The sequence below is a fragment of the Nostoc sp. 'Peltigera membranacea cyanobiont' 213 genome (genome assembly GCF_002245975.1).
GTDB lineage: Bacteria > Cyanobacteriota > Cyanobacteriia > Cyanobacteriales > Nostocaceae > Nostoc.
Genome location: NZ_NOLI01000009.1, coordinates 57,672 through 98,894, shown reverse-complemented (window position 1 = coordinate 98,894; position 41,223 = coordinate 57,672). Strand labels below are relative to the sequence as shown.

The 41,223-nt window shown below is 42.3% G+C and carries 41 protein-coding genes and 2 pseudogenes (1 of these 43 cut by a window edge); 12 read left to right on the top strand and 31 right to left on the bottom strand.

Annotated elements, in window-relative coordinates; all coding sequences use genetic code 11:
* Positions 1–661 precede the first annotated feature (661 nt).
* A complete protein-coding gene (locus CDG77_RS04755; RefSeq protein WP_181154307.1) occupies positions 662–1,456 on the top strand; it encodes an LmeA family phospholipid-binding protein in 795 nt (264 codons plus the stop codon).
* A gap of 208 nt (positions 1,457–1,664) precedes the next feature.
* On the opposite strand, the gene CDG77_RS04750 is transcribed toward CDG77_RS04755, so the two are convergent.
* From CDG77_RS04750 to CDG77_RS04710, 8 genes are all read right to left on the bottom strand, one after another.
* Positions 1,665–3,056, bottom strand: a complete 1,392-nt coding sequence (locus CDG77_RS04750) for a UDP-glucose dehydrogenase family protein (protein ID WP_094328259.1) — start codon at positions 3,054–3,056, stop codon at positions 1,665–1,667.
* Positions 3,057–3,206: 150 nt separating this feature from the next.
* The gene (locus tag CDG77_RS04745; RefSeq protein ID WP_094328258.1) at positions 3,207–4,157 is read right to left on the bottom strand and encodes a UDP-glucuronic acid decarboxylase family protein; all 951 of its coding nucleotides are present in this window, start codon (positions 4,155–4,157) and stop codon (positions 3,207–3,209) included.
* Positions 4,158–4,573: 416 nt separating this feature from the next.
* Positions 4,574–6,712 (bottom strand): cation:proton antiporter domain-containing protein, encoded by a 2,139-nt coding sequence (locus tag CDG77_RS04735; RefSeq protein WP_094328256.1) that lies wholly within the window; start codon positions 6,710–6,712, stop codon positions 4,574–4,576.
* 151 nt (positions 6,713–6,863) lie between these two features.
* Positions 6,864–7,520, bottom strand: a complete 657-nt coding sequence (locus CDG77_RS04730; protein ID WP_094328255.1) for an HAS-barrel domain-containing protein — start codon at positions 7,518–7,520, stop codon at positions 6,864–6,866.
* A gap of 410 nt (positions 7,521–7,930) precedes the next feature.
* Positions 7,931–8,128 (bottom strand): NAD(P)H dehydrogenase subunit NdhS, encoded by a 198-nt coding sequence (locus tag CDG77_RS04725; protein ID WP_012411449.1) that lies wholly within the window; start codon positions 8,126–8,128, stop codon positions 7,931–7,933.
* Between the two features lie 96 nt (positions 8,129–8,224).
* A complete protein-coding gene (gene rodA / locus CDG77_RS04720; RefSeq protein ID WP_094328254.1) occupies positions 8,225–9,538 on the bottom strand; it encodes a rod shape-determining protein RodA in 1,314 nt (437 codons plus the stop codon).
* A 166-nt stretch (positions 9,539–9,704) separates the two neighbouring features.
* Positions 9,705–10,775 carry an Mrp/NBP35 family ATP-binding protein gene (locus tag CDG77_RS04715; RefSeq protein ID WP_094328253.1) on the bottom strand — a complete coding sequence of 357 codons (1,071 nt, stop codon included), beginning with the start codon at positions 10,773–10,775 and terminating at the stop codon, positions 9,705–9,707.
* A gap of 415 nt (positions 10,776–11,190) precedes the next feature.
* A complete protein-coding gene (locus tag CDG77_RS04710) occupies positions 11,191–11,715 on the bottom strand; it encodes a polyketide cyclase / dehydrase and lipid transport (RefSeq protein ID WP_094328252.1) in 525 nt (174 codons plus the stop codon).
* A 308-nt stretch (positions 11,716–12,023) separates the two neighbouring features.
* Here CDG77_RS04710 and hemF point away from each other — a divergent pair, with 308 nt between their 5' ends.
* Both hemF and CDG77_RS04700 read left to right on the top strand, forming a co-directional pair.
* Positions 12,024–13,064, top strand: coding sequence for an oxygen-dependent coproporphyrinogen oxidase (hemF, locus tag CDG77_RS04705; RefSeq protein ID WP_094328251.1), 1,041 nt, complete (start codon positions 12,024–12,026; stop codon positions 13,062–13,064).
* Positions 13,065–13,289: 225 nt separating this feature from the next.
* Positions 13,290–13,658 (top strand): STAS domain-containing protein, encoded by a 369-nt coding sequence (locus tag CDG77_RS04700; protein ID WP_094328250.1) that lies wholly within the window; start codon positions 13,290–13,292, stop codon positions 13,656–13,658.
* A gap of 69 nt (positions 13,659–13,727) precedes the next feature.
* On the opposite strand, the gene CDG77_RS04695 is transcribed toward CDG77_RS04700, so the two are convergent.
* Positions 13,728–14,333 carry a chromophore lyase CpcT/CpeT gene (locus CDG77_RS04695; RefSeq protein WP_094328249.1) on the bottom strand — a complete coding sequence of 202 codons (606 nt, stop codon included), beginning with the start codon at positions 14,331–14,333 and terminating at the stop codon, positions 13,728–13,730.
* 204 nt (positions 14,334–14,537) lie between these two features.
* Here CDG77_RS04695 and psb29 point away from each other — a divergent pair, with 204 nt between their 5' ends.
* Positions 14,538–15,245 carry a photosystem II biogenesis protein Psp29 gene (gene psb29, locus CDG77_RS04690; protein WP_094328248.1) on the top strand — a complete coding sequence of 236 codons (708 nt, stop codon included), beginning with the start codon at positions 14,538–14,540 and terminating at the stop codon, positions 15,243–15,245.
* Between the two features lie 68 nt (positions 15,246–15,313).
* On the opposite strand, the gene CDG77_RS04685 is transcribed toward psb29, so the two are convergent.
* The 4 genes and pseudogenes from CDG77_RS04685 to CDG77_RS04670 all read right to left on the bottom strand — a co-directional run.
* A complete protein-coding gene (locus CDG77_RS04685) occupies positions 15,314–15,676 on the bottom strand; it encodes a phage holin family protein (RefSeq protein WP_094328247.1) in 363 nt (120 codons plus the stop codon).
* Between the two features lie 293 nt (positions 15,677–15,969).
* Positions 15,970–16,650 carry an ExbD/TolR family protein gene (locus CDG77_RS04680; RefSeq protein WP_094328246.1) on the bottom strand — a complete coding sequence of 227 codons (681 nt, stop codon included), beginning with the start codon at positions 16,648–16,650 and terminating at the stop codon, positions 15,970–15,972.
* 45 nt (positions 16,651–16,695) lie between these two features.
* Positions 16,696–17,424, bottom strand: coding sequence for a MotA/TolQ/ExbB proton channel family protein (locus CDG77_RS04675; RefSeq protein ID WP_094328245.1), 729 nt, complete (start codon positions 17,422–17,424; stop codon positions 16,696–16,698).
* Positions 17,425–17,587: 163 nt separating this feature from the next.
* Positions 17,588–17,797: pseudogene (locus CDG77_RS04670) on the bottom strand (MASE1 domain-containing protein); the annotation flags it as partial.
* A gap of 253 nt (positions 17,798–18,050) precedes the next feature.
* Here CDG77_RS04670 and CDG77_RS04665 point away from each other — a divergent pair.
* Together CDG77_RS04665 and CDG77_RS37355 are read left to right on the top strand one after the other, a co-directional pair.
* The gene (locus tag CDG77_RS04665) at positions 18,051–18,365 is read left to right on the top strand and encodes a YkvA family protein (RefSeq protein ID WP_094328244.1); all 315 of its coding nucleotides are present in this window, start codon (positions 18,051–18,053) and stop codon (positions 18,363–18,365) included.
* A 210-nt stretch (positions 18,366–18,575) separates the two neighbouring features.
* Positions 18,576–18,725: a type II toxin-antitoxin system HicB family antitoxin gene (locus CDG77_RS37355; RefSeq protein WP_223269708.1), complete on the top strand. Its 150-nt coding sequence runs from the start codon at positions 18,576–18,578 to the stop codon at positions 18,723–18,725.
* A 214-nt stretch (positions 18,726–18,939) separates the two neighbouring features.
* On the opposite strand, the gene CDG77_RS04650 is transcribed toward CDG77_RS37355, so the two are convergent.
* From CDG77_RS04650 to groES, 5 genes and pseudogenes are all read right to left on the bottom strand, one after another.
* Positions 18,940–19,560 (bottom strand): SMI1/KNR4 family protein, encoded by a 621-nt coding sequence (locus CDG77_RS04650; RefSeq protein WP_094328243.1) that lies wholly within the window; start codon positions 19,558–19,560, stop codon positions 18,940–18,942.
* 126 nt (positions 19,561–19,686) lie between these two features.
* Positions 19,687–20,113 (bottom strand): annotated as a pseudogene (locus tag CDG77_RS04645) (DUF4351 domain-containing protein); the annotation flags it as partial.
* 119 nt (positions 20,114–20,232) lie between these two features.
* The gene (locus tag CDG77_RS04640; protein ID WP_143856958.1) at positions 20,233–20,550 is read right to left on the bottom strand and encodes a hypothetical protein; all 318 of its coding nucleotides are present in this window, start codon (positions 20,548–20,550) and stop codon (positions 20,233–20,235) included.
* A gap of 174 nt (positions 20,551–20,724) precedes the next feature.
* Positions 20,725–22,359: a chaperonin GroEL gene (gene groL / locus CDG77_RS04635; protein WP_094328241.1), complete on the bottom strand. Its 1,635-nt coding sequence runs from the start codon at positions 22,357–22,359 to the stop codon at positions 20,725–20,727.
* Positions 22,360–22,447: 88 nt separating this feature from the next.
* Positions 22,448–22,759 carry a co-chaperone GroES gene (gene groES, locus CDG77_RS04630; protein ID WP_069071443.1) on the bottom strand — a complete coding sequence of 104 codons (312 nt, stop codon included), beginning with the start codon at positions 22,757–22,759 and terminating at the stop codon, positions 22,448–22,450.
* A 323-nt stretch (positions 22,760–23,082) separates the two neighbouring features.
* Here groES and CDG77_RS04625 point away from each other — a divergent pair, with 323 nt between their 5' ends.
* Positions 23,083–23,583, top strand: coding sequence for a (2Fe-2S) ferredoxin domain-containing protein (locus tag CDG77_RS04625; protein WP_094328240.1), 501 nt, complete (start codon positions 23,083–23,085; stop codon positions 23,581–23,583).
* A 302-nt stretch (positions 23,584–23,885) separates the two neighbouring features.
* Entirely contained in the window at positions 23,886–24,563 is a 678-nt protein-coding gene (locus CDG77_RS04620) for a response regulator transcription factor (RefSeq protein ID WP_012407592.1), read from the top strand.
* Between the two features lie 129 nt (positions 24,564–24,692).
* Here the strand turns inward: CDG77_RS04620 and CDG77_RS04615 are convergent, their stop codons facing one another.
* The 4 genes from CDG77_RS04615 to CDG77_RS04600 all read right to left on the bottom strand — a co-directional run bounded on the left by CDG77_RS04615 (position 24,693) and on the right by CDG77_RS04600 (position 30,160).
* Positions 24,693–24,950 carry an NIL domain-containing protein gene (locus CDG77_RS04615; protein WP_317615905.1) on the bottom strand — a complete coding sequence of 86 codons (258 nt, stop codon included), beginning with the start codon at positions 24,948–24,950 and terminating at the stop codon, positions 24,693–24,695.
* 254 nt (positions 24,951–25,204) lie between these two features.
* A complete protein-coding gene (locus CDG77_RS04610) occupies positions 25,205–26,599 on the bottom strand; it encodes an ATP-binding protein (protein ID WP_094328239.1) in 1,395 nt (464 codons plus the stop codon).
* Between the two features lie 246 nt (positions 26,600–26,845).
* A complete protein-coding gene (locus CDG77_RS04605; protein ID WP_094328238.1) occupies positions 26,846–27,820 on the bottom strand; it encodes a chemotaxis response regulator protein-glutamate methylesterase in 975 nt (324 codons plus the stop codon).
* An 81-nt stretch (positions 27,821–27,901) separates the two neighbouring features.
* Positions 27,902–30,160: a hybrid sensor histidine kinase/response regulator gene (locus CDG77_RS04600; RefSeq protein WP_094328237.1), complete on the bottom strand. Its 2,259-nt coding sequence runs from the start codon at positions 30,158–30,160 to the stop codon at positions 27,902–27,904.
* Between the two features lie 76 nt (positions 30,161–30,236).
* On the opposite strand from CDG77_RS04600, the gene CDG77_RS35195 reads away from it, so the two are divergent.
* Positions 30,237–30,470: a hypothetical protein gene (locus tag CDG77_RS35195; protein ID WP_143856957.1), complete on the top strand. Its 234-nt coding sequence runs from the start codon at positions 30,237–30,239 to the stop codon at positions 30,468–30,470.
* Between the two features lie 94 nt (positions 30,471–30,564).
* On the opposite strand, the gene CDG77_RS04595 is transcribed toward CDG77_RS35195, so the two are convergent.
* The 5 genes from CDG77_RS04595 to CDG77_RS04575 all read right to left on the bottom strand — a co-directional run bounded on the left by CDG77_RS04595 (position 30,565) and on the right by CDG77_RS04575 (position 35,501).
* Positions 30,565–31,281, bottom strand: a complete 717-nt coding sequence (locus tag CDG77_RS04595; protein WP_094328236.1) for a chemotaxis protein CheW — start codon at positions 31,279–31,281, stop codon at positions 30,565–30,567.
* Positions 31,282–31,290: 9 nt separating this feature from the next.
* Positions 31,291–33,060, bottom strand: a complete 1,770-nt coding sequence (locus tag CDG77_RS04590; RefSeq protein ID WP_094328264.1) for a methyl-accepting chemotaxis protein — start codon at positions 33,058–33,060, stop codon at positions 31,291–31,293.
* Positions 33,061–33,342: 282 nt separating this feature from the next.
* A complete protein-coding gene (locus CDG77_RS04585; protein WP_143856956.1) occupies positions 33,343–33,600 on the bottom strand; it encodes a hypothetical protein in 258 nt (85 codons plus the stop codon).
* 131 nt (positions 33,601–33,731) lie between these two features.
* Positions 33,732–35,003 carry a CheR family methyltransferase gene (locus CDG77_RS04580; RefSeq protein WP_094328234.1) on the bottom strand — a complete coding sequence of 424 codons (1,272 nt, stop codon included), beginning with the start codon at positions 35,001–35,003 and terminating at the stop codon, positions 33,732–33,734.
* Between the two features lie 21 nt (positions 35,004–35,024).
* The gene (locus CDG77_RS04575) at positions 35,025–35,501 is read right to left on the bottom strand and encodes a chemotaxis protein CheW (RefSeq protein WP_223269707.1); all 477 of its coding nucleotides are present in this window, start codon (positions 35,499–35,501) and stop codon (positions 35,025–35,027) included.
* Positions 35,502–35,654: 153 nt separating this feature from the next.
* Here CDG77_RS04575 and CDG77_RS04570 point away from each other — a divergent pair, with 153 nt between their 5' ends.
* Positions 35,655–36,428, top strand: a complete 774-nt coding sequence (locus CDG77_RS04570) for an Rpn family recombination-promoting nuclease/putative transposase (RefSeq protein WP_094328232.1) — start codon at positions 35,655–35,657, stop codon at positions 36,426–36,428.
* A 130-nt stretch (positions 36,429–36,558) separates the two neighbouring features.
* Here the strand turns inward: CDG77_RS04570 and asnS are convergent, their stop codons facing one another.
* A complete protein-coding gene (asnS, locus tag CDG77_RS04565; protein ID WP_094328231.1) occupies positions 36,559–37,950 on the bottom strand; it encodes an asparagine--tRNA ligase in 1,392 nt (463 codons plus the stop codon).
* Between the two features lie 102 nt (positions 37,951–38,052).
* The gene (locus tag CDG77_RS04560; protein WP_094328230.1) at positions 38,053–38,415 is read right to left on the bottom strand and encodes a hypothetical protein; all 363 of its coding nucleotides are present in this window, start codon (positions 38,413–38,415) and stop codon (positions 38,053–38,055) included.
* Between the two features lie 44 nt (positions 38,416–38,459).
* On the opposite strand from CDG77_RS04560, the gene CDG77_RS04555 reads away from it, so the two are divergent.
* A complete protein-coding gene (locus CDG77_RS04555; protein ID WP_094328229.1) occupies positions 38,460–38,738 on the top strand; it encodes a DUF6439 family protein in 279 nt (92 codons plus the stop codon).
* Positions 38,739–38,808: 70 nt separating this feature from the next.
* On the opposite strand, the gene CDG77_RS04550 is transcribed toward CDG77_RS04555, so the two are convergent.
* A complete protein-coding gene (locus CDG77_RS04550) occupies positions 38,809–39,258 on the bottom strand; it encodes an ATP-binding protein (protein WP_094328228.1) in 450 nt (149 codons plus the stop codon).
* 392 nt (positions 39,259–39,650) lie between these two features.
* A complete protein-coding gene (gene rlmD, locus CDG77_RS04545; protein ID WP_094328227.1) occupies positions 39,651–41,057 on the bottom strand; it encodes a 23S rRNA (uracil(1939)-C(5))-methyltransferase RlmD in 1,407 nt (468 codons plus the stop codon).
* A 148-nt stretch (positions 41,058–41,205) separates the two neighbouring features.
* Here rlmD and CDG77_RS04540 point away from each other — a divergent pair, with 148 nt between their 5' ends.
* Positions 41,206–41,223, top strand: the start of a protein-coding gene (locus CDG77_RS04540; RefSeq protein ID WP_094328226.1) for an allophycocyanin subunit alpha-B. 468 nt of this gene lie beyond the right edge of the window; only the first 18 of its 486 coding nucleotides appear in the window; it begins with the start codon at positions 41,206–41,208; its stop codon lies off the right edge, out of view.

Below are 41,223 nucleotides of genomic sequence, written 5' to 3'. Positions count from 1 at the left end.
CTATAAATGTAAGCCCAATTCTTACGCCTCTCGTATGGGTGTTAGCTTGAGGGTCTAGAGGGATACTTGAATGTCCCTCTGTCATCACGAGATGTCAGGAATCCCCATCCGCCTTGCGGTGGGGTGGTTCAATAATTACCATCCTGCTGGCAATTAACTTAGGTGCTGGATGTTATTTGACTCTAGCTAATCCTCTAAAAATCCTAGAGCAAACATCAACTAAACTTACTTTTATTATTCGACCAAAAGTATTTTTAGGTGTGGGAATATTTTTTAGTCAATTATTTGTTCTATTTTTATTTGCGACTGGGTTTCGTACAGAGATGTGTGTATACCGTAGCGCCAGCGAGGAGGGGGCTATGACGTACCTTCATGTGATTAGGAAACGCTATATATTATTAACGTCAACATCTGACTCAGTTTTCATCGCTTGAAATGTTATACTTTTCCTGCATTTACCGTTTACATTCCTAAACAGAAGGTGTTTGACCTGTATTTACCTCCTTTATTCTCTTTGTAGTTAGTAATATTTAATACATTACATCATCAACCATCAGCTATCCAACTTCTACCCATCAGCACAATTAATCACGGGATCGCTTGCTGTATTCTTCACAGTTTGTTACAAAAGTACAAAGAACTTCTAGAGACTAAAAACCACATGTTCGGCGGACTTACTGGTTTACAAGATCCTAAAGGCACAGATTGGGGAGAGCGGATGCTCAACACAGTCGCCAGCCAAACGATTCGCCACCTGTTTACGCAAAGCGAGTCAGTAGAAGTCTTTGTGCGCTGCTACCCCTCCAGCAAACTGTTGCAAGGCAGCATTGATAGCTTCAAAATGAGCGGTCGTGGCTTGGTGATTCGGAAAGATTTCGCGGTAGAGGAGATGTCTTTTGAAACCGATGCGGTGGCCATTGACTTCGGCTCGGTTTTAAGTGGCAAACTCAGTCTCAAGCAACCCACTCAAGCGATCGCTCAAGTAATTCTATCAGAAGCAGGCATCAACCAAGCCTTTAGCGCGGAACTGGTGAAAAAGCGCCTGCTTAACCTCTCTGTGCCATCGCTGACAGCATTATCTGGCGGTGAACCAGTTTCCTTTACGGAGGTTCAGGTGCAGCTATTACCAGAAAATCGGTTGCAGCTTGTAGCAAAAGCAGATTTAAATAATGGCGACCTTGTACCCCTGAGCATGATCCTAACTATAGGCATTGAAAGGCGACGGCGAGTTTCTTTCAAAGATCCAAAAATCGAACTTGAACAAGTACCAGAAGGACAACGGGAAATTTCCCAAACCTTGAGTGTCGCGCTGGTAGAAATTTTAGATAATATGGTTGATTTGGATCGTTTTGATCTTGATGGAGTGAAAATGCGACTCAACCGATTAGAAACTGAAGGTCAAAAACTTATTTTCAGTGGATATGCTGAAATCGAACGTATTCCAAATAGCGCTTGATATGAAAAAAAACGCAAAGGTTCAAAGTAAAGTTTTCCTGAACAGCTTTGCATGAAGCTTTATACAAATTAAATACCGCCTAGATGATTCTGGGCGGTAATTTAAATACTTAAGTTTTGAAGGGAGTTAGGAGTTATTGATTATGGGTTGTAATTAATTTTTACTTATCACTCCTAACTCCTGTAGAGACGCGATTAATCGCGTCTTTCTACCTTCCCACGCCTACATATTGGAATCCAGCGCGGATGAGTGTTTCGGGGTCGAGGAAGTTACGACCATCGATGATAACGGGGTGAGCCATCAATTTTGCCATCTTCACATAGTCAAGAGTGCTGAACTGCTGCCATTCAGTGACAAGTACTAAAGCATCGCAGCCATCAGCTAGTCTTTCGGCATCAGTTTCTACTAATACACCAGAAAGACCATGACGCATACCTGTTTGAGAAATAATGGGGTCGTAAGCTTTAACTTTCGCTCCCAGTCTATTTAGCTGCTCAATTAAAATCAGGGCTGGAGCATCGCGCAAGTCGTCGGTATCTGGCTTGAAGGTCAGTCCGAGTAGTCCGACTGTTTTGCCTTTGAGAATTTTCAAAACCTGTTGGAGTTTCTCTAGAGCAATCAAGCGTTGGCGTTCGTTGACACTGACGGCAGATTTTAGTAATTGGGCTTCATAACCATAGTCATCAGCAGTATGAATCAGAGCCGAGACATCTTTGGGAAAGCAAGAACCGCCCCAACCAATACCAGCTTGTAAAAATTTGTTACCAATGCGGGAGTCTAGACCGATGCCTTTGGCCACTTGGGTGACATCAGCACCGACGCGATCGCAAATATTAGCAACTTCGTTAATAAAACTAATCTTGGTGGCTAAAAAGGCATTCGCGGCATATTTAATCATCTCCGCCGAACTCAGGTCTGTTGCCAGAATTGGCACTGGGGGTAAAGATTGATCGACAGCGTACTTGCGTTCCACAATTGGGGCATAGAGTTGTTGCATCAAGGCTACTGCTCTTTGACTATTGCCCCCTAGTACAATGCGATCGGGGTTGAAGGTGTCGTGAACTGCTGAACCTTCGCGCAAAAATTCTGGATTGCTTACTACATCAAACTCGGCTACAAACTCAGGTAATTTCTCATCGCTCGGCACTCCACCTGCGGGTACAAGTGCTTTCTGCCGCTCTGCAACACCATCTAGAACAAGCATCCGCACCCAGTCACCTGAGCCAATGGGGACTGTAGACTTATTAACGATCACCTTATAACCACCGTTGAGATTTTCCCCAATCCCACGGGCTACAGCTTCCACGTAACGAGTATCACTTTCACCAGTGGGTAAAGGTGGTGTTCCCACAGCAATAAACAGAATTTCTCCGTGGGTAACTCCAGCAGCAAGATCGCTTGTAAAATGAATCTTCTCGGTTTGAATGGCAGACTGCATAATTTCTGAGAGTCCCGGCTCAAAAATTGGGGACTGTCCAGACTTCATTAACTTAACTTTTTCTTCGTTGTTGTCTACGCAAATTACATCATGCCCAATATGAGCCAAGCAAGCACCTGTAACTAAACCAACGTAACCAGTACCAATAACGCAAACACGCATTCTTTAACTCCCTAACTTTTTTGGGTGTAGTCTTCAAAAAGAAGTTATCAATATGACACTTAACAGACTGTTAGTAAACTCAGCCACTAAGCATACCAGCTACCGAGCGGGTGAGCTTGCATGAAAATTTAGAGCGATGTTAGGCGCTACTTAGTTGGTTGAATTATTGCCATCGCCTTGAATGCGATCGCGGAAATCTTCTATTGTCAGTTTTAACCCCTCTTGCAGAGGAATGGTAGGTTCCCAATTTAACCAAGTTTTTGCCTTGGTGATATCAGGCTGGCGACGGCGGGGATCGTCCGAAGGTAATGCCTCGAATTTAATCTTTGAATCCGGGTCGATCATATTTTGCACAGCTTGGGCCAATTGTAATATCGTGTATTCACCAGGATTACCCAAATTTACTGGGCCAATATAGTCGCTATTCATCAGCCGGATGAATCCTTCTACCAGATCGGAAACGTAGCAAAAACTACGAGTTTGCGAACCATCTCCGTACACAGTTAAAGGATTACCCCGCAAGGCTTGAACTATAAAGTTGCTCACCACCCGACCATCGTTTTCTAACATTCTTGGGCCGTAGGTGTTAAATATCCGAACAACTCGAATATCAACTTTATTTTGTCTGTAGTAATCAAATGCTAAAGTCTCAGCAATTCTTTTACCTTCGTCATAGCATGAACGGATCCCAATGGGATTGACGCTACCTCTATACTCTTCAACTTGGGGATGAACTTCAGGATCTCCGTATACTTCACTCGTTGAAGCCAAGAAAAATCTAGCTTTTACACGTTTAGCCAGCCCCAACATATTCAGGGTTCCCATGACGTTAGTTTTAACGGTTTTGACTGGGTTGTACTGGTAATGGACTGGTGAAGCTGGACAAGCCAAATGATAAATTTGATCGACCTCTAATCGAATTGGTTCGGTAATATCATGGCGGATCAGTTCAAAGTACGGATTACCTAACCATTTAAGGATGTTTCGTTTGTGACCAGTGTAAAAATTATCCAAGCATATTAATTCATGCCCCTCGGTCATTAATCGGTCGATGAGATGGGAACCAATAAACCCAGCACCGCCCGTCACCAAAATTCTCATAGTTTCCCAGTTAGTTACAAATATTTTCAGTAGCTATTGCACTTACCTTTAGATTACCCAGCTTGGGGACAAAAATACAGAACTGAAAAAAGAACAAGTTTAATCAAAAAGTATTGTTGAATTTACTTATTTTTCTCCATTTATAACTTTGTGATGTTTTTACCTGCTTCTTGAACAATTTAACTAGCAAAATAACAAACTTAGTCTCAACATTGTCAGTCTTCGACTCAAAGTTCATCAAATCTTCAATAATATAAAATGTTTTTATGGTTACTGGTGTTCTCATCTGGAAGCAGCAGAGAATCGACTGTAGGGATATCTGTATATTTCTACAGTCGATTCATTTGTTACAAAGCTTTTTGTGAATGCGGATTGCCAGCCCCAGTTCACTCAGATAGACTGGAATCTGCCCCACATCATACAGCAGATATAATGCTAGTAACCGTGTTAGAGATCGCTATATTTGTGCTTTGAGTGCGCTGCGGTTCTCCAAGTATGATGATGGAGCAGGTGAGTTGTCTGGCTAACTGGGTTGTAACATCGCTAATAGCTAACCCTCCAGGACTAGTACGATTACGGATAAAAGGTAAAACGACTAGATCGTATAATCGTGCAGCCTGCAAAATTGCTTGGGCAACATTTTCATGAGCGATAATTTGAATTTCTGGGGCATTCGCCAAAGCTAAATTAGATACCATTAGGGAGAGATGCGATCGCCTCCAGGCAATTTTACTGGAACTTGTGCGGCGATCGCACACATTTAGCACAGTAATGTGACTCTGATTTGCCTCTGCCAGCATTTGGGCAAATTGTACAGGCTGTAATGTCGGTGCTGTTAAATTTTCTACTGGTACTAAGATGCGCTGAATTTTTTTCGGTGATTCTACTAGACGTGTCACTGCGACTGGACAATGGGATGCCCAAAGCACACCATCAATCACATTCCCAAATAAACGCGCTCTTAATCCAGTCCGTTTTCCCCAACCCATAACAATTAAATTAGCCTTTTGTTCGCGGGCGGCCCGGCTAATTCCTTGAGCAAAGGCATCATCAATTCGCAGCATTGGTTCTGCGGCCACGCCTAATACTCGACTGTATGCCGTGGCTTTGGTCAATAACTGCTCGCTGCGTTGTAGAGACGCTTCTAACTGTGGTGCATCCATCTGAGCAGCAGCAGTAGCGATCGCAAGCGGTATAATTTTCCCCTGAGATTGACGCGCGAGTAAGGCCGCCATTTCAATCAAATGCTGTTCGGTATGAGGATTATAAACAGGTACGACTATAGTAAAAGCACTACCTATCTCTGGTGCATTCTGGTCAGGTAGAGATGGTGCTAAATCTTCGCCTGGTAAAGAATTCAAACCAACAGCGATTCGACTCGTCATCAAGGGCCCCAAGGTTGATGTGACAACCATTAAGACAATGACACTGTGTAATACTTCTAGTGGCAGCAATCCAGCCTGATATCCCACTAAGGTAGCTGCTAAAGTTGTACCAACCTGGGGAAGTGATAGCGACCACATAGTTAGCGTTTCTTGCCACTTGTAGCGGTAAATTAGTTTTGTCAACAAAGCTGCAATCAATTTACTGACAATCAAACCGACTATCATCAACAGCGTTAACTTGAGCGTGTCCAGGTTGTTAGCAAAGGTGGGTAAATCGATCAGTAAGCCAAGGTCAACAAAGAAAATGGGAATAAACAGCACACTGCCAATAAATACCACCTTTTCTTTGACTGGGCCTTCACCCACCGCTTCATTTACCGCCAAACCCGCTAAAAAAGCACCAACAATTTTTTCTATCCCAATTAATTGAGCGCCCACTGCTGCCAGAAACACAGAAAGTAACACAAATAAAAACTTGTTTCCTTCGTCATCTCCAGATCGCTTGAAAAACTCCTTACCTGCCCAATCAAAACCTGTCACAACAGCAACAGAGTAAATAATTAACCAACCCGACAAGGTAAGTAGTTTAGCAAAGCTGAATGCTCCAGCATGAGCAACACCTACACAAACGGCTAAGATTAGCACTGAGCCAACATCTGTAAAAATCTTAGCTCCAATAGTCACAGTAACAGCTTCGTTGTTTACCACTCCCAAACGGCTGATTATCGGATATGCCAAAAGGGTATAGGAAGCGAATAAAGAGCCAATTAAGATGGAAGTATTCCAGCTATAGTCTAAAATTAGGCCAACTAAGGTTCCCATCACTAGGGGGACACTAAAAGTCAAACTAGCAAATCCAAAGGCACGACTTTTTTGCCGACGAAACTTTTCTAGATCGACTTCTAGTCCTGCGACAAACAGCAAATAAATTAACCCAATGTCTGATAGCAGGTTAATCATCGGCGAGTCAGATTGAAATAAATTCCAGCCGGAAGGCCCAAGTACTAGCCCTGAGAAAACCAAACCCACTAATCCTGGTAATCTTAGCCGCTCAAACATGATGGGTATAACTAAAATAACCACCAGCAAAATAGCAAAAGGAACAATTGGTTCCTTGCCAAGAACTTGGGAAGTTGGTTCCAGAACAAGAACTTGTGAGATGAGTTCCATAGGTAGGAATTAAAGGAGCTATGGTAAAATTGCGATTACCTTGGGGGCGATCGCCTAATGATATAAATCAATGCAGAAGCCACCTGACGAAAAATCAATAAAAATAATTAATAACTTACACTAACTAGGCAATTGTCCAAGAATTAACTACCTACGGATGGATTTGACTTAAAATAAACCGCAAGCGATCGTAGTCATCTTTAAGTAGCACGCTTAGATTCCGTCCAGCTTTAATGAGCCATTCCCGGTCAGCTTTGCGTAACTGGTATACATTTCGAATAGCAGCTGCGGTTAAAGACTCGACTGGCGCACCGTTAATACAAAGTAGTGTCCGCAAAAAATCTAGTTCTTCAGTAAATTTAACGATCGCTTCTGGTTCGCACCGATAAACAGCTTGATGAATTTGCGGGGGACGGGGTGGTAGATATTGATATATTCTTTGGTTATAACCTCGATTCTGAGAAGACTCCTCAAATCCCACGATCGCAGCTCGAAATTCTGTTCTCAGCATGGCAAATATCTGTGGTTGTTCCTCCCGTAAGTCTTGCAATGATAACCCCAAAGCCCTAGCTCTGTGGACTGAATCTATGGGCGCTGTCGTAGCATAATATACTATTCCATAAACTTGATTGCCAGATTCTTCATCCACAGAACAAACCCAACTACCAAAGGGTGGCATGGAGGGAAAGCTCAAATCTTCTGGCTCTAAACACTGAGCTAAAAATTCTGTACTAGTAGTCTCAATCACCTCCGCAATATGGTTGGGATGGCGATCGCCAGTGGCAAACTGTGGTAATGGGAGGCGCATGGTAATTTAGTCATTAATCATTGGTGAGCCAGCGCGGTCTTCTCCCTTTGGGCTACGGTGTCCACACAAGTCTTTGAGAGTGGCCTCACAAGCTTTTGATCCCCGTAACCCCCGATAAATTGGGGGGCAAAAGTCTCTTAAAGTCCCCCAATTTATCGGGGAGCCACTGCGGTCTTGGGGTCTCCCCAAGTGAAGCAAGTGGCGTGGATTTAGGGGGATCTTCAACGATTTTGGGTTTCGTACAAAGATGTGTGTACACCGTAGCTCAAAGGGAAAGGCTAGCGCCAAGGAGTTTCCCCCATGAGTGACTGGCGTTAGCGCAGCGTTAGCAAGGCATGAGCGTCACCCGTAAGGGTCATTAGTCATTAGTTTTTGCCAAAGGACAAAGGACAAATGACCAATGACTAATCTTATTTGGCTTTTTTCCGTCCGGCTATGGTCTCTACGAGTTCCAATTCACTCAGGCGAAAGGTAACTAATTTATCCCAGTTACCACCTTCAAATAATACGGCTACTTTGCCATCAGTCAGTCGTTGCACGAGTCCTTCGTAGCGATAGTAGGTATCTGCGGGATTTTTGACGCGAACAGTTGCTCCAGGCAGAATCATGTTTTTAGCCTCGCTTGTTTCCTTTTAATAGCTTAATACTTCTTAATAGTCATTGGTCATTAGCAATTGGACTTTGGACAAATGACTAATGACGAATCAATAATACTTCTGCTTTTGGCGAAAATTTGCTACCGATTCTACGATTCCCAACGAAATGAAGTTAGTCAGCATAGCAGAACGCCCATAACTCATCCAGGGTAGGGGAATTCCGGCCACAGGCGCTAAACCTACAGTCATGCCAACGTTCACAATCACCTGAAACACGATCATGGATAAAACGCCAATAGCCAACAAAGAACCAAAGTTGTCTTTGGCGGTTTGGGCGACATGCAGTAGACGGAGGCAAATTAAGCCGAAGACAAACAGCACTAATAAACAACCAACAAAACCGAATTCTTCCCCCACTGCGGAGAAAATAAAGTCTGTATGCTGTTCAGGTACGAAATTTAGTTGTGTCATTGGCCCCTTGAACAAACCCCATCCCCAAATTTCACCAGCACCAATGGCAATACGAGATTGGATTAAGTGATATCCAGCACCAAGTGGATCGTGATCGGGATCCATGAATACAGTTAGCCGATCTTTTTGGTATGGTTTTAAAATATGGTTCCAAGCGAAGACTCCTAATTCGCCACCGAATATATTGAGAGTCCATGCACTGATAGCACCAAAACCAAATCTCCGCCAGGGCAGAGTTTGCCAGCCCAAAATAGCCATCCCAGCAGACCAAATTAGCCCTAATGGGCCAAAAGATAGTTCTTTGAATAAAACTATCGGCTCTGAGAAAGGCCAAGATATACTAAACAAAATGGCAGCAACCACAGGAGAAATCATCAGAATTAACCAGCCTGGGTTAGCATTTGCCCAGTAAAGCATTCCTAAGACGATCGCACCAAAGACCAGTGATGTTGCTAAATCTGGCTGCAAAAATACTAATCCCCAAGGGATGGCAGTGATTGCCAGAACGCGGAGAACACCTTCGAGGCTAGAAGCAGTCTGCCTGTGTAGCAAAGCCGCTAAGGTGATAATCATGCCGATTTTGGCAAATTCTGAGGGTTGTACGTTAAAGCCGGCGATATTAATCCACCTTTGTGCCCCTTTAGCACTAGTACCAGCAATCATCACAGCAATTAAGCTGAAATTCGTTAGTGAGTATGTTACCCAGTGCCACTGCATCAAGAGTTCGTAACGGATGCGAGATAAAAATAGGGCTATAAGCACGCCGATACCCGCTACCATCCAGTGCCACCACCAGTCCGTTACTGGCTGCTTCAGTTCTGTACTGAGAATCATGGTGCCACCAAAGATACTGATAGCAACTGGCAAACAAAATAGGAGCCAATCTACATGCTGCCAGGGCTTAACCCAAGACTTCCAGCGAATTTTGGGGAGCGATCGTTTTAACAACATTGTGTCAATTTAGACGTTAGCTTTAATTGTTGGGATTGGGGATTGGGAATTGGGAATTGGGAAAAAATCAACAATTATCCTTTCCCTACTTCCCCACTCCCTAATACCCAATCCTTAGTATTCCCAAGCTATAGCTCAGGAAGTAGATAGAAATTAAAATTTATAATTATGTCAGGGCCGCAACTGATACTTTACCAGCAATCGTAAGAGCGATCGCGGTTAATGCTTTTGCCGAAGCTGAATCTGGATCGCCAACAACTATGGGCACACCACTGTCACCACCAACTCGTGTGGAAATTTCTAGTGGTACGCACCCCAACAGTGGCACTCCTAATTCGGTGGCTGTTTTAGAGCCACCACCAGAACCAAAGATGTCATATTGCTTATCAGGTTGGTCGGGGGGGATAAAATAGCTCATATTTTCCACAATTCCCAATACCGGGACATTCATCTGCTGGAACATCCGCAATCCCTTGCGAGAATCTAACAGGGCTACATTTTGCGGCGTGGTGACAATTACCGCCCCTGCCATTGGCACTGCTTGAGTCAAAGTTAACTGAGCATCTCCGGTTCCCGGTGGCATATCTACAATTAAATAATCTAATTCTCCCCATTGCACTTGATAAAGAAACTGGCGAATTACACCATTGAGCATAGGCCCCCGCCAAATTACTGGTTGATCTCGGTCAATCAAAAAGCCCATTGAAACTAATTTGACACCGTGATTAAAAGCAGGTTCTAGGATGTCACCTGTTTCAGTGGAACGCACAGTAATTTGAGCATCAGCCAGACCCAGCATAGTGGGGTCATTGGGGCCGTAAATATCAGCATCTAACAAACCGACTTTCGCTCCAGTTTGAGCTAGAGCCACTGCAACATTTACCGCCACCGTACTTTTACCAACGCCACCTTTACCGCTGGAAACAGCAATAATATTTTTGACACCAGAAATACCAGTGCGGTCTGGCAAACTTTTTTGTTGCGGTGTTTCTGCGGTTACTTCTATACTGACATCTGTAACACCTGGTAGCTTTTTGACAGCTTTCTGACAGTCTTCAACGATAAATTCACGTAAAGGACAAGCAGGAGTGGTCAACACCAAAGTGAAACTAACCTTACCATCCTCAATTTTGACGTTACGAATCATATTCAGTTCCACCAGACTTTTGCGGAGTTCTGGATCTTCCACTGGTCGCAAAATTTCTAAGACAGAGCGAGAATCGAGGACATCGTACATAAAAATTCAAAATTCAAAATGAATAAATACACTTGTGGCGAACTTAGTTATCAACTGGATACTTTCTTAGGGCTTTCCAAGAAATAAATTATCCATCTTGTGGGACGGGCAAGATGCCCATCCCACAAGAAAATTTGGGATATTTTTTTATTTGGAAGTCCCTTAAGTAAGGTCAGCTTAGTGGTTTCACTGTCAATGCCGTAATAAAATTTAGTAAATGGCATTATTACCTATATAGAATCTTAACTTTCTTTGGGCATTGGGAATTGGGCATTGGACACTTACTTGTACTGAGCGAATGCGAAGAGCGTCTCTTAGAGAAGCCGTAAAGCCTGCGGCATAGCTTCGCTTAGGGCATAGTATCTCGTAGAGAAGTATTGGGGGTTATTCTCCTTGTCCCCCTTGTTCCCCTTGCCTAAAAATCAAAACAACTGTCATTAATGGATTTTTTCTTACTAGATACCGTAGGCAATGCCGTCTTTTCCACTGCCTCGATTAAAGACCGTGCTACGCGGTCTACATAAGGACGGGATAAAGACCAAATTAAGGGGGATAACCATCCGCGGAGTGTTACAGAATAAGACAAATAAGTACCACAAACCGTTGATTCTACTTGATAAGTTATCCGTTCCTCTATCCCAGGAATCGCTAGCACTCGGATACTCAGCATCTCTTTAGGATTGACGCGCTCCACAAAGATACGGATAGGAATCGGTGAAAAGCGCGTTACTGCGTGAAAAATCAATCCTGGTTTGGGTACTAATCCGTAGGGTACGTTAGTACTCTTAAGTAGTGGATGCCAAGAAACATCTGTTAAGTCAGCGACTTTTTGCCACAATTCATCTACAGAAGCAGAACTTATCTCTCGATACGTCCGCACCAGAGAAGCGCAAAACCGACGACGTTTGCGGTGGATGAATTTGGATAACCAATCTTGCATTTTCCTAATCCTCCCCCTCTCTAGACACTTTCTGGTAACTCTGGTATTGTGGGCAACTACGCTCAGTTCTTGGAATGCCAAATGAGCGAAATAGTAAAAATTAACAAAAAAAACTCAGTCAATATACAAGCCTATACGCATTTGAGGGAAAATAACTCTAGTGATGCCTATCAATCGTATAAATGCTTAACCAGTAAGAAAAAAGCGGGTTGGGCAAATAGAGCTTGATTGTTGGCGCGTGTTTCCCCCAAATTTTAAGATAAGAAATTTGTGGCTTTCTGGAAATTGTAATTTAGGTTTGGGAATCTATGTTGACCAACTCGCAAACACCAACTCTAGCAGCAGAATCATCCAAGTCCTTGCCAGCACCTGACGCTCAGACTAGAGTCAGTCAGTTTATGAAACAACTGCAAGACGAAATTACCGAATCATTGGCAAAACTAGATGGTGTGGCTAAGTTTCATGAAGATAGTTGGGAACGCCCTGAAGGGGGTGGAGGGCGATCGCGCGTGCTGCGAGAAGGTGCAATATTTGAACAAGCAGGTGTGAATTTTTCTGAAGTTTGGGGTTCCCATTTGCCAGCCTCAATTTTGGCTCAACGCCCTGAAGCCGCAGGACATGGCTTTTATGCCACGGGAACTTCAATGGTGTTACACCCACATAATCCTTACGTGCCCACAGTTCATTTAAATTATCGCTACTTTGAAGCGGGGCCAGTTTGGTGGTTTGGTGGTGGTCTTGACTTGACACCTTATTACCCTTTTGCTGAAGATGCGGCACATCTACACAAAACATTAAAACAGGCTTGTGACAAACACCACCCAGACTATTACTCGGTGTTTAAGCCCTGGTGCGATGAATATTTCTACCTTAAGCATCGTGATGAGACACGAGGCGTAGGTGGTCTATTTTTTGATTACCAAGATGGCCAAGGTGCTTTATATCGCGGGCCAAATCCCAATGGAGACGCGGCTATGCATAGCAATCAAGTGGGAACCCCAGAAACCCGTAATTGGGAAGATTTGTTTGCCTTTGTCCAAGACTGTGGCAGAGCATTTTTACCAGCCTACGTACCCATTGTAGAACGGCGACATGGGATAGAGTATGGCGATCGCCAACGGAATTTTCAACTCTACCGCCGGGGACGGTATGTAGAATTTAACTTGGTTTATGACAGAGGTACTATTTTTGGTCTGCAAACCAACGGACGTACCGAATCAATTCTCATGTCCCTACCGCCCTTAGTGCGCTGGGAATATGGCTATCAACCGGAACCCAATACCCCTGAAGCCGAGTTGTATGAAACCTTTCTCAAGCCTCAAGATTGGATCAACTGGACACCCAGTTAATAGTGCTGAGTTAGGAGTTAGGAGTTCTTCCCTATCTCCTTCACTCCCCACTCCCCCATTTTTAATTGCTACTCAGTACTGTTTTAGTGAGTTAAACTACTAAAGTTAAGCACTTAGCAGAAAAAGGTGACAATTTTAGCTATGGCTTGTTAATCTCAAGTGACAGCATTAGACAATTCTGTGTAACTAGCTAATCTTAAAAGGAATGCCACGGGGAGGGCTTTAGTGATTCAGATAGACCAAAAAACTTATACAACCCAAGACGGAAATACCGTTATTGTCCTGACACCAGCAGGTCGTCTAGACATTACCACCGCTTGGCAATTTCGCCTGAAATTACAAGAGTGTATTTCTAAACTCAGCCGCCATGTAGTCGTGAATCTGGCTCAGGTAAATTTTATTGATAGTTCTGGTCTAACGTCTTTGGTAGCGGGGATGCGCGATGCTGATAAAGTCAAGGGCAGTTTCCGCATTTGCAATGTACATCCAGAAGCCAAACTCGTGTTTGAAGTGACGATGATGGATACTGTCTTTGAAATCTTTGAAACAGAAGAGGAAGCTCTAGAAGGCGTACCTCGTAGCATCGCTAGCTAAAAAAGGGTTAGGAGTTAAGAGTGAGGAGTTAATTGAAACTCCATAACTCGTAACTCATGAAGCATAAGTTTATCTTATTTTATACTGATTTCGCTTGGTGTAGCGATAAGGGCCCATAATCGCTCCCCAAGTTGCTTTTCCAGTTGCTGGATCGATTCCTTTGTCATAGCTGTGGAATTCTGCCGCAGTAGCTTCAAAACCCAAGGAAACATAGGCGCTATTGCCAAGATAGGTAAAGCTGCAACGACTCTCTGGTTGTGGGGTAGCGTTAAACTTATAGCGATCGCCAGCTAGTGTTTCCTGAGCTACTGTTAGGATACAACCTGGTAGTAAATCTAATTGTTCGGATGTCAGTGTGTTTAACAGAGCAGGGTTATTGCCTGCACCTCTTAATGCATCTGGATCTTGAGGCATGTAATATTGTACTTCCAGAGATGTGTCAGAGTTGCTACCCTGACGCAACCGCATAATTCTCTGGCGGTAAGGTTTATCTAGGTTAATCGCGTTAGCTTGTTCGGCAAACAGGGTGATGCTATCTTCTGTGAACAAATTCACTGGTCTTTGCCACATTCGGAGATGGACATACCAAACTGGTTCGCCTATAGCTTGTTCCTGATTATCAAATTCACCTGCTAGGCACTCACCTAAAGCAATTAACTGTGGCGAGAAGTTCATAAATGCGATAAATAAATCATTATAGATAAAAATTTTTGGCTAGTTTTTTTAGAGGAAAGGGTCTTATCCCCTATGCCTACTAGCTTATAAAATACTTTTGATTTGTTTATATTGTAAATGAAACCGTCACCAGTCAAAAGCTAAACTTGGCAAAGTAGCCTTTAAGCGTGAAAATAAAGATACGTCGCCCTTAACATTTTCTTTGTGAATAACGTCCGTACTGTCTCTGATACAAAACGAACTTTTTACAATCTTCACACCCGTCCGATTAACACTATTTATCGTCGGGTCGTAGAAGAATTGATGGTAGAAATGCATCTACTGTCAGTAAATATCGATTTTAGCTACAATCCAATTTATGCCTTGGGCGTCGTCACGACTTTTGACCGCTTCATGCAAGGCTATCAACCAGAACGAGATCGAGAATCGATTTTTAATGCCCTATGTCGGGCTATAGAACAAGATCCGCAACACTATCGACAGGATGCGGAAAGATTGCAAGCTGTAGCTAAAGGTTTGCCAGTTAAAGATTTAATTGGGTGGCTAGGCCAAACTACTTACTTAGATCGAGATGCTGACCTGCAAACACAACTGCAAGCGATCGCCAATAATCCTAACTTTAAATACAGCCGTTTGTTCGCAATTGGTGTATTTTCGTTATTGGAACAGTCAGATCCCGAATTAGTCAAAGACGAAAAGCAACTCACCGAGGCGTTAAAAGCGATCGCGGCTGGCTTGCACGTATCTGAGGACAAACTCAACAAGGATTTGGAGTTATACCGTTCTAACCTAGACAAGATGGCGCAAGCCCTAGTGGTGATGGCAGATATGCTCTCAGCCGATCGCAAAAAACGCGAACAACGTAAACAACAATCAGCTACCCCCGTTGCTCCCCCAAGTTCAAACGAATAGTTAGGAGATGTTAGTTAGGAGTGATGAGTTCTTAATAACTCCTAACTCCTGACTCCTCACTATTAATTTTAAACACCCAATAATTTGTAGATTAAGCTGTTAATTATAGTCAGCGTAAATGCCCCAATAACAGCACTCCAAATCCCATAACGTAAGCGAAATCCCTCAACTAACCAAGCCGCAATACTAAAACAAACTACGGCAATCATAAATGTGAAAATGCTTGATAGTAAGTCCAATGTGAGTAAATTGGGGACTGCAAAAATGAGGTTTAAAATCGGTCTGACTATTGCCGTCACGATACCAAGCACTGCGGCAGAAAGGAAGGCTTTACCAGGAGTATCAATTTCAACTCCTAAAGGTAATTTACTAATTATCAACAGGCTGATAGCTGTTACTAGCCAAACAATTAAAAGCGTAACGATATTCATGCCACAATCCCTGAAATGTGAATGGCAATTGGTGATAAATTACTTCAGTTTATCGGTGTAAAAATCTTTAAAGCTCAACCAATTATTTGTAAATTAGCAGAAGTTTCATCGCTAACCGAATTTTGTTTTAGATATCTTTAGGATTGAGAAAAAGCTTCAGAGGGAATAAGGAAGAAGCAGGAGAGCAAGGAAACAGCGGGCAGAAGGGAAAAAAGTAATTTTTAATTTTTTCCCTTGTACCCAGCAACAACTGCTCCTCTGCCCTTTGTGCCCAATCCCCCATACTTCCTATTTCATCTTTTCAGAGGAGGTTGGGTTTGTTTGGGTGCTACAGGCACTTTGGATGCTGGTGGGTTGGAAATACCAGGATTGATAGGACTGATACCTTGTCCAGTTGGAGGCTGACTTAGACCAGGTAAGGGTACAGAATTGGGTGCTAAAGGAAATTTAGGGCTAAGATTGCCTTCAGGATTGATGCCTGGAACTGTTCCTGTACCAGGATTGATTGGGAAAGAGGGAATATTAGGCTGGTTGAGTGAGTTTGTGGGTAGTTGAGATGGGCCGGGAATAATTCCCAAAGAAACGCGATCGCCTCCTACTTGCCGTAACAAATCCAATGTCTCAATCACATCATTATAAGTTGCTGTCCGCGAAGCATTCAGCACCACAACAGCACTGGGGTTTGCTTGGAGATACTGTTTTAACCTCGCCCCCAAATCGTCGCGTTTTACAGGCTGTTTTTCTATGTAAGTATTGCCGACGGCATCGATAGTTACAATCAAACTTCCACCCTGTGATGTTATTCCAGATACTGTACTAGGGCTGGCTTTGGGCAAATCAACATTTATTGCTTGTTGCCGCGTAAATTGTAATGCTGCTAATAAAAAAAACGTCAGTATACAAAAAACAACATCAATTAAAGGAATGATTTGAATTTGGACTTCTTCAATTGGGGTATGTAGATTAACTTTCATTTTCTCAATTTAAACATCTGGTTTTCGGGTTGAATTCTTGCTGGACTAATTAGCTGCATTAGGTGGTTCAGGAGGTTCAGGCAACCTAGTCTTTCCTGGCTTACGGGGTGGAGTGAAATTTTCCCGCACAATTGCTGATGTACTATTACTAAAATCAGGGGGGGATTGGCGATAGAGTAATTCCATTTCATTCCCTGCCTTCCGAAAAACTTTGATTTGGTTAACTACAAAACTTTGAAATAGGCGGTAAAATACCAAACTAATAATGGCAACTATTAGCCCCGTTGCCGTAGCAATTAGAGATTCACCAATACCAGTAGTTACACCAGCTGTCGATTCAGTTCCCAAATCGCCAATCCGAATTGCTCGCAAAGCTCTGATTAAACCCAAAACCGTGCCCAACAATCCCAGCAGGGGCGCGAGGGCAATCACGGCTTCTAAAAGCTTTTCACCCCGCCGCATTCCAGCCAATTCATCTTCTGCTGTAGCCTCAAGTGCTAGTCGAAACGTTTCCACATCAGTTTTTGGAAAACGTAAGGGGGCATAGAGAAAACGTCCGACAGGTTGATGACTTGCTTGTTTGGCAATGTCCGCAGCTGCTTGCCAATTATCCTGAGCAGCATCCAGAATGCGATCGACTATTTGCTTTTCCTGAGTCAAAATTCGCAGCCAGAACCACAGACGCTCAAAAATCACACTAAAAGCCAGAACCGATAGGACAAGCAAAGGCCACATCGCTGGCCCGCCCTTATAAAATAAATCTAAAATATCCACTGTTTAAGTTTCCTCCCTCCATAACTAGAGCAAATGTGCTAAAGCATTTTAATTCTAGAGATTAATGCAAAATGAGGGACTTCCAAAATATAAATTTATCGAAAAGCTAAAAAGACACTGTAAGCATGGCGTATTTGACTCAGACTGGTTGACAAACCTAGTGCTGGGTAGGCAATTGTAGGTAGGTAATATTGCCATGAACAAAGTTCATCGGGTTGTTGATTTTATATGCCACACCTGCCACCAGTTGACCCAGACTAGACATTTTTTCACTTTGAACCATTTGTGCTTGAGTGTGCTGCAATTCACTCAAAGCGCTTTTGAGTTCGGCGGTGCGTTCTTCTACCCTGTCTTCTAACGCTGTAAAGGATTCCCCTATAAAATAAACAATCAACATCCATACAATTTATTTGTTGTTAGGGAATTACTACTACAGCACAGCAAAAATAAAATTTACAGTCCGAATCAATGAAACCCTTGCAATCCTATGCTTTTGTGGATAATTACAGATGAGGTATTTGGTGGAAAATTACGAGTAGCGTCATCCAGACTAACTAGGACGGTTATTCCCACCGGGAGTTTTTAGGATAATTTGTCAAAATTAAAGATAACTGGAGGTTAAAAATATGAAATTTTCAATCCAATCACTTTACACCTGGTATCGCAATGTGCTTCGTAACCCGAAGTACCGTTGGTGGGTAATTTTAGGAACGCTAGTCTATTTGGTCAGTCCAATTGATATTCTCCCAGATTTTATACCCGTTGCGGGACAGATTGATGATGTTTTCCTTTTGACTCTGCTAGTTAGTGAAGTGTCTGGACTGGTGATTGAAGGCTGGAAAGCTCGTAAGGGCGATCTAGGCACTGAAGCACCTAATACTACTGAGGCTTCTACTACCACTCCAAGCACTATCGATGTTGATGCCGTTTCAGTTAAGTAGCTTTAACCAAACCCCTGCTTTTTGAATTTGAGGTAGGGGATATTTTTTTATACTTAAAAAGGGGGACTTAGAAGTATTTATAACTTTTGATAGTGACAAGGAGACTTTTCAAACATCCTCTGAAGCTAGAAGATTGTGCGATCGCTGTAATTCAGAAAAGCGATATCATAACAATTAAACCGCTCCAAACAGTAATATCTACATACAAGAATGGAAAGATTGGTAAACATCCACATTGAGAAATTACATGAAGGCGTTTATTTAGCAACATCTGATGAGCTTCAAGGTTTAGTAGCTCAAGGACGGACTGTTGCTGAAACTTTAGAAATTGCCCGTGATGTAGCGCGTAAGTTATTATAAGCACAATCTCAGAATCAAAAACTAAATTATTTGCAGCCAATAGCTGAACAATTTAACTATCCTTTAATTGTAGGTCAGTAGTTAATTCATGGGACGGCTAGCTGGGTTTAGCTACAGACAAATTATCAAAATCTTAAAAACCTTTGGCTTTGTTTTTCATCGTCAAGCCGCAGGGAGTCATGAAATCTAGTTTAATTCTGAAAGTAACCCTATTTTATTTACTTGTATCACAGCGTTCTGCTATATCTAACATCATATTTGTGAGGCTATTAAAAATAGTTTTTGGTTCTCCATCTTCAATTGATTGTAGATATATTTCTGAAATAAATGCAAAATATTTATCTTTACAAGTAACAATTATATATGACTTAGGGTCATGATAAAAAATAGGAAACCAATCTGATTTCCAAATATCAGCATTAACAATTTCTACTTGTAATTCATTTTCTTCTTTATTTAGTTCTGGAATAATAAATCCATTTGTCATATCAACCATTTCAGCTAATTCTTCATTTAAATCTTTATCCCACTCATAATCAAGTTCAGGATCATCACACAACCCTATTAGCTGGTTGTATTCATCAATTGCATCTTCTAGGGAAAGAAAAGTGTATCCATGAAAAAACTGCGCTATTTTTTCTCCTTTACATATACGCATACCATTCCGCCATTGGTAAAGTTCATAAACTTCTCTTGGCAAGGTAAAGGGCAAGTTTTTAACTTTTTCTTCAATTTCTTCATAAGCTAATCCTGGTTGCAGAGAAAAAGCATAAGAGGGTTTGTTTTGCTGGAACCAATTTAGAATTCTGTCTAAAGCATCTGTTAACAGTGACATAGAACCAGAGATTTTTACTTTTATAAATAGTTGCCTCTAGATTAACTTCTCTTTATACTTAGGGTGCGATTAAAATAAAAACAACCGCTCCATAAAATAGCAGCTTTCACAATTTCATTAAGCTTATTAATGCTGCTCTAACCAAGCTATCAAATCAGCAACTTCCGAAAAATCTAACAACGCCTCTCCCAACTCCTCTAACTGTTCAGCAGATAAATTCCGAACCTGCTCAACTAATGATGCATCGATATCACCAAAACGCCGTCTAAGCTGACGACTAATCAATTTAAACGCTTCCTTTTGAACGATATCTTGATAAATCACAGACTCTTTCATAATATCCTCCCGTAAAAATTGCCGAACTAAATCCTTCTCAAACCGCAAACCCGCCAGAATTTCTACACAACCCGCGATATTGATATTTTGTCGCTCCTCCCTATCTGGAATTGTAGCGACTTGTTCAGCCACTTGTGCCAGTAAAGTTTGCGGCGAGTTAGTTCGCGTCTGCTAAAGATAACAGCGTCGGCTTAACTAAAAATAGTGTTGAATGTTGCTACCAGACACCAAGCACGCCAAGGAAATTATTTGAGTTTATAAAAATTACAAAAAGCGGCTAGTTTTTGAGAAAAGTAGCTGCTTTTACGAAATAAAAAATATTAATAAATAAGCTATTTAAACGTATAAAAATTGATTGCACAAAAATAAGGTATTAATATCCAATAATCTTGCCCAATATTGGATAGATATATCTAACAATCGTATTCTCCTTTCCACTTCGGGATGTATATAAGGACTTATTGACAATTGCTGTCTGAACTTACTTGTAATAGATGTTAATTCACAAGCATCAGCAGATATTAAAAAAACAAGCTGATCTTTTATATCTGGACTTAGGCTTTTATCATTATCAACTGCATCAATAAAATCTTCTAGTCTTTGCTCAATATTTTTCCTAGCATAACTTGCTTGTGTTTTTAAGATGTAATTCATGGTTAATGTCATTAAATATTCATATTATAACTGTTGTTCATTCATTAGCAGAATATTTGTACTACTATTTTTGCGCCCCTAGCCTCCGGCAACAGCTTCATCAAAGGCAGTTCAAACAAAAAAACAGCCGCCTCCACAAGGGAAGCAGCTCTTTTATTATGTAACTACAAAGTATTAGTAATCGAAGTCACCGCCACCAGCACCAGCGCCAGCAGGAGCGCCATCTTTAGGCTCAGGTTTGTCAACTATAATACATTCGGTTGTCAACACCATACCAGCGATGGAAGCAGCGTTTTGCAGAGCAGAACGAGTCACTTTAGCAGGGTCAACAATACCAGCAGCTAACAAGTCAACAAATTCGTTGGTTGCAGCGTTGTAGCCAACGTTGAATTCTTTCTCTTTGACGCGTTCAGCGATTACAGCACCATTCTGACCGGCATTTTCAGCAATCCGCTTCAGAGGTGCAGGTAAGGCGCGAACGACAATCAAAGCACCAATCAACTCTTCATCTTTCAGATTTTCCTTTGCCCAAACTTCCAATTCAGGAGCAAGGTGAGCCAGAGTTGTACCACCGCCAGGAACAATACCTTCTTCCACAGCAGCTTTAGTGGCGTTGATTGCGTCTTCTAGGCGCAATTTCTTGTCTTTCATTTCGGTTTCGGTTGCTGCACCTACTTTCACTACAGCAACACCACCAGAGAGTTTAGCAAGACGCTCTTGCAGTTTCTCTTTGTCGTAAGAAGATTCGGTTTCATCGATTTGACGACGAATCTGTTCTACACGAGCCTTAACAGCAGCTTCGTTACCTTCGGCAACAATTGTGGTGCTGTCCTTGGTGATGGTGATCCGGCGAGCTTTACCTAGGCTATCTAGCTTGGTGTTATCTAGCTTCAGACCAGCATCTTCGGTGATTAGTTGACCACCAGTTAAAACAGCGATGTCTTCTAGTAGTGCTTTGCGGCGATCGCCAAAGCCAGGAGCCTTAACAGCAGCCACGTTTAGTACACCGCGTAAACGGTTTACTACCAAGGTTGCTAAAGCTTCTTTTTCAATATCTTCAGCGATAATCACCAAAGGACGACCAGCACGAGCTACTTGCTCTAACACTGGTACAAGGTCTTGTACCAAAGCAATTTTCTTATCGGTCAGCAGGATGAAAGGTTCATCAAAAACTGCTTCCATCCGTTCAGGGTCGGTAGCAAAATATGGAGAGATGTAGCCTTTGTCAAAGCGCATCCCTTCAGTGATTTCCAATTCGGTGAACATAGATTTCCCTTCTTCTAGGGAAATTACGCCTTCTTTGCCCACCTTATCCATTGCTTGGGCAATCATTTGACCGACTTCTTCGTCATTACCAGCCGAGATCGCACCAACTTGGGCAATGGCTTTGGAATCTTCCACTGGACGGGCGTGTTCTTTGATTTTGTCTACCAAAAAGGCAGTAGCTTTATCAATACCACGCTTCAGGGAAATTGCGTTAGCACCAGCTGCAACGTTCCGCAAGCCTTCTTTAACGATCGCATGAGCTAAAACGGTAGCAGTTGTAGTACCGTCGCCCGCAGCATCGTTGGTTTTAGAAGCAGCTTGACGAATCAAAGCTACGCCAGTGTTTTCAATATGGTCTTCTAATTCGATTTCTTTAGCGATCGTTACACCGTCATTAACGATTTGCGGTGCGCCAAATTTCTTTTCTAGAACTACGTTACGACCTTTGGGGCCGAGGGTAACAGCTACGGCCTCAGCCAAGATGTCAATGCCTCGTTCCAACGCACGACGGGCGTTTTCGTTGTAGATAATGCGCTTTGCCATATTATTTGTCCTTTGTCATTTGTTTTTTGTCTTTTGTCTTTTGTCTTTTGTCATTGGCTAATGACTAATGACCATTGACTAATGACAATTAGATAACAACTGCTAAAATGTCTTTTTCAGAAAGCAGTACATATTCTTCGGTGCCGAGCTTGATATCAGTGCCAGCGTACTTGGAGTACAGCACTTTATCGCCGACTTTAATTTCCAATTCTTGACGGCTACCGTCGTCGTTACGCTTGCCAGGACCAAGGGCAACGACTTCCCCTACCTGGGGCTTTTCCTTGGCGGTATCGGGCAAATACAGACCACCTGCGGTCTTTTCCTCTGAGGCGTTCACTTTTACGAAAACGCGATCGCTCAAAGGTTTAACAGTAGAAACGCTTAAAGATAAGGCTGCCATAATTATTTTCTCCAGAGATTAGCACTCTCAACCCCTGAGTGCTAATCTACCGAAAATTAGCATCCGATGGCAAGAATTCCTTTAGTACGGGTTCCCGAACTAGGAGAGCGTTGATGTACTTAAGTATAAATGCCTAATTATTTTTACTCTGCGGGTTCTGTCCTGTAAGTTACGTATATTTTTATATGGTAAAAGGGAGTCGGGAGTTGGGAGTAGTGAAGAGTTTTCCCAATTATCAATGCCCAAGACCTCATTCCCTTCTCAGTCAACTTTATTTGCAAACCTTGCAAATTGTTATAGAACTGTAATCAGGGAGCCGCTCGATGAGTAACAATACAGTGATCCAGCCCAGCCACCAAATCCCCAAATCCACTAAATCTCTAGAATATAAGCCCCTGAGTAATTGTGTAGAAAGTTTAGGACTTGCAAAGATTCAGCGACACATTTTTATTTGCGCTGACCAGACAATTGCTAATTGCCGCTCAAAACGAGCTAGTCTGGAATCCAGGGAATACTTAAAAGGGCGACTTAAAGAGTTAAAACTTGATGAGCCGCAACAGAATTATCCCTTATGCGTCTATGGAACTAAAGCCAACTGCTTGCGTGTTTGTTGTTCTGGACTCATAATGGTGGTTTACCCTGATGGTGTCTGGTATCGCCAAGCAAAATTGGAAGTTATTGAGCGGATCGTTCAAGAACACTTAATAGGCAATAAGGTGGTAGAAGAATATGAATCTTTAAACCATCCTTTGCCAGAAACTTCCCTAGTTTCTTGTGAACCCCTCATCGAGGCTTGGCAACCGAAGGATATGGTAGAGCAGTAAGCTTTAAGAAAGTGCGGGTTGGTTTTGAGGTAGGGTCATCTTTAAGCCAATACTTACTTGTGAGTTAGAAGGATTATTATTTAATCAGTGTTTTTTCGCCCGCCACTTTCAATGCGATATATAATAGCGCATTATAGATACTACTGCTATACGTATCCTTGCTGGACTTTTGCTATCGAGCTACTAGTCTCTTGAAAGTGCTCGGCATTTTTGAGGTTTCGAGACAGCAAAGGCAAGTTAAGTAGGAAAAAGGACAATATCTCGAAATAACCCACCATAGAGGATAAATATTCAAGACTTTGATGGACCGAAGCGCGACAAGTGCCACTGCTATGAAAGAGCCCAGCATGAAAGATCACAAACGACTTCTATTGATTGATGATGACCCTAACCTCATCTTGCTGGTGAAGGATTACTTAGAATTCCGGGGATACGAAGTCATCACCGCCGAAAATGGACGTGAAGCTCTGGAAATTTTAGAGCAAGATGTTCCAGACATGATTATCTGCGACGTGATGATGCCGGAAATGGACGGATATACTTTTGTGGAACAAGTCCGGCAAAACGAACGCACCAGTTGGATTCCGGTTCTTTTCCTTTCAGCTAAGGGACAAAGTGCAGACCGAGTTAAGGGTCTGAATAAAGGTGCTGATGTTTATATGGTCAAGCCCTTTGAACCAGAAGAACTCGTAGCACAAGTTGAATCCTCACTGAAACAAACTATCCGTTGGAAAGAACACCAAGCGAAAGGAGGCGAAAACGGTTCCCGCATCCAGGTTCCCTTCGATGTGCAATTAACCCCAACCGAACTGAAAGTAGTCCAGTTTGTCGCTAGGGGTTTAGCTAACCGAGAAATTGCTGAAGAACTAAATGTTAGTCAGCGCACGGTTGAAAGCCATGTGTCCAATATGTTGGGCAAAACTAATCTCCACAACCGCACTGAACTAGCGCGGTGGGCGATTGAAAATCAAATGGCTTAAACAAAGTTAAGAGTTAAAAGTTAGGAGTTATGAACTATGAATTTTTTAACTTCTAACTCCTAACTCCTAACTAAGATTTACCACCCATCTTCTTCAGGGCTGGATTGGTGCAAAACTTCTAAATCTAGTTCATCCAAGTAAGTTAGGGCACTTTCTAATCTGGGAAATAGTTCCCCGCAGTTCCAGGTCGAAACAGCTGCATTCTGGCACATTTACGCTTATTTGAGCCGCAGCAATAATTACTGTGACACCATAGTGAGAAGTCAGTCGTGAAATGACTGGTTCTTCATGTAAGTCTTTAGGAATGCGAACTTGGATGCAAGTTTGGGTGCGTCTATTATCTAAAATATCTGTATTAGATTTGACTTCTTTATTTGGAATTGCCATTCTAGCTTTCTACTCGACTTCTGGGATGAAAGTTTTGCTTTGCACAAGTCTTTTAACACTAACGTCACTTATCCCATGCACGCAAGCTGTAGCAAATGATTTATAATTCATCATTAGATTCGATGATATAAATTATGGATTGCGATCGCGTATAAGAATTATAGATTTATTAACTTATGATTTTTGGTGGAAGTCATTAGTAGCAATGACTAATAAGTTCGCTTTCTCTACGGCAATTCAAGAAAACTGATGAGTTAAGTGTTGCTTTTATGATTAACGGGTAACGCTATTGGAATTTCAATTGCAAATTCCGTTCCATAACCAAGTTCAGACTTTAGCTGGATATTGCCATCATGTTTCTCAATAATTTGATGGCTAATTGCTAAACCTAATCCCGTTCCTTTGTTGATAGGTTTGGTTGTAAAAAAAGGATCGAATATCTTACTTTGGATCTCGGAATCTATTCCATTACCATTATCTCTGAATGTGATTATGACTGTTTCCAATTCAGTTACTTCAGTTTTAATCACAATTTGCTTTTGGTGATGATTATCTAACTCTAGTAAAGCATCAATGCCATTACTAAGGATATTCATGAATACTTGGTTTAGTTGGGCTGGATAACATTGAACTGGTGGAAGATTACCATATTTTTTAATAATTTCAATTTTTTGCTGTAGCCGATGATTTAAAAGTAATAAAGTACTTTCAATACCGTCATGAATATTAACAGCTTTTTTATCTGATTGATCGAGTCGAGAAAAGTTTCTGAGTGACAGCACAATGTCACGAATCCGATCGGTTCCTATCCTCATGGATGAAAGAATTTTTGGTAAATCCTCTATGATAAAATCCAAGTTAAAATCACCATACTCATCTTCCAATGTAGGTAAGGATTCAGGATATTTTTCTTGATATAGTTCAATTAAATTTAAAAGACAATTTACATGGTTATTAAGATGATTAAAATTGCCATGAATAAAATTAACAGGATTATTAATTTCGTGGGCTAAACCTGCAACCATCCTACCCAAGCTAGACATTTTCTCAGTTTGAACTAATTGAACTTGGGTAGTTTGTAATTCCCGTAAGGTATGTTCTAACTGTTGTGCTTGAAGTTGGGCAGTAGCAGTTGCGGTCGTGAGTGCTTTGAGGTTATTGTATGCCTTGGAATGATAACGAATACGGGCAATTAACTCAACTGCATCGGGTAACTTAATTAGGTAGTCATTTGCACCCTCAGCAAAGGCATCGGCTTTCAACTTTGCTTCTTCTTTACTGGATAGCATGACGATAGGAATATCACGAGTTACTGGATGAGAGCGAAACCAACGCAGTAGCATTAACCCATCGATATCTGGCATGATCATATCCAAGAAGATCGTCGTTGGTTCTATGGCGATCGCATCTTGAATAGCTTTTGCTGGATTACTTGTGTAGTGAAGGGAAATATCTGTTTCTGTCGCAATCATCCGACGAAAGGCTTCGCTGATAATTACCTGATCGTCAATTAGCAAAAGTCTGACTGCGGATATTTTGGAATCTGGAATAAATGGCACATTTTGTGGGGTTTGTGCTTCACTCCACTTTGGTGATGATATTCCTGTCTTTGGAGATATTTGTGAGAGTGCTGTTTCTTGCAGGTTCATTTAGCACCTCTAAGTGGTGTTTGTTTAAAAAATGACAAACTAATAGATGAAATTAATTAATTTATGATGTCACAATTGTATCATAGTATAGCAGTATAGATGGTAATTTGAAATACTTCGTAAAGGTATTTTAATAATTAGTCCAATTTGGATCGACTGATTATTCTAAGATATTCAAGGTGAATCCTAAGGAAATTAGATAGTATAATCAAGTAATTAGACATTAAGTATTTATCCGTAAATGTGCTAGGATAAAAACTTTATACAGGCTGGTGCGATCGCCTCAACTGGCAAAACCTCCACCGCAGCTTTTAATTCCACTGCTACTTTCGGCATACCATAAACAACGCAAGTTTTGCGGTCTTGAGCAATAGTATGCCAACCTGCTTCGCGCAATTGTTTTAAGCCTTGAGCGCCATCTCCACCCATCCCCGTCAGCAACGTCCCAACCCCCTTTCCAGTCCAATTTTTAGCCACACTGTTGAAGAAAACATCAACTGATGGACGATAGGAAAGTAGTGGTTCTTTGTCATAGCCAAGGGTGAGATCGGGACGCATCACTAAATGAAGATTTGTGCCGGCAATCAGAACTTTAGCGGGCTGTGGTGTAGAAGCTGCGATCGCAATTTGCACAGGCAGAGGAATTTGCTCATTTAACCAAGTGGCAAAACCTTGAACAAATTGGGCATCTATATGTTGAACAACAACCACAGCCCCCGGAAAGTCTTGGGGAAATTGGGAGAGAATAGTTCTCAATGCTTGGGGCCCACCAGTGGAAGATCCCATCACAATTAGGGGTGGGAGTGATTTTGAGTGATGGACAGGTGGCGATCGCCGATATGAAGATTTACCAATTAAGCGGGCAATCGTGGCAATTTTATTTAGTAGCCCATCATCACCGAAAATTGGCGTATTGATGGCATCCAAGGCTCCATAACCCATTGCTTCAAAAACCTTGGCTGCATAGCGATTAACGCTAGCTGTCACCATGACAATCGCGCAGGGAGATTGCCTCATGATATGCCGTGTAGCTTCTACTCCATCCATGCTAGGCATCAGCACATCCATCAAAATTAAGTCGGGAGTATCAGCCGCACATTTGCTTACAGCTTCCGCACCATCATAGGCAACCCACGCCAGCTTGTAATCTGGTATTTTTACCACAGCCCGGCGCAGTACTTCTACAGCCATGAACATATCGTTAGCGATCGCAATTCTCACAAATTATGGCATTTCTCCAAAATAACGCTACAAATACAACATTTAAATCTAGCTTTCTTAATTACGAATTACGAATTATTATCAAGCCTCTCCAATTAAATCAATTACCGCCTTTAACAGAGTGTCATCATGAAAGCTGCTCTTAGTTAAGTAGTAGTCTGCACCTGCTTCTAACCCTTGCAGTCGGTCTTCTTCCCGGTCTTTATAAGAAACGATAATCACAGGTATTTGCTTCAACTTGGCATGAGTTTTTATCTGGCTAGTGAGTTCAAAGCCGTTCATCCGGGGCATATCAATATCTGTCACTACCAAGTCATAATCGCCACTGCGGATTGCATTCCAACCATCAATGCCATTAACCGCCACTTCAGCTTTGTAACCGTTGTTTTCCAAAAGTTTGCGCTCCATTTCGCGCACAGTGATTGAATCATCCACTACTAACACTCGCTTGTAGGTTTTGGTAACTGCCTGATGAGCAGACTGATTTACCTGAGAAAGTTGTCCGCTGGAAAATACCTTCGCAATGGAACGGACTAAATCTTCAACATCGACAATCAAGACTGGCGAACCATCATCCATCAGGGCGGCGGCGCTAATGTTTGGGACTTTACCAAGGCGGGGATCTAGGGGGCGGACAACCAAATTGCACTCACCGAGAAACCGATCTACAACTAATCCATAACGATTGAAGCGATCGCTAATTACAATAACTGACAGCGATTCCATATTCACCGCAGGCGAGGCTAACTCTAAAACTTGACTTGCCATAATCAACTCCACAGGTTGATTATTCATCACGAAAAATGGACGATTTTCCGATACAGCAATCTTAGACTTGGATAATATCAACACCTGTTCAATGCGCGTTAGTCCAAAGGCATAGGGTTCGCCAGCAATTTCCACCAACAAGGTGCGAATCACAGATAGCGTCAATGGTAACTGCAAGTGAAAGGTCATGCCTCTTCCCAACACAGAAACTGCCCGCAGGGTTCCGCCAACTTCCCGCACTGCGCTATGGGCGATATCCAAACCCACACCTCTACCCGAAATTTCGGTGACAGTCTGAGTTGTGGAGAAACCAGGCAAAAATAAGAATTCCATCAACTCAACTTCGGTAAGTTGGGCTGCCATTTCCGGGTTTGTCAGTTGTTTGCCGATCACAACTTGGCGCAAAAACTCGATATCGATTCCCCGCCCATCATCTGCAACGGTGATAAACAGCATTCCGGCGCGATGGGTAACTTCAATCCGAATAATTCCTTCTTCTGGCTTTCCTGCTGCTAGACGTTCTTGGGGCAATTCAATGCCATGATCGATCGCATTCCGCAGGATATGAGTCAACGGAGCTTCCAAACGTTCTAGAATATCTCGATCTACCAAAGTAGACTTACCAACGATTTCCAGTTTCACCCGTTTACTCAATTGTCTAGCTAAGTCGCGCACCATTCGCGGAAATCCCTGTCCCCCATCCGCAAAGGAACACATTCGAGTCGCAATAACTTCTTGATATAGGCGCTGGGCAAGGTTAGCAGAACGCTGAGAAAATTGTTCTAGTTCGTTTTGGCGATCGCTCATCATCTGGTAACATTCGTTAGCTTTTTGATGAGTTGCACTCAAGGTTTCTTTAATTTGCCGATCCAGATGATAGTTGCCCAATAACTCCTGCAACTTCTCCAGCAAGTTGGACAATTCCCCCTGATTGCTTCTCAGTTTCAGCAAAGAGTTAGCAAATGGTTCTAATAAATTCGCCTCAACTAAAGACTCTCCTGCTAAACCCATTAAGCGATTCAGATTTTCAGTACTCATTCGCACCGCCCGATTTTGAGTGATGCCCAGTTCTTCTAATGGGGATGGGGAAATCAGGGTTGTCTGTTGGTTGTCTTCTAACTGCGCTGTTGTTACTAGGGGATGAATTTCTGTAGAGGTTGCCTCTAGAGTTAGGATATTAGCGATCGCACTCACCAATGATTGAATGCCAACATCTTCTAACATCTGCAAATTTGGGTTGGCTGTAACCGTTTCCGCTATCCGCAGGAGCATATCTACCCCTTGCAACAATACATCAATGCGATCGGCAGTTAAGGTAACTTTTCCCTCTTGAGCCGCCACAAAGCAGTCTTCCATAACGTGGGCAAGGTTGACAGCCGGATCGATTTGGACAATTCGCGCAGCGCCTTTGATGCAATGGGCTGCCCGCATTAAAGCTGCCAATTCTGGTTGGGGATCGGGCTTGGTTTCCAGTGCCAACAGGCGATCGTTCAATACCACAACTTGAGCTTTTACTTCCATGTTGAATAAATCAAGCAAGGAAAGATTGCTGACATCAAATTCTTCTAACATTACTGCACCTTCCTAGACACACCGATTCATTAATCCTGGAAGAACCTCTCTCCCTCTACCCCTCTCCTACGAGGCTATGGTGTATACACAAGTCTTTTCATCTGCACGTTTATTGCATCGCCCTACACGTTTGTTGCATTGCCCTGCACGTTTGTTGCATTGCCCTGCACGTTTGTTGCATCGCCCTACACGTTTGTTGCATTGCCCTGCACGTTTGTTGCATCGCCTTGCATCTTTGTTGCATCGACCTGCATCTTTGTTGCATCGACCTACAAAAATTAACCCACCCTACGTTACGCAGCAACTTTAAAAGACTTGTGTATACACAGTAGCTCCTACGAGGAGAGAAGAGTTTAGCTCCCCCTTCCCTTGTAGGGAAGGGGGTTGGGGGGTTAGGTTTTTGATTACAGCACCTTCCTAGCTAAGGTGGTGAATAACAATTCATCATCCAAATAACTGACACTGTGCGATCGCGCCTGTGACACGCCAGGTTGCCAGTGAAATAACCCTTTAGTATAAGTTTGAGTCAGACTCTTAGGCGGATCTTGTAACTCATCCCGGTGAAATCGGTGTACTCCATAAAGTTCATCTACACCAAACACCCAAGTTTTATCTGCTTTTTCCAGCACCACCATGCGCGAATACACCACTGAACTGAGGGTTTGTACTGCTGTATCGGCAGCTTCGAGATTCAACAAATCGCTCAAAGAGATACACAATCGCAATTCACCTCGGATACTTACCAATCCCCGCAAGATTTGGTTGCTGCGATGCGGTATGGTATGAACCAGACTGGGAGGAGAAATTTCTTTGAAGATTTGGGCAGAAAGTGCCAGCCATTCCCGTTGTAGACGAAAAATCACAACTGTGATTTGAGTGGTGGCTAAAGTAGCGGATATTTGGGAATTTTCATCAGTTCTAGATTTAGCGAGTAACTCAGTCCACTGATGGCGATAATCTTCAGGTATGGAGCGCTCTAGCAAATAGCGTCCAGCAGTAGAGTAAACGGGGCAATTGCGGCAATGGGTATAGGTGGCTAATTGGGGACAAGAGCGATCGCCCTCAATGCCGATAAAATTCCAACAACGTTCAATATTTAATGGCGTAGCGATCGGGTTCATAAGGGCTGCTCAAGAGAGTTGGTGCAGGGGTATAGCGTCTTCTGTTTTCACCTGAAAGCGGGCAATCTCTTGACGCAATCCCTGCGCCACTTGGTTAAGTTGGGCTATAGCATGATTAATTTCCCGCAAGGAATCCGTAGTTTGCACAGAGGTACTGCTCAACTGCACCATCGCCTCACTAATTTGTTGCGCTCCCACAGATTGGGTTTCCATACCCTGGTTGACAAACTCAAATCGCGGATTCAAGTCTTGCACTTGCTGGATAATTTGCCCAACCTGTGTACTAATGCTGGCAACATCTTCTATATTCCGCCCTACTTCTGCGGCAAACTTGTCCATCTCCATCACACCTGTAGAGACTGACGATTGCATCTGCTTAACCATCTGCTCAATATCGAGGGTAGCAACGGCGGTTTGATCTGCTAGTCGGCGAATTTCTCTAGCAACGACAGCAAAGCCCAAGCCATACTCTCCGGCTTTTTCGGCTTCGATCGCCGCATTTAACGATAGCAGATTCGTTTGGTCTGCCACCTTGGTAATTGTGACGACGATAGTATTAATGCTATTTGCCTTTTCGCTAATTACTCCCAATCGAGATGCGATCGCATTAGTGGCTTCTGCCAACTGCCGCATAGTGGTTTCCATCCGCACTATGTCTTTTTGACTATCATTCGCCGCTGTCGTTGTGATTTGTGAAATGGCCGCAACTTGTTCCATTGCACTTACTAATTCCCTAGAGGTAGCGGAAATTTCTTTGGTAGCGGCAGCTACCTCATTAGTAGAAGCTACCTGTTCGGTAAGCGTCCCTTCTAATTGTTTACCCGAAACTGCTATTTGAGTAGCTGAGGTAGTAACTTGGATACCTGAATGCTGTACCTGACGAATCAGAGTGTTGAGATTCTGAGTCATGCTTTGGAAAGCAGTTAAGAGTCTATTCATTTCATCTTTGCTGTTGGAATCAGCCGTGACCTGAGTTGTTAAATTACCCGTGGAAATTTGCTCTGCAACCCTAACAACACCAAGAATCTGAAACGCAATTTGTCGAGCGATTACAAACCCAAAAATAATCGCAGTTATGGGGCCAATGGCAATTCCGACAGAAATCCAGAAAATACTGCGGGCCACATTCTGTTCAACTTCTTTTTGTGTATCTGATATGTAACCTTCATTAAGTTTCAAAAGTTTACCTGCTTGGTCATCAGTTATTTTAAATAATGGTTCTTCTCTATTTGCTCCCTCAGAATCCATGCGATTACGTAATTGAATTGGTGCTTGAATAATGGCAAGCTCTGATGTTTTTTCTTTTCCTTGACGCATTAATTCAATTTGTTTTTTCCAAGGATTGCGAATACCCAGTTGAGTGAATTGTTGTTCAATATCTAACAATTTTTCATGAGCTTGCTTCCAGGCATCCAGTTGTTCTTTAAGTAAGCCATACTCTTTTTTTTCTTGTTCGCTTAATGGCGTTGCTTCGTACTGTTTAATACCTTCATTAATCTGTTTCCAAGCATCCTGGATTTGAGCTATTGCACCTTGTCTTTCAGTAACAGTGACTTCAGGATCGAATAGTAACCGTTCTGCCGATTGGATTTGTGTCTGACCTTCGTTAATCTTCCATATCCCGGACACACTGGGAATGTTATCCGTCGCCAGTATATTAATGTACTGATTTAACTCGTTGGTGGTGAACCATCCCAGCAAGGCCATCGTGAGTACAATCAGTCCCATGAAAAAAAATGAACCGATCAACCGTGTTTGCAAGGTCATGTTCTTGAACATTGGATATCCTACTGTTCCTCTGTTGCTGTAAAACGCATTCATCTCTTAAAATTCCCAAATCATAAACAAGATGAACGGTTTGTATTTTTATTTTTAAACAAATTATTAAGTAGCTAGCTTAGTTCAGAGACTAGCTTTTCCTTCTGATGTGAAAGTGTTGAGTGCTGAGTAAGAAGTTTGAGTATCTGAGGTGGATGAATCCCAATACTGCGTAGGTTTTAAATATAGCGGTTCTCAGTTGAGTCTAATACAGACCTAACCCCCAGCCCCTTCCCTACAAGGCTACGGTGTATACACAAGTCTCTTGATCTGAACCTTTAATGCATCGCCCTGCACGTTTGTTGTATCAACTTGCACCTTTGTTGCATCGCCCTGCACGTTGGTTGTATCGACTCGCACCTTTGTTGCATCAACCTGCACGTTTGTTGTATTGACTCGCACCTTTGTTGCATCGCCCTGCACGTTGGTTGTATCGACTCGCACCTTTGTTGCATTGGCAAGCTTAAAGTGTTGCAATAAATTTTCTTGTGGGGTGGACATCTTGTCCGCCCCGGACGGGCGAGACGCCCATCCCACAAGAGTTAGATAAGCTAAAACACATTTAATTTGCATATTAAAATTTTCTCAATGTCTTGTGGGGTGGGCATCTTGCCCGCCCTGATTATGCAACTTTAATGCTTATTTAATCGGTGAATTCGTTGCCAGAGAAGATTAGCACTATCCGCATTCCCTTGATGTTCTTTGAGTAATGCCAGATGAGTCAGCGCTTCTTGGTGAGTCGGTTGTAAATAAATTGCTTTTTGAAAAGATTGTGCCGCCCGCTCATTTTGTGACATCGCTTGCTGCACCTGACCTAGTAAAAGATATGCTTCAGTACTCGCCTGATTTTGGTTGAGATAGTCGTTGCATAATTTAACCGCCTCATCTAATCGACCTCGATCGGCTAAAGCTCTAGCTGTTTCTAACAAATTTACCTTTAAGTCTATTGGCAATATCGGATTCTGGGAAGCAACACTTAACCTCTCTTGGGCGACAAATTGGGAATGGTTTTTTTTCGGTAGCTGTCGCTTGTTGAGAACATCTATATTTTTGTCTGTGAAGCCTTGTCTCTGAAGATTTGGATGATGATTTTTGCGAACATTTTCGCCTCCCGTAGACTTTCGATGAGCAACTACTGAATTTTGACGAACTGAGATCAATTGAGTTTTAAACAATAACCAAGTTTCAGCGTGTCCCACAAATAGCAAGCCTTTTTCCCTTAGCAACCTTTCTAAGACTTGAATGCTGCGCTCTTTTGTTGTCACATCGAAGTAAATCAACAGGTTACGGCAAAAGACTACATCATAAAGCGGCGTGTCAGCTAGAAAAACCGGATCTGCCAAGTTGCCATTAATAAAATTCACCATATTTTTCACCTGTTCGCACAGGTGATATCCTGCTTCAGTTGCCTGAAAATAGCGCTCTTGAAACGATTGGCTATTGCCGCGAAACGAATATTGATTGTAGATTGCTCGTTGGGCTTTTAGTAGGCACTTGTTGCTAACATCAACAGCATCGATGTGAATGTTTGTCGAATTTAATCCTGCTTCCAAAAGAGCGATCGCAATGGAATATGGTTCTTCACCCGTTGCACAGGGTACACTCAAAACCCGCAATACATTCTGGGGATTTTTTGGCAACCATTCAGATAATACGTAATGCTTCAGAAATGCAAAAGACTCTGGTTCTCGAAAAAACCAAGTTTCTGGAACAATTACACAGTCAATCAGTGCTTCCCATTCCTGGGTAGATACCTGTAACTTCCCCAAGTAGTGAGCAATATCCGTTATACCGCAATCTGCCATGCGTTGATAAATTGCACTTGCGATCGCATCAGCACCAATAGAATTTGCATCTAAACCAATCTTGCTTTTTAGTAAAGCTTCAATAACAGATTGTGCCATTTATAGAGTCTTCAGACCAATCTAAAATCTAGTATTGTGATGACTTTCTGGCAAGAGATTGACTTGCTGCGCTTCTGACAACAAGTACTCAATGCGAAGGCACTGAATCATCCCTCGATCATCTACAATCATCTTGCCCAAATATGGCGCTGTATCTATCTGGATATTGGGATTAACAAATTCAGACTCAGACTTATGTAATGTTTCTACAACTTGTTCTGTCATCAAACCCAAAATATAGGGAGCCTGAAGTTCTGTATTATTACTCCCCCAATAATTGACTAGGACAATCCTAGTACTCAGGTACTCACTGGAGGGTTTACCACGCATCAACTGACATAAATCGATTACTGGTACAATGCGTCCGCGATAGTTAAAAACACCAGCGATATGCTCAGGCTGGTGGGGCAAACTTTTGAGTACAACAAGTGGTATTACTTCTACAACCTGTCGGCTTTCTATGGCATATCGCTCATTCCCAATGTTGAGAAGTAACATTAACACTAATTTACATCTCCAGTGCTAGCTTTTGTATTACTTGTTTAACATAAAATAAAATCGTAGCAATAGATTGGGTTAACTAAAGGAAACCCAATACCAACAAATTTAATTTTTTTCAAAAATACTCGATACCTTTACTTGAAGGCTGCTATGTATGACAATATCTGTAAATTCATTGCCGAAAACTTCAAAGATGACTTGGCAACTTGGTTACTAGGTTCACCGATTAAATTAACAGAACTTAGCCCTACTGAATTATCAAGCGAACCAATTCGCGCCGATTCGTTAATTTTATTGCAATCTGATGATTTAGTTCTGCATACCGAATTTCAAACCGACCCTGATGAAGATATCCCCTTTCGGATGTTAGATTATCGAGTTAGGGTTTATCGCCGCTTTCCTAACAAAGAAATGCGTCAAATAGTAATCTATTTGAGAAAAACCAGTTCAGAATTAGTCAGTGAAAATAGTTTTAGATTAAATAACACTTACCATCAGTTTGAAGTAATACGTCTGTGGGAACAACCGACAGACAGGTTTATGAGTATTCCAGGTTTATTACCCTTTGCCGTGCTAAGTCAAACAAACGATCCTACAATGGTATTAACCCAAGTAGCCAAAGCAATTGAAGCAATTAGCGATCGCCAGCTACAAAGAAATATAGCTGCTGCCAGTGGAATTTTAGCAGGTCTGGTGCTAAATAAAAATGTAATTAGCAAGATATTAAGGAGTGAGATTATGCGCGAATCAGTCATTTATCAACAAATCCTAGAAGAAGGTGAAGCTAAAGGTGAAGCAGAAACAAGAAGAAAGTTGGCTTTAAATTTGTTGCGAATTGGAATGAATTTAGAACAAATTGCTCAAGTTACTGAATTATCCCTTGAGCAAGTTCAAGTTTTACATGAGGAGATTCAAAAATCTTAATTTTAATTAATAGTTTTAAAAAATACGTGGACATACAAATAAAACCCGCATTGGCGGGTTTCAATGTTTTTATTAATCCGCGCAGACGGAATTGGTTTGTGTAGACGCGATAACAGGTCTAAAATTTAAACTAAAACTCAGCACTTTGTGGTGTACGCGGAAAGGGAATCACATCACGAATATTTCCCATACCCGTAATAAATTGCACGAGTCGTTCAAAACCCAACCCAAAACCGGCGTGAGGAACAGTACCATAACGACGCAAATCCAGATACCACCACAAGTCTTCTGGGTTTAATCCTTGCGCTAATACACGGCGTTCTAGAACTTCCAGGCGTTCTTCGCGCTGAGAACCGCCGACAATTTCGCCAATTTTCGGTGCGAGAATATCCATTGCGCGGACGGTTTTTTCATCGTCGTTCAAGCGCATATAAAAGGCTTTGATTTGCGCTGGGTAATCTGTGACAATTACTGGCTTTTTAAACTGTTGTTCAGCTAGATATCGTTCGTGTTCTGATTGTAAATCTAAACCCCAACTCACTGGATATTCAAACTTAACATCAGCTTTTTCTAAAAGTGCGATCGCTTCTGTATAAGTTAAGCGTTCAAATTGATTGTTAATAATATTTTCGGCTGTGGACAACACAGACTTATCAATGCGTTCATTGAAAAATTCCATGTCTTCTGGGCAAGTTTCCAACACATATTTAAAAATGTGTTTGAGAAACGCCTCAGCTAAATCCATATCGCCTTCTAGATCGCAAAAAGCCATTTCCGGCTCAACCATCCAAAATTCTGCGAGGTGGCGCGAGGTGTTGGAATTTTCTGCACGGAAGGTAGGGCCAAAGGTGTAGACGTTGCTAAACGCCATCGCCATAACTTCCGCTTCCAATTGGCCGCTAACTGTTAAATATGTGGGTTTAGCAAAAAAGTCTTGGCTGTAATCTACTGCTTGGTTTTCTGTGCGGGGAATATTTTTTAAATCCAAACTGGTAACGCTAAACAGTTCACCCGCGCCTTCGCAATCACTAGCGGTAATAATGGGTGTGTGTACCCACAAAAAGCCTCTTTCTTGGAAAAATTGGTGAATTGCTGCCGAACAAGCATTTCTGACGCGGAAAACTGCACCAAAGGAATTGGTACGCGATCGCAAATGTCCAATGGTTCGCAGAAACTCAAAGGAATGGCGTTTCTTTTGCAGGGGATATGTATCGGGATCGGCTTCGCCGTAAACTTTCACTGTCTCGGCTTTCAATTCAATTCGCTGTCCTTTCCCAAGAGAAGCCACTAGCACCCCTGTCGCTTCCACAGCAGCACCCGTATTCAATTTTTTTAATATAGCTTCGTAATCTGGCAAATCCTGATTAATGACGACTTGCAAATTAGCTAGTGATGAGCCGTCATTGACTTCAATAAAAGCAAACCCTTTAGACTCGCGTTTCGTCCGCACCCAGCCTTGCACTTGGAGGGATTCATCAGGTTGGCCACTTCGCAATATTTCTGCAATCCGTCGATTTGCCATATTTTACAACTTATATTTCGTCAACGTAGTGAGTACAAATATTAAAGAATCTTAACCATTTAACCCAATCCAAAATCTAAAATCCAAAATCCAATTTTGGATTTATCCAGCATAAGACTTTAATATCCAGCCTATGATAACGCCCATTCCACCAAAGCGGACGACTTGCCAGAAAGGTTTTTTCAGGCTACGCCAAGAAAATAACTGGCTTTCTAAGTTTAGTTCTAGCCTTTCCAACTGCTGTTGAATGTGCCGTAACTCTGCTTTGATTTCTGGTGTCTGAGATTTATTGTGCTTTAGTCGATCCCTATGCTGTTGCCATTGTGCCTGTTGCTGGCGATCGCGTTGCACTTGTTCGTAACGTTCTTTTAAGGATAGGAGCGATCGCTCTACTTCCTCTAATTCTTGTTCAAAATCTGGTTCGGGATTTTCTGCTGACGGCTGTGATTGTTTTGGCGGCTTCATTTACAAGTAGTAAAGTAGAAGTAAATGCAAATGTGCCAATAGTTATGTCCCAATCTACCCAGCTGCCGAAAACCAGTCAACTGAATGAACTTAGTACTCTGGAACTAGCTCAAGCCTTGATGGAAAGACTAAGCATTTCCCCTAACGATTGGCATCGCCTCAAGTCTAACCGCAATTCCCGCGCTAATGAACAAGTGGCAGCAGCTATCGTGTATCTTTTGAAGAATCAGCCACAAGAAGCTCAAGCTAGATTAGAACAGGCAATTGGTTGGTTAGATCGCTCCATTTCTGCCCCTCCTTGTCCAACTCACGGAAAAAGTTAAAAGTTAGGAGTGAGGAGTTAAAAGTTTTAAATTATTAACTCCTCACTCCTATTCCCAACTCTAAAGTACGCTACCGTCGCAGAGATAAACGGGGACGGTTTTCCATTTGTTTACAAAGCCTTAATTCTGTGCCTTTGCGGTTCCACTCCACCCGATCAAAAATGTGATGGAGAAGACATAAACCACGCCCACTTTCTGATTCATCTGGTGGTAAATAGTCTGTTGCTTCTTCTTCATTAGTAGATGAAGGAGTAAAGCCGCTACCCTGGTCTGATATTATCCACCAATATTGATTATCTATTAAGGAAAAACGCACTAGAACTGTTTTGCTTGGATCGAGATTATTGCCATGTTTAGCTGCGTTTACTAGGGCTTCTTGAAGTCCTAGCCGCAGTTCAGATTGTAATTTTGCTGGGATTTCTGCCAACAGTAAATCTAAGATTGGACAAAGGTAGAGAGTTGAGGCAAAACTAATAGTGCCCCAATAACGTGCAACTGGACGGAGTGAAATTGTAATCACAAGAGAAACCCCATAGCTTTCAGTTAGCTAGACATCAGTTTGCTATTACAGGCACCCTGATAAAACTTGAGGTGGTCATGCTGCCTTCAAACTTGCGTCTTTAAAACTAAATTTTGAAAATGCTAGGGAGCATTAGCCCTATAGTATGAGTTGGGATCGTTTAGATATATAACAACGGCTCGAATAGTTTTGATAATGAATTTAGCAACTTAAAAAGATGCTAATAATTTAACAGAGTATGGCAAACTCTGGTTAATTGCCGATTTGTCATTTACACAATTCAATCCATATTTCTAAGAACCTATGCAACTTGAATTTATTTAAACAAAACCAATTTTTATTTTCAGCTTAATTCAATTTTAGCATCTTTAGTATGCACCAGACTAAAAATTTCAAATTTCAGTTTTTGTAAAGGAATTACTATCCTTGTGCGAATCTGATAGCACAAGAAAGGCGGCAGCTTCAACATGAGCAGTTTGAGGAAAAAAATCGGCAGGTTGCACCCGTGTGATGGTATATTGCCCATCTTGACAAAGCAATTTAAGGTCGCGGGCGAGGGTAGCTACTTTACAGCTGACGTAAACTATCCGAGATGGTTTCAATTGCCGTAAAGTGTCGATGACGGCGCGATCGCACCCCTTACGTGGTGGATCTAGTATTACTACTTCTGGTATTGTGCCCATTTTTGGAAGCAATTTCTCTACTGCCCCGACTTGGAATGTCACATTATCAATTCCGTTCCGGTGGGCATTCAAAAGAGCTTGTTCCACTGCGGCTGGTTGCACTTCTAATCCTGTAGCAAGACGTACTTTTTTGGCGAGAGGTAAAGTTAAAGTCCCAATACCACAGTAGGCATCAACTAGCAACTCATGCCCTTGAAGATTGAGTTCTGATTGAATTACCTGCAATAGTGCTTCTGCTGTTTCTGTATACACTTGGAAAAAAGTATCTGGGCGGACTTGAAATTCCAGTCCAGCAAAGTTTTCATGCAGGTGGGGGACTCCAGCGATGCAACGGGTTTCCGATCCAAAGATAGCATTTGTGCGATCGCCATTGCGATTGAGTGACACTCCCACTAACTGGGGATAGCGCTTTAACCATTCCTGGGCTTGGGTTTCAATTCCTGATAAATTCCAGTCTTTTACCACCAAAGTCAGCAACATTTCCCCGGTGTGTCGGCCAATGCGTAAACCGAGATGGCGAATTTGTCCTTGATGGCGTTGTTCGTCATAGATTCGCCAACCCCTTTGTTGAATATCCTGCTTGACTTCGGCAAGTAAGGGATTTAATCGCCCATCTTGGACTGGACATTGATTTAAGTTAATTAATTGGTGACTACCTTTTTGGTAGTAACCAGCTTGTACCTGTCCTGTTGCCGATGTACCCAGAGGATATGTAGATTTATTACGATAACCTAAAGCTGAAGGGGCGGCGAGTACTGGATCTACCGGTGGTTGGACAAAACCGCCAATGCGTTCTAAGGCTTGGATAACTTGATTTTGCTTGGCTACTAGCTGGTAATCATAATCAATATGCTGCCACTGGCAACCACCGCATTTATCCGCCACAATACAATTGGGTCGAATACGGTGGGAGGATGGCTCTAATAGCTGCTGGAGTTTCCCGTGGGCGTATTTTGGTTTAACATGAACCAAGCGGATAATGGCGCGATCGCCTGGTACAGTATCTGGGACAAACACAACACGCTCATCAGCGCGTCCGACACCATCGCCTGTATCACTCAGGTTAGCGATCGTCACTTCAATTAATTCGCCTTGTCGCCAAATTGTTTTAGTCATTAGTTATTAATCAAGAGTCAAAAGTCAAGGGTCAAGAGTCAAAAGTTATTAATTCTCCTTCTACTCCCTTATCTCCATCATCTCTCTTCACTTGTGTACCTCAGACTCGCTAAACTAACAGATAATATTTCAGGTGATTTCAATCATCATGACTGTAATTAGCCAA

Coding starts and splice junctions, on each gene's coding strand:
- CDG77_RS04555 (WP_094328229.1), top strand. CDS start 38,460: ATGTCCCAATCTACCCAGCTGCCGAAAACCAGTCAACTGAATGAACTT.
- CDG77_RS04575 (WP_223269707.1), bottom strand. CDS start 35,501: ATGTTACTTCTCAACATTGGGAATGAGCGATATGCCATAGAAAGCCGA.
- CDG77_RS04750 (WP_094328259.1), bottom strand. CDS start 3,056: ATGCGTGTTTGCGTTATTGGTACTGGTTACGTTGGTTTAGTTACAGGT.
- CDG77_RS04680 (WP_094328246.1), bottom strand. CDS start 16,650: ATGAAAGTTAATCTACATACCCCAATTGAAGAAGTCCAAATTCAAATC.
- CDG77_RS04755 (WP_181154307.1), top strand. CDS start 662: ATGTTCGGCGGACTTACTGGTTTACAAGATCCTAAAGGCACAGATTGG.
- CDG77_RS04625 (WP_094328240.1), top strand. CDS start 23,083: ATGAGTAACAATACAGTGATCCAGCCCAGCCACCAAATCCCCAAATCC.
- CDG77_RS04580 (WP_094328234.1), bottom strand. CDS start 35,003: ATGGCACAATCTGTTATTGAAGCTTTACTAAAAAGCAAGATTGGTTTA.
- CDG77_RS04685 (WP_094328247.1), bottom strand. CDS start 15,676: ATGAATATCGTTACGCTTTTAATTGTTTGGCTAGTAACAGCTATCAGC.
- rlmD (WP_094328227.1), bottom strand. CDS start 41,057: ATGACTAAAACAATTTGGCGACAAGGCGAATTAATTGAAGTGACGATC.
- CDG77_RS04715 (WP_094328253.1), bottom strand. CDS start 10,775: ATGTACGATGTCCTCGATTCTCGCTCTGTCTTAGAAATTTTGCGACCA.
- CDG77_RS04710 (WP_094328252.1), bottom strand. CDS start 11,715: ATGCAAGATTGGTTATCCAAATTCATCCACCGCAAACGTCGTCGGTTT.
- asnS (WP_094328231.1), bottom strand. CDS start 37,950: ATGGCAAATCGACGGATTGCAGAAATATTGCGAAGTGGCCAACCTGAT.
- groL (WP_094328241.1), bottom strand. CDS start 22,359: ATGGCAAAGCGCATTATCTACAACGAAAACGCCCGTCGTGCGTTGGAA.
- CDG77_RS04745 (WP_094328258.1), bottom strand. CDS start 4,157: ATGAGAATTTTGGTGACGGGCGGTGCTGGGTTTATTGGTTCCCATCTC.
- CDG77_RS04590 (WP_094328264.1), bottom strand. CDS start 33,060: ATGTTCAAGAACATGACCTTGCAAACACGGTTGATCGGTTCATTTTTT.
- CDG77_RS04620 (WP_012407592.1), top strand. CDS start 23,886: ATGGACCGAAGCGCGACAAGTGCCACTGCTATGAAAGAGCCCAGCATG.
- CDG77_RS04725 (WP_012411449.1), bottom strand. CDS start 8,128: ATGATTCTGCCTGGAGCAACTGTTCGCGTCAAAAATCCCGCAGATACC.
- CDG77_RS04615 (WP_317615905.1), bottom strand. CDS start 24,950: ATGGCAATTCCAAATAAAGAAGTCAAATCTAATACAGATATTTTAGAT.
- groES (WP_069071443.1), bottom strand. CDS start 22,759: ATGGCAGCCTTATCTTTAAGCGTTTCTACTGTTAAACCTTTGAGCGAT.
- CDG77_RS04570 (WP_094328232.1), top strand. CDS start 35,655: ATGTATGACAATATCTGTAAATTCATTGCCGAAAACTTCAAAGATGAC.
- CDG77_RS04595 (WP_094328236.1), bottom strand. CDS start 31,281: ATGAACCCGATCGCTACGCCATTAAATATTGAACGTTGTTGGAATTTT.
- CDG77_RS04610 (WP_094328239.1), bottom strand. CDS start 26,599: ATGAACCTGCAAGAAACAGCACTCTCACAAATATCTCCAAAGACAGGA.
- CDG77_RS04735 (WP_094328256.1), bottom strand. CDS start 6,712: ATGGAACTCATCTCACAAGTTCTTGTTCTGGAACCAACTTCCCAAGTT.
- CDG77_RS04585 (WP_143856956.1), bottom strand. CDS start 33,600: ATGTCCACCCCACAAGAAAATTTATTGCAACACTTTAAGCTTGCCAAT.
- hemF (WP_094328251.1), top strand. CDS start 12,024: ATGTTGACCAACTCGCAAACACCAACTCTAGCAGCAGAATCATCCAAG.
- CDG77_RS37355 (WP_223269708.1), top strand. CDS start 18,576: ATGGAAAGATTGGTAAACATCCACATTGAGAAATTACATGAAGGCGTT.
- CDG77_RS04640 (WP_143856958.1), bottom strand. CDS start 20,550: ATGAATTACATCTTAAAAACACAAGCAAGTTATGCTAGGAAAAATATT.
- CDG77_RS35195 (WP_143856957.1), top strand. CDS start 30,237: ATGGTGTATACACAAGTCTTTTCATCTGCACGTTTATTGCATCGCCCT.
- CDG77_RS04600 (WP_094328237.1), bottom strand. CDS start 30,160: ATGTTAGAAGAATTTGATGTCAGCAATCTTTCCTTGCTTGATTTATTC.
- CDG77_RS04650 (WP_094328243.1), bottom strand. CDS start 19,560: ATGTCACTGTTAACAGATGCTTTAGACAGAATTCTAAATTGGTTCCAG.
- rodA (WP_094328254.1), bottom strand. CDS start 9,538: ATGTTGTTAAAACGATCGCTCCCCAAAATTCGCTGGAAGTCTTGGGTT.
- CDG77_RS04695 (WP_094328249.1), bottom strand. CDS start 14,333: ATGAACTTCTCGCCACAGTTAATTGCTTTAGGTGAGTGCCTAGCAGGT.
- CDG77_RS04665 (WP_094328244.1), top strand. CDS start 18,051: ATGAAATTTTCAATCCAATCACTTTACACCTGGTATCGCAATGTGCTT.
- CDG77_RS04730 (WP_094328255.1), bottom strand. CDS start 7,520: ATGCGCCTCCCATTACCACAGTTTGCCACTGGCGATCGCCATCCCAAC.
- CDG77_RS04560 (WP_094328230.1), bottom strand. CDS start 38,415: ATGAAGCCGCCAAAACAATCACAGCCGTCAGCAGAAAATCCCGAACCA.